This window comes from Streptomyces sp. MCA2, assembly GCF_023544705.1.
Classification (GTDB): Bacteria; Actinomycetota; Actinomycetes; order Streptomycetales; family Streptomycetaceae; genus Streptomyces; species Streptomyces decoyicus.
The window spans coordinates 1-57509 of the sequence record NZ_JAMJFM010000003.1; the positions used below are offsets into that span (position 1 = coordinate 1).

The 57509-nt window shown below is 68.9% G+C and carries 53 protein-coding genes and 1 pseudogene; 33 read left to right on the forward strand and 21 right to left on the reverse strand.

Going from position 1 to position 57509, the window contains the following annotated elements:
• The coding region (locus M8I34_RS03235) for an amino acid adenylation domain-containing protein (RefSeq protein ID WP_250047784.1) at positions 1–3288 on the reverse strand (3288 nt) is incomplete at its 3' end.
• A gap of 261 nt (positions 3289–3549) precedes the next feature.
• Here M8I34_RS03235 and M8I34_RS03240 point away from each other — a divergent pair.
• Positions 3550–4323 carry a thioesterase II family protein gene (locus M8I34_RS03240; protein WP_250047785.1) on the forward strand — a complete coding sequence of 258 codons (774 nt, stop codon included), beginning with the start codon at positions 3550–3552 and terminating at the stop codon, positions 4321–4323.
• Between the two features lie 81 nt (positions 4324–4404).
• Positions 4405–4820, forward strand: a pseudogene (panD, locus tag M8I34_RS03245) (aspartate 1-decarboxylase).
• Positions 4821–4890: 70 nt separating this feature from the next.
• On the opposite strand, the gene M8I34_RS03250 reads toward panD, so the two are convergent.
• From M8I34_RS03250 to M8I34_RS03305, 12 genes are all read right to left on the reverse strand, one after another.
• On the reverse strand, positions 4891–6405 hold the full coding sequence (locus M8I34_RS03250) for an AarF/ABC1/UbiB kinase family protein (RefSeq protein ID WP_250047786.1): 1515 nt from the start codon (positions 6403–6405) through the stop codon (positions 4891–4893).
• Positions 6406–6539: 134 nt separating this feature from the next.
• Positions 6540–7109 (reverse strand): hypothetical protein, encoded by a 570-nt coding sequence (locus M8I34_RS03255; RefSeq protein ID WP_250047787.1) that lies wholly within the window; start codon positions 7107–7109, stop codon positions 6540–6542.
• Positions 7110–7202: 93 nt separating this feature from the next.
• Complete coding sequence (locus M8I34_RS03260) at positions 7203–7721, reverse strand: flavin reductase family protein (RefSeq protein ID WP_051819024.1); 519 nt, start codon at positions 7719–7721, stop codon at positions 7203–7205.
• A 41-nt stretch (positions 7722–7762) separates the two neighbouring features.
• A complete protein-coding gene (locus M8I34_RS03265) occupies positions 7763–8884 on the reverse strand; it encodes an acyl-CoA desaturase (RefSeq protein ID WP_250047788.1) in 1122 nt (373 codons plus the stop codon).
• The gene (locus M8I34_RS03270) at positions 8881–9843 is read right to left on the reverse strand and encodes a VlmB-like protein (protein ID WP_250047789.1); all 963 of its coding nucleotides are present in this window, start codon (positions 9841–9843) and stop codon (positions 8881–8883) included. The genes M8I34_RS03265 and M8I34_RS03270 overlap by 4 nt, the downstream gene beginning before the upstream one ends.
• A gap of 121 nt (positions 9844–9964) precedes the next feature.
• Entirely contained in the window at positions 9965–10981 is a 1017-nt protein-coding gene (locus tag M8I34_RS03275; protein ID WP_250047790.1) for a DUF2156 domain-containing protein, read from the reverse strand.
• Positions 10978–11529, reverse strand: coding sequence for a hypothetical protein (locus tag M8I34_RS03280; RefSeq protein WP_250047791.1), 552 nt, complete (start codon positions 11527–11529; stop codon positions 10978–10980). The genes M8I34_RS03275 and M8I34_RS03280 overlap by 4 nt, the downstream gene beginning before the upstream one ends.
• Before the next feature lie 3 nt (positions 11530–11532).
• Positions 11533–12006 (reverse strand): type II toxin-antitoxin system RatA family toxin, encoded by a 474-nt coding sequence (locus M8I34_RS03285; RefSeq protein WP_250047792.1) that lies wholly within the window; start codon positions 12004–12006, stop codon positions 11533–11535.
• Complete coding sequence (locus M8I34_RS03290; RefSeq protein ID WP_250047968.1) at positions 11988–13280, reverse strand: aspartate aminotransferase family protein; 1293 nt, start codon at positions 13278–13280, stop codon at positions 11988–11990. The genes M8I34_RS03285 and M8I34_RS03290 overlap by 19 nt, the downstream gene beginning before the upstream one ends.
• Before the next feature lie 136 nt (positions 13281–13416).
• The gene (locus M8I34_RS03295) at positions 13417–14550 is read right to left on the reverse strand and encodes an acyl-CoA dehydrogenase family protein (RefSeq protein ID WP_250047793.1); all 1134 of its coding nucleotides are present in this window, start codon (positions 14548–14550) and stop codon (positions 13417–13419) included.
• Positions 14547–16301, reverse strand: a complete 1755-nt coding sequence (locus tag M8I34_RS03300) for an aldehyde dehydrogenase (protein WP_250047794.1) — start codon at positions 16299–16301, stop codon at positions 14547–14549. Before M8I34_RS03300 ends, M8I34_RS03295 begins: the two co-directional genes overlap by 4 nt.
• A 45-nt stretch (positions 16302–16346) precedes the next feature.
• Positions 16347–17189, reverse strand: a complete 843-nt coding sequence (locus M8I34_RS03305) for an SAM-dependent methyltransferase (protein ID WP_250047795.1) — start codon at positions 17187–17189, stop codon at positions 16347–16349.
• A 1129-nt stretch (positions 17190–18318) separates the two neighbouring features.
• On the opposite strand from M8I34_RS03305, the gene M8I34_RS03310 reads away from it, so the two are divergent.
• The 6 genes from M8I34_RS03310 (at position 18319) to M8I34_RS03335 (ending at position 22868) form a co-directional block, all read left to right on the forward strand.
• Entirely contained in the window at positions 18319–18672 is a 354-nt protein-coding gene (locus tag M8I34_RS03310; RefSeq protein ID WP_250047796.1) for a PRC-barrel domain containing protein, read from the forward strand.
• A gap of 242 nt (positions 18673–18914) precedes the next feature.
• A complete protein-coding gene (locus M8I34_RS03315; protein ID WP_250047797.1) occupies positions 18915–19304 on the forward strand; it encodes an ATP-binding protein in 390 nt (129 codons plus the stop codon).
• Between the two features lie 263 nt (positions 19305–19567).
• Positions 19568–19936 (forward strand): ATP-binding protein, encoded by a 369-nt coding sequence (locus tag M8I34_RS03320; protein WP_244418281.1) that lies wholly within the window; start codon positions 19568–19570, stop codon positions 19934–19936.
• A gap of 135 nt (positions 19937–20071) precedes the next feature.
• Positions 20072–20299 carry a DUF6458 family protein gene (locus tag M8I34_RS03325; protein WP_030076910.1) on the forward strand — a complete coding sequence of 76 codons (228 nt, stop codon included), beginning with the start codon at positions 20072–20074 and terminating at the stop codon, positions 20297–20299.
• Complete coding sequence (locus tag M8I34_RS03330; RefSeq protein ID WP_250047798.1) at positions 20296–22140, forward strand: glycoside hydrolase family 15 protein; 1845 nt, start codon at positions 20296–20298, stop codon at positions 22138–22140. The genes M8I34_RS03325 and M8I34_RS03330 overlap by 4 nt, the downstream gene beginning before the upstream one ends.
• A 179-nt stretch (positions 22141–22319) precedes the next feature.
• Positions 22320–22868: a DUF892 family protein gene (locus tag M8I34_RS03335; protein ID WP_250047799.1), complete on the forward strand. Its 549-nt coding sequence runs from the start codon at positions 22320–22322 to the stop codon at positions 22866–22868.
• 107 nt (positions 22869–22975) lie between these two features.
• Here M8I34_RS03335 and M8I34_RS03340 read toward each other — a convergent pair whose 3' ends face one another.
• Positions 22976–23302 (reverse strand): STAS domain-containing protein, encoded by a 327-nt coding sequence (locus tag M8I34_RS03340; RefSeq protein WP_250047800.1) that lies wholly within the window; start codon positions 23300–23302, stop codon positions 22976–22978.
• Between the two features lie 336 nt (positions 23303–23638).
• Between M8I34_RS03340 and M8I34_RS03345 the strand changes: the two genes are divergently transcribed.
• Positions 23639–24541, forward strand: a complete 903-nt coding sequence (locus M8I34_RS03345; protein ID WP_250047801.1) for a SigB/SigF/SigG family RNA polymerase sigma factor — start codon at positions 23639–23641, stop codon at positions 24539–24541.
• 197 nt (positions 24542–24738) lie between these two features.
• On the opposite strand, the gene M8I34_RS03350 is transcribed toward M8I34_RS03345, so the two are convergent.
• Entirely contained in the window at positions 24739–24909 is a 171-nt protein-coding gene (locus M8I34_RS03350; RefSeq protein WP_030076893.1) for a hypothetical protein, read from the reverse strand.
• Between the two features lie 300 nt (positions 24910–25209).
• Between M8I34_RS03350 and M8I34_RS03355 the strand changes: the two genes are divergently transcribed.
• The 4 genes from M8I34_RS03355 (at position 25210) to M8I34_RS03370 (ending at position 29007) form a co-directional block, all read left to right on the forward strand.
• Positions 25210–26070, forward strand: coding sequence for an RNA polymerase sigma factor SigF (locus M8I34_RS03355; RefSeq protein ID WP_250047802.1), 861 nt, complete (start codon positions 25210–25212; stop codon positions 26068–26070).
• A gap of 239 nt (positions 26071–26309) precedes the next feature.
• Positions 26310–26573 (forward strand): DUF5133 domain-containing protein, encoded by a 264-nt coding sequence (locus M8I34_RS03360; RefSeq protein WP_250047803.1) that lies wholly within the window; start codon positions 26310–26312, stop codon positions 26571–26573.
• A gap of 975 nt (positions 26574–27548) precedes the next feature.
• Entirely contained in the window at positions 27549–28247 is a 699-nt protein-coding gene (locus tag M8I34_RS03365; RefSeq protein WP_250047804.1) for a class I SAM-dependent methyltransferase, read from the forward strand.
• A 394-nt stretch (positions 28248–28641) separates the two neighbouring features.
• Positions 28642–29007, forward strand: coding sequence for a peptidase inhibitor family I36 protein (locus tag M8I34_RS03370; RefSeq protein ID WP_250047805.1), 366 nt, complete (start codon positions 28642–28644; stop codon positions 29005–29007).
• 106 nt (positions 29008–29113) lie between these two features.
• Here M8I34_RS03370 and M8I34_RS03375 read toward each other — a convergent pair whose 3' ends face one another.
• Positions 29114–29785: a DNA alkylation repair protein gene (locus tag M8I34_RS03375; RefSeq protein WP_250047806.1), complete on the reverse strand. Its 672-nt coding sequence runs from the start codon at positions 29783–29785 to the stop codon at positions 29114–29116.
• A gap of 300 nt (positions 29786–30085) precedes the next feature.
• Here M8I34_RS03375 and gntA point away from each other — a divergent pair, with 300 nt between their 5' ends.
• Positions 30086–30922, forward strand: a complete 837-nt coding sequence (gene gntA, locus M8I34_RS03380) for a guanitoxin biosynthesis heme-dependent pre-guanitoxin N-hydroxylase GntA (RefSeq protein ID WP_250047807.1) — start codon at positions 30086–30088, stop codon at positions 30920–30922.
• Positions 30923–30995: 73 nt separating this feature from the next.
• Here the strand turns inward: gntA and M8I34_RS03385 are convergent, their stop codons facing one another.
• Positions 30996–31961 (reverse strand): DMT family transporter, encoded by a 966-nt coding sequence (locus tag M8I34_RS03385; protein ID WP_250047808.1) that lies wholly within the window; start codon positions 31959–31961, stop codon positions 30996–30998.
• Positions 31962–32044: 83 nt separating this feature from the next.
• Between M8I34_RS03385 and M8I34_RS03390 the strand changes: the two genes are divergently transcribed.
• Together M8I34_RS03390 and M8I34_RS03395 are read left to right on the forward strand one after the other, a co-directional pair.
• The gene (locus M8I34_RS03390) at positions 32045–32989 is read left to right on the forward strand and encodes a LysR family transcriptional regulator (protein WP_250047969.1); all 945 of its coding nucleotides are present in this window, start codon (positions 32045–32047) and stop codon (positions 32987–32989) included.
• Between the two features lie 122 nt (positions 32990–33111).
• Entirely contained in the window at positions 33112–34314 is a 1203-nt protein-coding gene (locus M8I34_RS03395; protein ID WP_250047809.1) for a PP2C family protein-serine/threonine phosphatase, read from the forward strand.
• Between the two features lie 153 nt (positions 34315–34467).
• Here M8I34_RS03395 and M8I34_RS03400 read toward each other — a convergent pair whose 3' ends face one another.
• Positions 34468–35001 carry a hypothetical protein gene (locus M8I34_RS03400; protein ID WP_250047810.1) on the reverse strand — a complete coding sequence of 178 codons (534 nt, stop codon included), beginning with the start codon at positions 34999–35001 and terminating at the stop codon, positions 34468–34470.
• An 84-nt stretch (positions 35002–35085) separates the two neighbouring features.
• The gene (locus M8I34_RS03405; protein WP_250047811.1) at positions 35086–35937 is read right to left on the reverse strand and encodes a hypothetical protein; all 852 of its coding nucleotides are present in this window, start codon (positions 35935–35937) and stop codon (positions 35086–35088) included.
• A gap of 461 nt (positions 35938–36398) precedes the next feature.
• Between M8I34_RS03405 and M8I34_RS03410 the strand changes: the two genes are divergently transcribed.
• From M8I34_RS03410 to M8I34_RS03430, 5 genes are all read left to right on the forward strand, one after another.
• Positions 36399–37229 (forward strand): PTS sugar transporter subunit IIA, encoded by an 831-nt coding sequence (locus tag M8I34_RS03410; RefSeq protein WP_250047812.1) that lies wholly within the window; start codon positions 36399–36401, stop codon positions 37227–37229.
• 410 nt (positions 37230–37639) lie between these two features.
• Positions 37640–39202 (forward strand): PTS ascorbate transporter subunit IIC, encoded by a 1563-nt coding sequence (locus tag M8I34_RS03415; protein WP_250047813.1) that lies wholly within the window; start codon positions 37640–37642, stop codon positions 39200–39202.
• 887 nt (positions 39203–40089) lie between these two features.
• A complete protein-coding gene (locus M8I34_RS03420; RefSeq protein WP_250047970.1) occupies positions 40090–41031 on the forward strand; it encodes an ABC transporter ATP-binding protein in 942 nt (313 codons plus the stop codon).
• Positions 40991–41854 (forward strand): ABC transporter permease, encoded by an 864-nt coding sequence (locus tag M8I34_RS03425; protein WP_250047814.1) that lies wholly within the window; start codon positions 40991–40993, stop codon positions 41852–41854. Before M8I34_RS03420 ends, M8I34_RS03425 begins: the two co-directional genes overlap by 41 nt.
• 449 nt (positions 41855–42303) lie before the next feature.
• Positions 42304–43734: a DUF2079 domain-containing protein gene (locus tag M8I34_RS03430; RefSeq protein ID WP_250047815.1), complete on the forward strand. Its 1431-nt coding sequence runs from the start codon at positions 42304–42306 to the stop codon at positions 43732–43734.
• Between the two features lie 71 nt (positions 43735–43805).
• Here the strand turns inward: M8I34_RS03430 and M8I34_RS03435 are convergent, their stop codons facing one another.
• A complete protein-coding gene (locus tag M8I34_RS03435) occupies positions 43806–44033 on the reverse strand; it encodes a hypothetical protein (RefSeq protein WP_244418263.1) in 228 nt (75 codons plus the stop codon).
• A gap of 306 nt (positions 44034–44339) precedes the next feature.
• Here M8I34_RS03435 and M8I34_RS03440 point away from each other — a divergent pair, with 306 nt between their 5' ends.
• The 7 genes from M8I34_RS03440 to M8I34_RS03470 all read left to right on the forward strand — a co-directional run bounded on the left by M8I34_RS03440 (position 44340) and on the right by M8I34_RS03470 (position 51395).
• Entirely contained in the window at positions 44340–44717 is a 378-nt protein-coding gene (locus M8I34_RS03440) for a hypothetical protein (RefSeq protein WP_030991829.1), read from the forward strand.
• Between the two features lie 895 nt (positions 44718–45612).
• Positions 45613–46380, forward strand: a complete 768-nt coding sequence (locus M8I34_RS03445) for an iron-containing redox enzyme family protein (RefSeq protein ID WP_250047816.1) — start codon at positions 45613–45615, stop codon at positions 46378–46380.
• 24 nt (positions 46381–46404) lie between these two features.
• Entirely contained in the window at positions 46405–47685 is a 1281-nt protein-coding gene (locus tag M8I34_RS03450) for a pyridoxal phosphate-dependent aminotransferase (RefSeq protein WP_250047817.1), read from the forward strand.
• Between the two features lie 13 nt (positions 47686–47698).
• Positions 47699–49477, forward strand: a complete 1779-nt coding sequence (locus M8I34_RS03455; RefSeq protein ID WP_250047818.1) for an FAD/NAD(P)-binding protein — start codon at positions 47699–47701, stop codon at positions 49475–49477.
• Between the two features lie 3 nt (positions 49478–49480).
• Positions 49481–50008 (forward strand): cupin domain-containing protein, encoded by a 528-nt coding sequence (locus tag M8I34_RS03460; RefSeq protein ID WP_250047819.1) that lies wholly within the window; start codon positions 49481–49483, stop codon positions 50006–50008.
• The gene (locus M8I34_RS03465; RefSeq protein WP_250047820.1) at positions 50005–50775 is read left to right on the forward strand and encodes a sulfite exporter TauE/SafE family protein; all 771 of its coding nucleotides are present in this window, start codon (positions 50005–50007) and stop codon (positions 50773–50775) included. Before M8I34_RS03460 ends, M8I34_RS03465 begins: the two co-directional genes overlap by 4 nt.
• Positions 50776–50807: 32 nt before the next feature.
• Positions 50808–51395, forward strand: a complete 588-nt coding sequence (locus tag M8I34_RS03470; RefSeq protein WP_250047821.1) for an O-methyltransferase — start codon at positions 50808–50810, stop codon at positions 51393–51395.
• 102 nt (positions 51396–51497) lie between these two features.
• Here the strand turns inward: M8I34_RS03470 and M8I34_RS03475 are convergent, their stop codons facing one another.
• On the reverse strand, positions 51498–52655 hold the full coding sequence (locus M8I34_RS03475) for a magnesium and cobalt transport protein CorA (protein WP_250047822.1): 1158 nt from the start codon (positions 52653–52655) through the stop codon (positions 51498–51500).
• A 220-nt stretch (positions 52656–52875) separates the two neighbouring features.
• Here M8I34_RS03475 and M8I34_RS03480 point away from each other — a divergent pair, with 220 nt between their 5' ends.
• The 5 genes from M8I34_RS03480 (at position 52876) to M8I34_RS03500 (ending at position 57505) form a co-directional block, all read left to right on the forward strand.
• A complete protein-coding gene (locus M8I34_RS03480) occupies positions 52876–53265 on the forward strand; it encodes a cell division protein SepF (RefSeq protein ID WP_250047823.1) in 390 nt (129 codons plus the stop codon).
• 55 nt (positions 53266–53320) lie between these two features.
• The gene (locus M8I34_RS03485) at positions 53321–54817 is read left to right on the forward strand and encodes a biotin transporter BioY (RefSeq protein ID WP_250047824.1); all 1497 of its coding nucleotides are present in this window, start codon (positions 53321–53323) and stop codon (positions 54815–54817) included.
• The gene (locus M8I34_RS03490; protein WP_250047825.1) at positions 54814–55173 is read left to right on the forward strand and encodes a nucleotide pyrophosphohydrolase; all 360 of its coding nucleotides are present in this window, start codon (positions 54814–54816) and stop codon (positions 55171–55173) included. The genes M8I34_RS03485 and M8I34_RS03490 overlap by 4 nt, the downstream gene beginning before the upstream one ends.
• Positions 55174–55531: 358 nt before the next feature.
• Positions 55532–55987, forward strand: coding sequence for a DUF6099 family protein (locus tag M8I34_RS03495; RefSeq protein WP_244418234.1), 456 nt, complete (start codon positions 55532–55534; stop codon positions 55985–55987).
• A gap of 594 nt (positions 55988–56581) precedes the next feature.
• Positions 56582–57505: an LLM class F420-dependent oxidoreductase gene (locus M8I34_RS03500; RefSeq protein ID WP_250047826.1), complete on the forward strand. Its 924-nt coding sequence runs from the start codon at positions 56582–56584 to the stop codon at positions 57503–57505.
• The last annotated feature ends 4 nt before the right edge of the window (positions 57506–57509 follow it).

A 57509-nucleotide genomic window follows, 5' to 3' on the forward strand; every position in this document is an offset into this window, starting at 1 on the left:
GCGCGCGGTGTCGTTCCAGCCGTTGAGCAGCAGCTCACGCTCCCGCGCGGTGAGCACGTCCAGCTCGCCGATCGGCCGTGCGGCGTCCTCAACGGCGTTGCGCAGCAGGCGCTCCAGCCATGTCGCGATGCTCTGCGCGGTCTGCCGGTCGAAGAGGTCGGTCGCGAACTCCACCGACCCCCGCATGCCCGACGGCACACCGCTGCTGTCGTGCTGCTCTTCCACGTCGAAGGAGAGGTCGAACTTGGCCGACGCCGCGTCCAGCGGATGGCCCTGCACGGTGAGTCCGGGCAGTTCCAGCTCGGCGTCGTTGTTCTGGAAGGTCAGCATCACCTGGAAGAGCGGGTGGTGCGCCAGGGAGCGCGTGGGGTTGACGATCTCCACGAGCCGCTCGAAGGGCACGTCCTGATGGGCGAAGGCCGCCAGGTCCGCTTCCCTGACCCGACCCAGGAGTTCGGCGAAGGTGGGATCGCCGGACGTATCAGTACGCAGCACCAGCGTGTTGACGAAGAACCCGACGAGGTCGTCGAGCGCGTCGTCGTTACGTCCGGCGATTGCCGACCCCATGGGGATGTCGGTGCCCGCGCCGAGCCGGGTCAGCAGCGCCGCCAGCGCCGCCTGGACGACCATGAAGACACTCGACTGGTGTGCGCGTGCCAGGCGGGTGATGCCGTGGTGGAGGTCGGTGTCCCAGGCGAAGGGCACGGTGTCGCCCTGGTGGCTGGCGACAGCCGGGCGCGGCCGGTCGGCGGGCAGTTCCAACTGCTCGGGCAGTCCCGTGAGAGTGCCGCGCCAGTAGTCGATCTGGCGGGAGATGACACTGTCCGGGTCGCTCTCGTCGCCCAGCACCTCGCGCTGCCAGAGGGTGTAGTCGGCGTACTGCACCGGCAGCGGTGTCCACTGCGGAGCGGCACCGTCACAGCGGGCGGTGTAAGCCGCCGACAGATCGCGGATGAAGGGGTCCGTCGACCAGCCGTCACCGGCGATGTGATGGGTCAGGACCAGCAGCGCATGGTCCACCGGCGAGGCTTCGAACAGCCATATCTTCAGCGGGAGTTCGGCCGAGAGGTCGAAGACGTGCGCGGCCGCTTCCTCGATCGCCGCGTCCATGCCGTCGGGGGTGGTGGCGACGACCTCGATCACGGGCCGGGCGGCGTCCCCCGTCAGCACCCGCTGGTACGGGACGCCGTCGGTCTCGGGAAAGACGGTGCGCAGGCTCTCGTGGCGGTCCACCAGATCGGCCATCGCCTGGCGCAGCGCGTCGGTGCCCAGCACCCCGGACATACGCAAGGCCATCGGCAGGTTGTACGTCGCGCTGGGCCCCTCCAACTGGTGCAGGAACCACAGCCGTCGCTGCGCGAACGACAGCGGCACCCGCTCCGGCCGCTCCACCGGCGCCAGCGCCGCACGCGCACCGGCCGCGTCGTCGAGCCGGTCGGCGAGAGCCGCGACCGAAGAGGCCTCGAAGAGGTCACGTACCGCGAGTTCGGCACCGAACGTGGTGCGGATGCGGCTGACGAGGCGGGTGGCGAGGAGGGAGTGTCCGCCGAGGTCGAAGAAGTTGTCGTCGATCCCGACGCGGTCCACGCCGAGGATCTGGGCGAAGAACCCGCACAGGATCTCCTCCCGCGGATTGCGCGGCCGCCGCGAGGTGGGCGCGGCGGGCAGCTCCGGCGCCGGGAGGGCCTTGCGGTCCACCTTGCCGTTCGGGTTGAGCGGGAACGAGCCGAGCTGGAGGAAGGCGGAGGGGACCATGTACGCGGGCAGCGCCTGTGCCGCCCGCTCCCGCAGACCGGCCACATCCAGCCGCTCGTCCCCGTCGACCGGAACGACATAGGCGACGATCCGCTGGTCACCGGGCCGGTCCTCACGGACGATGACCACGCACTGGGCCACCCCGGCGTCCGCGACGACCACGGACTCGATCTCGCCGAGTTCGATGCGGTAGCCGCGGACCTTGACCTGGAAGTCGACCCGGCCCAGGTAGTCCAGCTGCCCGTCCGCCCGCCACTTCGCCAGGTCGCCCGTGCGGTACATGCGCTCACCCGGAGCGCCGAACGGGCTCGACACGAAGCGCCCGGCGGTCAGTCCGGGCTGGTTGAGGTATCCCCGGCCCAGTCCGTGACCGGTGATGTAGAGCTCCCCCGGCGTGCCCACCGGGACAGGGCACAGCGCGGAGTCCAGGACATGCATGTGCATATTGCCGATCGGCCGGCCGATCGGTGCGGCCCCCTCGCCGGTGACGTCCGCGAGGGTGGACCAGACGGTCGTCTCCGTCGGGCCGTAGAGGTTGGTGACGCTCTCGGCGAGCTCGGTCATCCTGCGCGACAGAGCGGGCGGCATGGCTTCCGCGCCGACGAGGATCCGCAGACCGCGCAGGGCGTCGGGGTACTGGGAGACCAGGCCCTGCCAGAGGGAGGGGGTCGCCTGCATGACGGTCACACCGGACGTGGTGAGCAGTTCGGCCAGCTGTGCGGCGTCGCGGACCTGCTCGGAGGTGGCGATGACCACCGACGCGCCCGAGATCAGCGGCAGGTACAGGTCCAGGCCCGCGATGTCGAAGGCGACCGTCGCCACGGCGAGGAGCCGGTCCGAGGGCTTCGGCGCGATGGAGTCCTTCATCGCCGCCAGGAAGTTGACCAGGCTTCCCGTCGAGATCACCACGCCCTTGGGGCGCCCGGTGGACCCCGAGGTGTAGATGGCATACGCGGGGTGGCCGAGCGAACGGCTCCCGGGCCGCTCGCCGTCCGTCAGGTCGGTGCCCGGCAGGGCCTCGACCGCGGCCCGTTCCGTCGCGTCGTCGGTGACCAGGAGGTGGTCGGCATCGACGGGCAGATTCTGTACGGTGCTGGCTGCCGCGAGCACGCAGACGGGGCGCGCGTCGGAGAGGATGTGGCCGATGCGGTCGGCCGGGTGCTCGGGGTCGACGGGCAGATAGGCCGCACCGGTCTTCACGACGGCCAGCAGGGCGACCGGCAGCTCCACCGTCCGCGGCAGGGCCACCGCCACATAGTCCTCGGGCCCGACACCGCGGGCCAGCAGCCGGCGCGCCAGCCGGTTCGCCCGGGAGTTCAGCTCCGCGTACGACAGGCGCGCCGTGCCACAGATCACCGCATCGGCGTCCGGCGTCAACGCGGCCTGGGTCTCGAAGAGTTCCCGCAGACTCGTCGCGGGCACCTCACGTGCCGTGTCGTTCCACTCGGCCGGCACGCGCAGGAGCTCAGCCGTGTCCACGGGAGGAAGCTGCCCGCCCGGCAGATCTGAACCGTGCATCGATGCTTCAGCCATGCCGCTGACTCCTAGTGCAGTGCGTGATGAGGCCATGGGCGTGTGTGAGGAACGGGCCCGCGAACTGGTGACCCGGCGCGGCACGAAAGGCACTCGCCACGTCGCAAGCCCCGCGTATGACGCCAGTCTGCGAAGGTAAGTGGCTCAGCTTTCGTCTCGTTATCGCTGGCGCTTCACGGTTCCGGGCCGCCGGAACCGGCCCCCCGTGCGGTTTAGACGAGCGATACGCGGCCGATACCTCCGGCCCCTAAGCTTCCGCGCATGCCTCACTCTTCTGGCTCGCTCCCCACGCGGTGGCTGCGTACGTTCCAACCGGTGGCCGCACCCCGGCTGCGGCTGGTCTGTTTCCCGCACGCCGGCGGCTCGGCGAGTTTCTTCCGCACCTGGCCCCAGCAGCTCCCGGCCGACTGGGAGGTGAGCGCGGTGCGTTATCCGGGCCGTGAGGAGCGCATCGCCGAACCCTGCCTCACGAGCATGGCGGAGCTGGCCGGCGGGATCGCCGACGGGCTGGCACCCCAGATGACGCCCCACACCGTCTTCTTCGGCCACAGCATGGGGGCCTCCGTGGCCCATGAGGTCGCGGCCCTGCTCGCCGCACGCGGGGTGGCAGGTCCGGCGGCGCTCCTCGTCTCCGGCCGGGCCGCCCCGCATCGCCTGCGCCGCCTCAGCACCGGCGACCTCACCGACGAGGACCTGCTGGCCACGGTCACCCGGCTCGGCGGCCCCGGGGCCGAGGTTCTGGGGGACCCCGAGCTGCGCGACCTGGTGCTGCCGCCGATCCGTGCGGACTACGGGCTGCTCGAAGCGTATGTGGCGGGTCCCAAGGCTCCGGCCGTTGACCTCCCCGTCGTCGCCTACTTCGGGACCGACGACCCCGGACCCACCCCCGACGACGTCCGGGCGTGGTCCGAGCTGACCTCGGTGCGCTGCGAGGCGCGCGCGTTCCCCGGCGGTCACTTCTACCTCGTCCCCCACGAAGCCGAGCTGGTCGGCGACATCCGAGAGCGACTCTCCGTCCTCGCGTCCAGGGTCTGACGCCGGCCCGGCCGGTCCTCGACGCCCGGCGTGCCCGGCACCGAGCAGAGTCATGTACAGCTGAACAAAGGAATGAGAAACGTGTACCGGACCATGATGAAGTCGAAGATCCACCGGGCCACCGTGACCCAGGCGGATCTGCACTACGTGGGCTCCCTCACGGTGAGTGCGGACCTCATGGAAGCTGCCGACCTCCTCCCCGGCGAGAAGGTGGACATCGTCGACATAGACAACGGCGCACGCCTGTCCACCTACGTCATCGAAGGCCCCCGGAATCCGGGATCATCGGCATCAACGGTGCCGCGGCGCGGCTCATCAGCCCCGGCGACCTCGTGATCATCATCGCGTACGCGGCGGTGAACGACGAGGAGGCCCGTGAGCTCCAGCCGCGGGTGGTCTTCGTCGACGGTGAGAACAAGGTCATGAGCCTCGGCGGCGACCCCGCCGAGGTGCCCGCGGGCTCCGGCCTCAAGCGGGGGGACGTCGTCTCCCGGTAGCGTCGTCGCCTTCGGCCGGCCTCGTGGACGACGGGACGTGGCCGGCCCTGTGCGTACTCCGAGCGCTCTCTCACCGCCCGCGCCCCCGCCGCCGGTGATCCAGGAGCAGGGCCAGCGCGCCCAAGGCCAGCAGGCCGCGGGGCACACCGCGCCGTTCGCCGCCCTGGGCGGCTCCCCGGTGGGTGCGGCTCGTCTGGAAGGAGAGCCGGCGGTTGGACACGTCGTCGCCCAGGGCGCGGAGTTGCTGACCGGCGGAGCCGCCGCCCAGGAGGGCTTCCAGGGCGGTCCGCGCGCCCTGTTGCCAGGAGGCGGCTTCGGCGACGAGCTGGACCATGATGCCGGGCACCTCCTTCTGGAAGACCTTGGCCAGCGCCAGCTCCGGTGCCAGATAGCGGACCGAACCCTCAAGGTTGGCGAAGGACTTGCCGAGGATCGACACGGCCGGGCTGGAGGCGATACCGCGTCGGCTCGCCTTCTGGAGGACGGAGGTGAGGGTGACGCCGAAGTCGAGGTCGTCCAGCGAGGCGGAGGCGATTTTCGGCACCAGGGCGGCCATGTCGGAGCGGAAGCCGGGGATGTCGGACCAGGGGGTGGTGCGCCCCATCTCGGTCCACGCCGTGGCCAGCCCGTGGCCGTCGTTCTGGGCGACGCACATCAGGACCAGCAGGAGGCTCATGCTGGTGCGCTGGTCGATGCGGCCGACCATGCCCCAGTCGATGAGGGTGGCGGGCCCGCCGGGCACGGCGAAGACATTGCCGGGGTGCGGGTCGGCGTGGAAGAACCGGTCGATGAAGTACCCGCGGTACATGAAGGCGAGCAGCTCACGGCCCATCTCCGTACGCTCCCGCTCGGAGAAGTCCGCCTGGTCGATACGGCGTACCGAGGTGCCCGGCGCCATCGCCTGCACCAGCACCCGCGGCTTGGCGACGATCACTTTGGGGACGGCCAGCGAGCGGAACCGGCGGATGGACTCGCGCGCGACGTCCATGTTGTTCGCCTCGCCGGTGAAGTCCAGTTCGGGCTCCATGGAGTCGAAGACGATGCTGAGCATGGACTCCACGTCCACGACGGAACTGAAGCGCGGCGCCCCGCGGGTGACCAGCCGGGCGGCGCGGCGCAGCATCGCCATGTCCGCCAATACGTCCTCGCGGATACCGGGACGCTGGAGTTTGATGACGCCCTGCCGCCCGCCGGCCAGCGTCACCCGGTGGACCTGCGCCAGGGACGCGGCGCCCAGCGGACGTTCGGTGTCGATGTCGTCGAAGCGGAGTTTCCAGTCCGGCCCCAGGTCACGCTCCAGCACGGGCTCGAACACACAGAAGGGCTGCACCGCCACTTCGTCGTGCAGGTTCTGGAGTTCGGCGATCATGGAGGGCGGGACCATGTCGGGACGGGTCGAGAGGATCTGCCCGATCTTCACGTAGAACGGGCCCAGGCTCTCCAGCGCGCTGCGGACGGCCCGGGCCCGCCGCTGTTCGGGGTCCGTCCCGTCGGCGTGCCGCCCGGACCGACGGGTCTCGTCGGCCACGAGCTGGCCCAGCACCTTGGCCACCACGCGTACGCGGGCACCGACCATGCGCGCCACTCGTTGGGACCTGCCTTTCCTCGCTGCGCTGTCTGTGTGACGTCACCGGTCGCCGGTCATCGTTCGGCAAGCCCGGAAGCCCCCGGCCGGCCGTGCCGCGGCCGGCCGGGGGTGATGCGGCCGTCAGCCGGCCCCTACGCCCGCGCCTTCGGCATCTTCGGCACCAAGCCCTGGACGTTCTCCAGCACCCCGGTGAGGGTGGCGATCAGCTCACTCAACTGCGCGATCTGCTGCGGCAGTTGCGCCAGCCCGCCGGCCATGTCCGCCGCGCCGCTGACCGCGTTGGAGACCTGGCCGGCCGCGGCCATCGGGTTCAGGCCGCCTGCCACCTGGCCGAGACCGGCGACGGGGTTGGGCAGCCCGCCCCCGGCCAACAGCCCCAGGGCGGCGGCCGGATTGCCCGCCGCGCCGAGGGCCGCGAGCGGGTTGTTGCCCGCGAGGGCCAGAGCCGCGAGCGGGTTGACCCCGCCACTGTTCTTCTTTCCGCTCTTGCCCGAGCCGGTGAGGCCCTGCACCGCTGCAAGAGTGCTCAGCGAGCGGAGCGCTTCGGCCGGCAGGCCCGCGAGGGCCTGGAGCGGCAGATTGGCCAGGCCGAGGTCCGAGTCCTTGTCATCGTCGTCGCGATCCAGGAGCTCGTCGAACGCCTTCTTCGTGTCATCGGCGATGTCACCGATGAAGTCCTTGAACGTGTCACTGGTGCCCATGAGCGCAGTCTCCTTGGACTTGGAGGGGACGGGCACCCGGAACCGGGGCCCGCTGATGCCGCTTTCACGGCAGCTTTCGTGGCACCGCCCGGCTCAGCCGGCGGCGTGGTGCGGTACGGGGTGTCTGCCGCGTCCGTGCAGCAGCAGCCCGGCCGATTCGGGGTGGTGGCTGCACCAGGCCACCCGTCCGGTCAGCAGGGTGTGATCCCACTCCTCCCGGGTCGCCTCCAGGGTGCAGACGATCCGCACCGGCGCCGAGACGATCAGCGGCTGGCCCAGATGAAAGGTGTGCGGGACACCTTCGAACCGCTGCTGGGGAGGGCCGGTGGCGAACTGCTCGACGAGGTGACGCTGCTCCCAGCCCAGGACGTTGACCCCGAAAGCGCCGCTCCGGCGGATCCACGGCAGCGTCTGCCCCGACGAGGTCAGCGAGACCACCAGCGCCGGCGGGCTCAGGGACAGGGAGAGCAGGGCGCTGACCGTGACCCCGACGGGCCCCGCCGGGGTGTGCGTCGTCACCACGGACACACACGAGGGCACATGAGCCATCGCCGCGCGGTAGACGTCCGCCATCGGGGCCTGCTGCCGGGCGGTGTGAGGCGGTGCTGTCACAGGTTTCCTCCTCCTTGGCTGCACGGGCGTGCGGACGCCCCTCAGCCGGTGGCGGTCTTCTCGCGCAGGGTCCGGCTCGCCGAGTCCAGATGACGTGCCAGGTCGCGGTAGGACTCCAGGACCCCCGTTTCGACGTACGCGATCCCCCGCTCACGGCAGAAGTCCCTGACGATGGGGTAGGCCCGGCGCAGTGCGGAGCGCGGCATGCCCGGGAACAGGTGATGCTCGATCTGGTAGTTCAGCCCGCCGTGGAAGAAGTCGCCCAGCAGTCCGGTCGGCAGCGTCCTGGCGGTGAGCACCTGCCGCTCCAGCCAGCTCCACTCCCCGCCGGTGCGGGTGGGCAGCCCCTTGTGGTTCACGGCGAAGCCCAGGCCGAGCAGGTAGCCCAGCAGACCCTGGTGCACCGCGAGGAAGAGCGCCGCGGCCGGCAGCGGCAGCAGCGTCAGGACGGCCCCGAGGTAGAGCGTCACATGCGCCAGCAGCAGTCCGCCCTCCAGCCACGGGCGGCGGATCGCCCGACGGCGCAGCGCGATGAGTCCGGCGAGGCGCAGCACCACCGCTTCCAGGCCCAGCAGGGGGAAGAAGAGGTACCGCTGGTTCCTGGCGAGGAAGTGCGCCAGGCCGGACCGCTGCTCGGCCTGTTCGGGAGCGAAGACCGCCACCCGGCGCAGAATGTCCGGGTCCAGCTCCAGATGGTTGGGGTGGTTGTGGTGCCGGTTGTGATGCTGCACCCACCAGCCGAAGCAGACACCCAGCGCGAGGTTGGCATGCACCAGCCCGAGCGCCTGGATGGTCCGGCGGTGACGGGAGATCTGCCGGTGTCCGGCGTCGTGCACCAGGAAGGCGAGCTGCTCGCACCAGACGGCGAGCCAGCCCGCGACGAGAACGACCTGCCACCACTGGCGCTCGCACAGGGCCAGGGCGGTCCAGCCGAGTGCGTTCAGCAGCCAGATCAGGGTGATCCGGCCGGCGTAGCGGGCCCGGCGGGGCCGCATCAGCCCCGCGTCATGGACGCGCCGGGACAGTTCGCGGAAGTCCTCGTCCCGGTCGGTCTCCCGGCCCCGCGCCGCGCCGTCGTCCCGCAACGCACCGTTGATACGGGGCACTTCGCCGCCCTCAGCCGGGGGCGGGACCGGTACGCCGTGCCCTGCCGTCGTGCTCACCGGCCCAGCCCCATGTACGCGAGCCGCGATTCCTGGGTCCGGCGGGCCCACTCGAGGGCGGTCCGCATCCGCTCCTCGGCAGTGGTGTCGACGAGCCGGCGGCCGGGCCATGCCTCGTAGTCGCCCACCAGCGCGCGGTGTTGCTCCATCCCCTGCTGGAACAGCTCCTCCCTGCGGTACGTCATCTCCTGCACCGGCAGCCCGGCCCACAGCTGCTCCCCCCGTCCCAGCAGCGCGGCGATGCGCGCCGTGTCCCCGGGGCAGCGGTGCAGATGACGGCGGACGATGGTGGAGCCCACCGAGAGATGCCGGATCTCGTCGATGCCCGCCGCCCGCTCGATCTCGGCGGCCGGGGCGTCCAGCGGCCGCCACTTGCGTTCGCTCAGCTCCGCGGTGGGGGCGAGGACTCCCTCGACCAGCACGGTGAGGGTGACGACTCCGCCGATGTAGTCGCCCTCGCGCTCCAGGACGGACAGTCCGAAGCGCTCCAGCGGGTCCAGGATCGCCTCGCGGTCGGCCCCGGCGAGCTTCTCCATCGTGTCGGCCAACTCGTCCTGCCCGACGCCGAGTTCACGCAGATGGCCGCGGAAGGCGTAGGCGTGCCGCGCCTCGTCCATCAGCTGTGTGGTGAAGAAGTCCATCTCGGCGACGTCGGGGGCGTGGGCGACGAGGAAGGAGATGGCACGGGCCGCCTTCTCCTCCGCCATCGAACGGAACGCCATCTCCTGCATGACCGCCTGGCGCAGCGGCCCTTCGACAAGCATGTGCTCCGGTACGGCCACGCCGCGGGATCGGCCCATGGGGTCGCCGCGCAGGGTGCCCTGCGGCACCGCGTTCAGCCAGTAGGCGATATCGCAGCCCTCCGGCGTCAGCTCGCTGGTGAGTGCTCCGTCCAGCAGGTCGGGAGCCTGATCGGGATCCGCTTCGCGAGGGACGGTGTCGGGTGCCACGCTCAACATCTCGGTTCCTCTTTCACTGGTGTCGCTGTTCGACGGGCTGAGGGAATGAGCTGGGAAAGGGGCGGGGGAAGCAGGCGGAACGGGCGGGGGAGCAGGGCAGGCAAGGGCGGCGAGGGCGCCGTCAGACGGTCCTGGTCAGGCGCAGCAGATTCCACACGGCGGCCACGCTCACGCCGTTCTGGAACGCCAGGTACTCGGGCTCGATGTGCTGCGGGCGCCACTTGAGCTTGAAGGATTCCTGGGCCGCCGCGGGGTAGAGCGCCTGCCCCCGGCTGCCCAGCAGCTCCAGCATGCGGCGCAGGACCGTGCTGGACGGCCCGGGGTCCTGCAACGGATCCCCGAACTGCACGAACGGGGTGAAGCCGAGGTGCAGCCAGCCGCAGCCCTCCTCCTGGAACTGCTGGAGGCCGGTGGCGAAGAGAAGATCGACGGTCCCGGGAGGTGCCTCGGGCGACCGGCGCGTCAGGTCGTACAGCCAGCCCGTGCGGGCCCCGAAGACGGGCGAGTAGGAGACATAGCCCACCGTCCGCCCCTCGTGGACGGCGGTGAAGAGCCGCCGGTACGGCCTGCCGGGACCGCCCCGCTCCCCGATGAGGAAGTCCAGCTCCTTGACGTGCCGGCCCTTGGCGCGGAGCCAGGCGGCGTCCACGTGGTCGAGGGCGGCGGCCCGGGCCGGATCGTCCGCCTCGCCCGGCGGGACCTCCCGGACCACCACGCCCTCGCGCCGTGCCCGGTTCACCATGTTGCGGACCTTGACCATGCGCTGGCCACGGAGGCTGTAGTCCGCCAGCGCGATGCTGAAGGACGCACCGAGCTGGTTGACGACGAAGCCGTGGTCGGCGTGGAGCAGCGCGTCGTCCCGGGAGAGCTGCACCGCGCCCACCCGCCGGCGCTCGCCCCGCGCCCGTTCCAGCAGCGCCACGAGGAGGCGCTCGCGGTCGCCGTACGCGCAGACCGGGCCGCACAGCTCGAACAGATGCCGGCGTCCGCTCTCCCGGTAGGCGGCGAATCCGTCGAGGCCGTCGGGGGCCATCCTGCGGACACCGGAGTTCATGGTCAGGAAGGCGCTGCTGTGCCGGCCGTGACGGCGCAGCACGTCCACCGCCTCGTCGTCACCGAGGGCGGCCGGGGCGGTCACCGCACGGCCTCGCTCGGCTGCGGCGCCGCGCCGCCGCGTGGCCCCGGCGCGGCCGGCGAAGCGTCGGGGCCGGGGTCGCGGTCGGGCGGAGCGACGGCGTACCACGGCACGGTCGCGAAGTCCCGGAGCGCGGCGCCCACCGCCGGATGCGGGACGGGCTCGAACGAGACCGTGAAGGACTTCACGAAGTTGCCGAACAGGCCCCGGTCCCCGCACAGATGGATGGGGATCACGAGCAGCGCCCACTCGGGCCCCACGGTCCAGATCCAGCCCGCGACGACCAGCCCCTGGAAGCCGAGGCTGTGCATCACGTTGTAGAGCACGTAGTAGGCCCGGTGGATCCGGCCGTCGCCGCTGCGCCGGAAGGCGACGGCCCCGGGCAGATAGCCGATGACGTCGATGTACGCGAAGAGGACCGCCGCGACCCACCAGCGGACCGCGCCGAGATGGGCCACGAAGAACCCGCCCGCCACGACGAGCCCGAGGAGGTACTCCAGCCTCAAGAGCCGGTAGGTGGTGGGCGTCTGGCACAGGTTGTGGGTGTCCATGTGTCAGCTCCGACCCGCGGTGACCGGCACGGCGTCGGCCGGCCGCACTCCGGTGAACCAGCCCGCCAGCGCCCGCGCCACGTTCTCCTTGAGGACCCGCTCGGCCGCCGGATCGAGGAGCTGAGCGAGGCTGACCACGCCGAAGTCGAAGCAGGTCACGAAGCGGATCTCGCACCCCGACGGGACCTCCCGCAGCTGCCAACTCCCCTCGAAATGCAGGAAGTCGCCGTCCTCCTGCACGAAGTCGATCCGGAGGTTCTCCCGGTCGATGCGGTCCCGCTCGCTCCAGCGGAGAGTCCCGCTGCGGAACTGGACCTCCCAGCGGCTCACGGACTCGCCCGGACGCTCCGGGTCCGGCGTGACGACCACCGACCGCACGTCGGGGGCATGGGCGGAGAAGCCGGACAGATCGGCCAGGGCGTCGAGCACCTCGGCCGGGGACTGGTCGACGAGCAGGGTCAACTCGGCACAGCGCATGGGCGACTCTCTTCTTTCCAGGCGTTCCGACGGCTCTCGGAGAGCGCCGTGCAGGCTTGTTCGAAGGTGGTGAGCAGGATGTCCACGTCCCGGTCCGTGAGGACGGCGGGCGGGGTGAACCTCAGCACCGCGTGCGAGTTCAGCGAATGGTTGGCGATCACCCCGCGGGAGATCAGCTCCAGCAGGAGTTCGGCGGTCAGGCCCGGTTCGGCCAGCTCGACCCCGATCAGCAGACCGGCGCCCCGCACCTCGACCAGCAGCTCCCCGAGGCACTCGGCCGCGATCTGCCGGATACGGGGCAGCAGATGACTGCCCAGCGCCTTCGCCCGGGAGACCAGGCCCTCCTCCTCGATGCAGGCGATGGCGGCCTCGGCCGCCGCCATCGCCACCGGCGCCGCGGAGAACGTGGAGGTGTGCACGAAGGGGTCGCTCCCGAACGGCTGGAAGACCTCCTGGCGCGCCACCATGGCGGAAACGGGGATGACACCACCGGACAGGGCCTTGCCGACCAGCAGCATGTCGGGGACGACCCCCTCGCGGTCCGCCCCCCACCAGGTACCGAGGCGCCCGAGTCCGGTCTGCACCTCGTCGAGCACCAGCAGCGCGCCGTGGGCCCGGCAGGAGGCCGCGACCTCCGAGAGGTAGCCCGGGGGAGGGAGGTGCACCCCGGCCTCCGCCTGCACCGGCTCGACGATCACACACGCGGTGTCGGCCGGCCCCTGCGCCAGTTCCTGTTCGAGCGCGGCGGCGTCCCCGTACGGAAGATGACGGAAGTCGGGCAGCAACGGGAGGAACGGCTCGCGGTACATCGGGTTGCCGGTGGCCGACAGCGCGCCCATCGTCTTGCCGTGGTAGCCCCCGTGTGTGGCCAGCACCCTGGTTCTGCCGTGGCAGCGCGCCAGCTTCAGCGCGGCCTCGACCGCCTCCGCACCGGAACCGGCGAAGTGGACATGATCCAGACCGGGCGGGGTGACCGCGGCGAGCGCCTCGGCGGCCGCCCCCGCGCGCGGCTCCAGCAGCATCCGGGTGGCCACGGGGTGGGTCGCGATCTGCTCCGTGACCGCCCGTACCACCCGCGGATGCCGGGCGCCCATCAGCAGCACGCCGTAGCCGCCGCAGTTGAGCAGGGCCCGCCCGTCCGTGGTGAACACCCACGCTCCCGACGAACTGCTCTCCACCAGCCCGCCGAAGAGCTCACCCAAGGTCGCCCGGGCGGGGCTCAGATGGGCGCGGTAGCGGGCGGTCACCGCGGCCTTCGTCTTCTCGGGGGACATGTCGGTGTCGCCGGGGGGTCTCTGCTGCCGTCCGGGTACCGGCGTCGGCGTCTTCGTGTGCCCGCGCGTCCGGGCAGGGGGCGAGGTCATAGGGGCTCCAGGAGGAAGCGGAACGGTTCGGGCCGCGGGCGACAGCTCAGGGCATGACGAACGGCCGGCCGGCGAAGTAGGCGTCCATGGAGTCCGCCGTGCTCGTGCGCGACGGCGGGTGGAAGGCCAGCGCTCGACCCGCGGCCAACCGGTAGGCGACATCGGGTGAGTTGATGAAGGCCATGCCGCCGAGGAGTTCGGCGGAGCGGCCCGACAGCTCACTCACCGCGTCCTGGACGGCGTAGCGCACCGTCAGCGCGTCGGCGAGTGCGCCCGTACCGGACTCACCGCTCTCCAGGCGCAGCGCGACGGAATCGAGCTGGAGCAGGGCCGAACGCAGACCGGCGCCCAGGGCGGCCCGGTCCGAGGCGCTGCCGCGCGACCGGCGGAAGACCTCCTCGACGAGCGAAGCCGCCAGGCCCGCATAGACGCTGGAGATGATCAGCTGGAACCAGATCAGTCCGGTGCTGGTGAGCCGTTCGGAGTCGGCGGGGTCGTCCCCCAGCCGCAACAGCTCCTCCGGGCCGCACGGGACCTCGTCGAAGCGCACTTCGTCGCTCTCCGCCCCGGCCAGCGCGGGGGTGTCCCAGAAGGAGTGCACGCTGATGCCCTCGGCCGTCGCGGGAATCAGCACGATCGCGGTCTCGGGTTCCTCCCCGTCCTCCGCGGCCAGCCGTACGCTCGCCGTGATCAGGTCCATGGACCGCGAGAGGCTGCACGGTTTCTTCGACCCGGTGACCCGGTAACGGCCGTCGTCGGTCTTGCGCGCCGTCATCGTCGGCGTCAGCACACCCTGCCCCGAGGTGCCCTCCGCGAACGCGGACGCCACCAGCAGCCGTTCACCGGCCACCGCACCGAGCAGCACCGGCACCAACGGGTTCACACTCTCCGGCACGGCTCGCAGCGTGGCGACGGAGAAGCCGTGCATCGCCACCGCCGCGCCGAGCGAGGGGGAGTACGACGAGAGGGCCGCCATCGTCCGTACCGCGTCCCGGGGGCCGGCCCCGGCGCCGCCGTGCTCGGTGGGGATCAGCAGCCCGGCGCCGCCGTACTTCCGGAACAGCTCGATCGCGGGACTGCCCGGCCGCTCCAGCTCCTGGAGCGGGATTCCCGACAGCGCCGGGCACAGCCCCGGCAGCAGGCGGTCGCAGTGGGACCGTGCTTCGTCCAGCATCCTCATGAAGCGCTCCTGTCGGTGCAGTCGGTGCAGTCGGTGCAGTCGGTGCAGTCGGTGGTGGCGGGGGAGCCGAACACGGCGTCGCGCGGGTTCACGCCGTGGGCCACGCTCACGCCCTGCAACCGGGACGTCCGCAGCGGCGGATAATTGGCCTCCCCGTAGACCCCGCCCGTCAGGCCGGTCCCCCCGTGGGTGGGCAGACAGGGGAGGAAGCCGACGTGGGAGTCGTTGACCTTGAGCAGCCCTCCGTTGCGTACGTCGCGGACGAACCGGTCGACGACCCGGCGCTCCCGCGCCCACACCGAGTTCCGCAGCCCGTACGCGTTCTCGTTGAGGAACGCGATCATCCGGCCGAGGACGTGCTCGTCGTCGCCGGGCTCGGCCACCACCACCGGGAGGAGCGGGAAGAAGGTCTCCTCCCGTACGGCATCGACCAGGCGCGCACCGGCCAGGCCGTCCACCCGCAGGACGGTCGGCTGGAGGAAGGGGCCGTTGTCGCTGACGGTTCCGTCGATCTCGATGCGATGCCCGCCCCGCAGGACCTGGGCCCCCGCACCGACCGCCTGGTCGAGGAAGGCGAAGAACTTCTCGCTGCGCACCACGGGGGAGAGCAGCGTCTTCGGGTCGTCGGGGTAGCCGGGCCGCAGCGCGTCCACGGCCTCGCCGAGCCTGCGCAGCAGCTCGTCCGCGATATCGGGGTGCACCACCGCGTAGTTGGGGACCATGCAGATCTGTCCGGAGCCGAGGAAGCACTCGGTCAGCGCCTGTACGGCACGGTCGAGATGGGCGTCCCGCCAGACGGCGACACCGTCGTTGCCGGCGAGTTCGAGGATCGGCTTCTTGCCCCGGGCGACACACTTCGCCTCCAGGCGGAGCCCGAAGTCGGAGGGGCCGATGTAGAAGATGTCGGCGACCGCCGGGTCGTTCAGCCAGGACTCCAGGACCTCCTGCGGGGCGGCGCAGAAGAAGTTCAGCGTCCCGGGGGGTGCGCCGGCCTCTTCGAGCGCGGGCACCAGGATCTCCCGCAGGACGTACATCGCGCCCAGCGGCGCGCTGCGCGGGACCCGGACCACCAGGGTGTTGCCGGCGAGCATCGCGGCGGCCGCCAGCAGCACGCTCGACAGCGGTGCGTTCTGCGGCGGGTTGGCGCAGACGACGCCGTCCGGCTGGCGGCGGACCAGCATCCTGCGGGGGCCCTGCGAGAACTCCATGTGCAGCTGACCGGCGTAGAACTGAAGGTTCTCCTCGGAGTATCCGCCGAGAAGCCCAGCGAACTGCCACTCCGCAAGGACGCGTGGATGCTGCTCCTGGATCAGCACCTCGATGATCTCCGAACGGTGGGCCTCCAGACGGCGGCGCACGGCCCGGCCGAGCGCGAAGACCCGCGTACGGGCGGGTGCGGCCGCCCACTGCGGAAATGCCTCGGCCGCCGCTTTCACCGCCGACCGGGCGGTCTCGCCGTCGGCCACCGCGCAGCGGGCGAGCACATTCGGATTTCCCGGATCCCCCTTGCCGCGTTCCAGCGCCCTTTTCGCCCGCAGAGTGGCGAAGACGTCATTGAGCATGGCCCGCGCGGTCATGCAGTAGACGCCATTGTCGGAGGGCACGTCGACGCCGCCGACAAATGAGTGATACTCACGCGGAGCGGCTTTCCGCACCGCTCTTGCGACGGGGGTGATGTCGCCCGCCCCGTCATCCGGGAAACCGGCGCAAAAGGATTCCTTGACCGAGTCTTCCACCTGGAGATGATTCATCCCGAGGGAACTCCTTTCCGGTCGTCCGGCAGGACGATCAGTACGTCACTTTCGCATTCCGGTGACCAGGAGCATGCTGAGTTCCTCGCCCCCCTGGAGCAGGTTGCGAAAAGCCCCCATCCGCTCCACGACATACGGCAGACTCCAGAGATCGGCCACTTCGGTGGCCCAGCCGTGCCCGGCCCACCAGTTCCCGGAATCCCGCAGCCGCCAAGGCCATGGCGTCCCCGCCGCGGCCATGTCCTCCAGCCACGGCCGCATGAACGAGGACTGGGCGGTGTCCGCGTTCAGGCATTCGGCGCCCAGGCTGCTGCCCGGCGCGGAGAGCCCGGACACGGTGGTCACGATCGCCTCCACCACCTCGGGTTCGAAGTAGTAGAGAAGCCCTTCGCACAGCCACGCCGCGGGCTGCGCCGGATCGAATCCGGCCGCCAGGAGGGCATCTGACCAGGAGCCTTGCAGATCGGCCCCGACGGCGATGCGCTCACCCGTCGTAGGAGTACAGCCCGCCAGCACCTCTTCCTTGAAGGCATGCACCGCCGGCAGGTCCACCTCGTACAGCCGCGTCCCCGCCGGCCAGTCGAGCCGGAAGGCCCGTGTGTCGAGGCCGGCCCCCAGCAGGACCACCTGCCGGCACCCCGACCCGACGCCGGCCCTCAGGTGGTCGTCGAAGAACCGCGTACGGACCGCCAGCCACTCGGGCAGCAGCACCTGAAATGCCCCCGCCCCCGGCGGGCCGTGAAACCCACCGGCCGCCGCCACGAAATTCCCGGCCCACGGGTCACTGAACAATGCGTTCTGCTTACGGGATTCGCCTGCCCGCATTTCCGCGGTCCACAAGGCGGTCTCGGAAACTCCGACGAGCTCGATTTCACGCTCCTGGGTCACCGGGAATCTCCCTCCCCGCATACGCTCGGCCTGCCGGCGAAAACCATCGATGAAGAGCCTGCACTGGTCCATGTCGACCAATTCAAGAAGGCATCCTTTCGTGCGGCGTACGGGATGCGGCATGGCAACGTCATACGCCAAACGGCCTAACTGGAAAGGATCCTACGGTGAATGAACTGCCCGATTGCAAGGCTGGTCTGACAAAGGACCCGGACGGATGAATAGTACGACCGCGAAACCATGAAACGCGGGCGATGGTTTCCGGCCACCGATTTCCATTTCCTGTACGTTTCCCTGGCGTTTCCCAAAGGCCGGCGCCCGCGTGATATGGCCACTACTCACCGAAGAACGGGGCCGGTATATCGGGCCTCTCACACCCCCGAGCGGTCGGGTATCGGACACCGGCGGGGCCGGCCTGGCCCCGCCACCTCGGCTTGAGCAACCCGCCGCGCTCCCGCATGTCGGCAAGAAAGAGCTCCTCGAAGGCCATGCCGCCGCCCACCCCTTCCACGCTTCCTTCCTCGGCGTCTCCCGTCAGGAAGTCGACAACAACGGTTCACTGAGGGTGAGTTGCGGGGGTGTGCGCGGCACCGACTGGGCCCCCTTCGGGACGTCCGTGCGGCGTTCAGACGTGAAGTCACCGCCAGGGTTGCGGTATTGCCGGATTCGCGGAGCGCAGCGCTTGGTCGAGCGCAGTGTGCCGCGACGGCCGTCCCGCAGCGGCGCGCGCGCCAACTGAGGCACCATTACGGCGCGTTGCTTCGGCGGTAGCCCCGAACTGGGAGCGTCACGAGGCGGTCCGCGGCCCGGTAGGCAGCTGCGCATTCCGAGCGGCGCGAAGGGCGGGGACGTTCTCGTCCCCGTGGGCGGTGTTTCACCCACCGGAAGGCAGCCGCTCCCCCTGTCTCTGACTGTGCCTCTGCCTCGGCCCGAAAACAGAAATCGACGGTGCGGGCTCCCGCCGCCGCTCTCCGTTTTGGAAAGTGACCCCGGGGCAACAGAGCACTGTCGGGATGACCGACACACGGAAACGGCTCCCCTTGTCCCCTCCCCTTTGTCATCGGAAGGAGCAGACCGGGGTGAAGCCTGCCGCCGCATCGCATGGTGCATCGCACGGAAGGGATATCGCATGAGTGCCAATGTCTGGGGATACCTTCCCGACTCCGGGTACAGGGCGGGCACGGTCCTTGTGGGGTACAGCGTCGAAGCCATTGACGGGAGTATCGGCAAGGTCGACAAGCATTCGGATGAGGTGGATTCCGCACACCTCGTCGTCGGCACCGGCCCCTGGATCCTCGGCCGCCGCGTCGTCCTGCCGGCCGGCACCGTGACCGGCATCGACCAGGAGGAGGAGAAGATCTACGTCGGCCGCACCCGGCAGGAGATCAAGGACGCGCCCGCCTTCGAGAGCGGCGAGCACGAGGACAGTGCTGACTACTTCCATCAGGTCGGGGCATATTTCGGTGGATTTCCCCGGGTGTGATTCAGGCTCGGCGCCGGAGGGGCCGGTCGGGGCCGCGGTGAGCGCGCCGAAAGCTTCCGGGTAGCGGCCGACCCGGGGCGTCCGTCCGCGCGGCGTCGGGACACCTGGGGCGTGAAGCCGCGGATCCGGGGAAGCAGTCACAGCACCTTCTCGTAGAAGTAACCTTCTACGCGGCCTGCCGAGCGGGTGGCGGAGGAGTTCCAGGGCGTGCAGAGGGATCAGGCGGTGAGGTGAGAGACGTGATGGGCACGCAGCAGGTCCAGGTGAACAAAGCAGCGGACGCGCGGGCCCTCGTCCATGAGCTGCTGGACGCGCACCGTCCGCGGATCGAGGAACGCTCCGTCATCGACGCAGTGCTGGTCACCTCGGAATTGGTCACCAATGCCCAGCGGCACGGAGGCGGGATTTCCGGATTCTCCGCCCGGGTCGCGGCCGGTCTCCTGGAAGTGACCGTCGCCGATCACAGCCCCGATCAGCCGTCCACGGCCGCCGGACGGGAAAAATTCGCGGTCGGCGGATATGGGTGGCCGATGGTTCAGGAACTCACCACCTGCGTGGCCATTGTCCCCACCGCGGGCGGCAAGGCCATTACCGTTACCGTTCCTCTCGCATTCGACCGCGTGGCCGCCTGATGCCCGCGCCGGCATGACAACGCCGTATGGCAACTCCGTATGACAACGCCGGGCGCTTCACCCTTGTCGGCAGCGCGCCGTCCCGTAAGCCATGCCCGCTGTGGCGCCCGCAAAGGGGCCTGAGAGTATTGCCGTCCTGCCGTCCTGCCGCGCGAGAGAAGCGCCCCGGCCGGTGATGCCCGCCGGCGGGCGGACACGGGATGCAGCGCCGCCAGGACGGCTCGAGCGCATTGAGGTGGAAGTGTGTGATGCGGGGAGTACCTGTGAGGGCAGCCGAGGCACGCAACTTTGTGCACGACTTGCTGCACGGGACCGGCAGCCAGGTCGATGACCTGGCCCTCGTCGATGCCCTCCTGGTGACCACGGAGCTGGTCACCAACGCCCAGCGGCACGGCGGCGGGCTCACCGGGTTCACCGCGCAGATCGTCGAGGGGTGTCTGGAACTGGCGGTCGAGGACGCGAGCGAGCGCCGCCCCACCACAGCCCCTCGGAACCCCGACGCCACGGGCGGCTACGGCTGGCCCCTCATACAACGGCTCGCCCGCACCGTCGACATCACCATGACCCTGACCGGCAAAACCATCCGTGTGACGTTGCCTCTCTGCACTGCCGGCCCGTCCCTGTCGCCGTGAGCCGCGGAGGCGCGGCGGTCACCTGAACTCGGCGGCGCGCTCCCCGTCATGCCGAGGCGTCTCGACTCATGAACGTGCTCCGCCGGGGCATACGCGAGTTCAGCAGGTTTCCCCCACCAGAAAGCGAGGGTGATCATGGGTATCGGCGGATGCATCGGGCTTATTGCGGTGGGCGCCATTTTGACGTTCGCGGTGGACTGGCAGCTGTCCAGCGTCAATCTCGACGTGGTCGGGCTCATCATGATGGCCGTAGGAGTGATCGGCCTGGCGGCCTATGTGAGCATCCTCAAGCGCCGCCGTGTCCAGCCGCCGGCTCCCGGGGCTCCGGTGGTCGACGTCGAGGAGACGCGTACCTACCGGTGAACGACGCACCGGCGGGCTATCTCCCCATTGCCGAACACGGGTTGATCGGTGATCTGCGGACCGCCGCGCTGGTCGGGACCGATGGCCGGATCAACTGGTTCTGCGCCCCGCGATTCGACTCACCCAGCATTTTCGGATCGCTGCTCGATGCGCGGAACGGCGGACACTGGCACCTCAGCCCCGTCGGGGACGTGGCCAAACGGCAGCAGTACTACTTTCCCGACACCAACATCCTCATGACGCGGATGCTGACCGGGAACGGCATCGTCGAGATCCAGGACTTCATGCCGATACGGGCAGAGGGAGACCGTCATCACCGGCAACGTCTGGTCCGGCGGGTCGTCAGCGTACGGGGCGGCGCGCGTCTCCGGACGGTCATCGCCCCACGGATGAACTACGGCCGGGACCCGCACAAAGTGGAACCCCAGCCGCACGGTGTGCGGTTCGCCAGCGATGCACTGGAACTCTCGCTCCAGGCCAGCGTGACCCTGCGGGCCGATGGTCAGGACGCCGTCGGTGAATTCGACCTGACAGAGGGCCAGTCGGTGCTCTTCGTGCTGGAGTCCACCACACCGTCCTGCGCCGAGCCGTCCGTCGATCTGGTCGACGCGGAGGCCGCCGAGGAGCTGTTCTGTTCCACCGTACGGTTTTGGCGCGAGTGGCTGAGCCAGTCCACCTACACCGGCCGCTGGCGCGAAATGGTGCACCGCTCGGCGCTGACCCTCAAACTGCTGACCCATGAGCCCACGGGCGCCATTGTCGCCGCACCGACCATGGGACTTCCCGAACAGCTCGGCGGTGAACGGAACTGGGACTATCGCTACGTCTGGATTCGCGACGCGGCCTTCTCCCTCCACGCTCTGCTGCGCCTGGGCTTCACCCGCGAGGCGCAGGCCTTCATCAGCTGGCTGACCGACTGCCTTCCTGGTGCACACGACGGTGACCGCGGCCCGCTGCGGGTGCTGTACTCCATCGACGGCCATGACGAGCTGCCCGAGCAGATCCTCGACCACTGGGAGGGCTACCGGGGGTCCGCCCCGGTCCGGGTGGGGAATGGCGCCGCCGATCAGCTCCAGCTCGATATCTACGGCGAACTCTTCGACTCCGTCTACCTTTTCAACAAGCACGGCGCCGGCATTTCGCACGAGAGCTGGAGGGACCTGTGCGCCATTCTCGACTGGCTCCTGGAGCACTGGGACAGCCCTGACGCGGGCATCTGGGAGACCCGCGGTGGTCAGCAGCGCCACACCTATTCGCGGGTTATGTGCTGGGTAGCGGTGGAGCGCATGATCAGAATGGCCCGCCAACGCGGCCTGCCGGGTGATCTGGGCCGCTGGATGGCGGAACGCGACAGGATCTATCACCAGATCATGGACCAAGGCTGGAGCGCGCAGGACCAGACCTTTGTCCAACGCCTCAGCGGCGACGCGGAGCAGCCCCCGGAGAGCATTCTGGATGCCTCGCTCCTGGTGCTCCCGATGGTCAAGTTCCTGTCGCCGGAGGATCCGAGATTCCGCTCCACCGTGAAGGCGATCGGCGAGAATCTCGTCACGGACAGCCTGGTGTTCCGCTACGACCCGAAAGTGTCGCCCGACGGTCTGGACGGCACCGAGGGGACCTTTTCGATCTGCTCGTTCTGGTGGGTCGAGGCACTTGCCCGCACCGGCCAGGTCGACGAGGCCAGGGTGGCACTGGAGAAGATGTTCACCTACGCCAACCACCTCGGTCTGTATGCGGAGCAGATAGGGATGACGGGCGAACACCTGGGGAATTTCCCGCAGGCGTTCACCCATCTCGCGCTGATCAGTGCGGCCACAAGCCTGGACGGTTTCATGGGCTGAGCCTTAGGCCTCCGCCGTACCGCCGCGGCGGGAAAACACACCTCGCTGCCGACGGAATGACACCGGCCGTCGGACCGGTTATGGGCATACTTGCTGCCGTCTCCTCGGAACCTGCCATAAGAGCACGGCTCCCGAGCGAAGCGCTGTCCAGCCTAAGAGAACCGAAGGGCAGGAAGACCGTGGCTGACTTTCTTACCGACGTCGAAACCCTCCGCGAGCGCGCCCGCCGCGAGATGGACAAAGGACCGGTCACCGAGGCGTACGGCGCCGATCTGACGCGCGTCCTCCAGGTGCTGAACGAGGCGCTGGCCACAGAAATCGTGTGCACCCTGCGGTACAAGCGGCACTACTACACGGCATCCGGGATCTATTCGGAACCGGTCGCCGCCGAGTTCCTGGAGCACGCGGCGGAGGAGCAACAGCACGCCGACAAACTGGCGCAGCGCATCGTTCAGCTCGGTGGGCAGCCCGACTTCAACCCCGACACGCTGACATCGCGTGCGCACGCCCAGTACGACGCCAGCGCCGACCTCCTCGACATGATCAAGGAAGACCTGGTGGCCGAACGTGTCGCCATCGCCTCCTACACCGAAATCGCGAAGTGGCTGGGGGACGGCGACCCGACCACGCGGCGCGTATTCGAGGAATTGCTGGCGAAGGAGGAAGAACACGCAGACGACCTCCGAGGGCTCCTGGAACGCATTCCGCAGGACAAGCAGCCCGGTTGACGCCGGCCGGCCGCGCAGAGTGTTCCGGCCCCGCCGTTCCTGCCCGCTATGGGAGATGACGCCTCCGCCACCGTGCCGGCTCAGGCCGGTGGCGGAGACGGAGGCGCTCAGGCTTCGAGGGCGCGGGGCATGTTGTCGGCGAGCGTGAAGCATTCGGTGGTGCCGGTGACATCGAAGAGCCGGCGGATGACGTCGTGCAGCGGGCCGGCGACGATCAGCTTGCGCTCCTGCCGGTCGTGGGCGGTCTGCGTGGCGAGCAATACGTGCAGCACGGTGGAGTCGGCGAAGTCGGTGAGAGACAGGTCGATGACGGTACGTGGAGCGCCGGAGTCCTGCGCCAGCGCACATGCCTCTTTCAGAAGAGGAGCGCTGTCGTGATCGAGGGACCCGCTGACCCGGACGACGAAGACCTCGTCCTCGACAGCATGAGTCACCACAGCCGGTGTATGAACGTACATGGGCGCCAGCATGTCATGTGCGCAGGGCACAGGTTCCAGGAAGTCTCACTGTTCGGCCACGCAAAGGCCTTCCCCCGAAGGGCCCCGCTCCGTCAGTTCATCGAAGCCCCTCCGGAACCGCGTCCGCGCTCTCCCGAGGTGTGTACCGCTGGGCCGGTCATGGTCCGCGTAAATGATTCCGGAATTTCGCGGATGGCCCCTCATGTCCACCGACTGCGCCACGCAGCGGGGTGATTGTTCGACAGGCATGCATAGGAGCCGTGACGTCGGGCAATGGGCGTGCTCAAACGACCTGAATTCCGGAGGTGAATCATGAACGCGGTTTTCGAGGGCGTATCGGACACGAAACCACAGGGCGCCGCCGCGGGCGGGCCGTCACCGCGCGCCGGAAAATCTTCCACCCAGCTTCCCCACATCGAGGACGCCGGGAACGTAGCTCCCCATGACGCCAAGGCTCTGTCGCCGCTGTTCTTCGAACGACTCGGGGAACTCGACGAAGGCACCCCCGACTATCAGTACGCCCGCAACACGCTCATCGAGATGAACCTGTCTTTGGTGCGCTATGTGGCCTCCCGGTACAGAAGCTACGGCGACCAGATGGAAGACATCGTCCAAGTCGGCACCATCGGCCTCATCAAGGCCATCGACCGGTTCGACCGCTCGCGCCGGACGGAGTTCGCGGCCTTCGCCATCCCCCACATCCTCGGTGAGATCAAGCGGTTCTTCCGCGACACCAGCTGGGCCGTTCACGTTCCGCGCCGGCTACAGGAACTCCGTGTCGACCTGGCCCGGGCGATGGAGCAGCTGTCCGCTCTCCTCGACCGGGACCCCACCGTCAAGGAGCTGGCCGAGCACCTTCAGCTTCCGGAAGAGGAGATCATCGAAGGCATCGTGGCCGGCAACGGCTACACGGCCGTCTCCCTGAACGTGCCCTGCGACGGCGATACGGCCCAGGGCGGCGGCGGACTGTCCTTCGCCGACGTGCTCGGCGGGACGGACCCCGCCACCGAGCGCGTCGAGGACCGGTGCGCCCTGGCCGCACTCCTCCAGCTGCTCAGCGACCGCGACCGCCTCATCATCCAGCTGCGCTTCGGCCAGGAGATGACCCAGGCGCAGATCGGTGCCGTACTCGGCGTGTCCCAGATGCACGTCTCGCGCCTGCTCGCCCGCATCATCAAGCAGCTCCGCAGCGGAATGCTCAGCGTGGGGGAGTAGAAGCGGCCCGGAGTGCACACTGCGGTGGAGGTGAGTCCCCTGCGGGACAGCGCGCCCTCCGGGCCGCACTTTCTCGTGTGCCCGTGGGTGTGGTGATGATGCCTCAGCTGACACAGGACCAGGAAAAGGGGTGGGCCGGACAGTGGATGCTGTCCGGCCCACCCCTTTTCCCGCGGACTACGGCGGACTACGGCGGGCTACCAGCGATACCACCGGCCGCGCTTGCCGCCGGCTCCGGCGGAACGCAGGACAAATCCCAGCGCCCAGATAACGAGGACGACCACTGCGACGAACCAGAGCGCCTTGAGGGCGAATCCGGCACCGAAAAGAAGAAGCGCGAGAAGAAGTACGAGAAGCAGGGGAACCATAGTTATCAACCTCCGAGCCATCATGTGCCCCTGCCCCGGACTCGCACACAACGTTTCTTCCCGGATAAGCGGGGAACACCCAGCAGCCGGTAAGCACTCCACCCAATACACCGTGAAAGGAGAGACACTCCCAGGATTCGAGACGCCCGAAGGTTTCCGCGACCGTGCGGCATCACCACCCCACCCCCACCGGCCAGAGCCCTGATCGCATCTGCGTCCGGTCCTCCACGCATGGCCGTGTGAGATGCGGGTAGGCGGCCGTAGCAGCGTCCGCAGGTGCCGGGCGCGCGGGAAGGTGAGATGACCACCATCGTGAGCGAGACCACGACCGAGCAGCGGTACACCCACACGGACTCCGTGCTGCCGGAGGTGACGCAGCCGCAGAAGGTGGCCCCGCGCGACGCGAAGGAGTTGTCGAAGCAGTTCTTCGAGCGGCTCCAGGTCCTCGACGAAGGCACCCACGAGTACCAGTACGCGCGCAACACCCTCATCGAGATGAACATGTCGATGGTGCGCTATGTCGCCCGCCGCTACCGCAACCGCGGCGACGACATGGAAGACGTCATCCAGGTGGGCACGATCGGTCTGATCAAGGCCATCGACCGGTTCGAGCTCTCACGTGAGGTGGAGTTCTCCACCTTCGCCGTGCCCTACATCCTCGGGGAGATCAAGCGGTTCTTCCGCGACACCGGCTGGGCCGTCCATGTGCCCCGCCGCCTCCAGGAACTGCGCAGCGACCTGGCCAAGGCCAAGGAGCACCTCGCTGCCACCCTCGACCGCGACCCCACCGTCCGTGAGCTGGCCGCCCACCTCGACCTGTCGGAGGAAGAGGTCATCGAGGGCATCGTCGCCGCCAACGGCTACACCGCCGGCTCGCTCGACACCCCCGCCGACCCGGACCCGTCGGAGCAGCGCCGCACCCTCGTCGACGTCCTGGGCGAGGACGACCCGGCTCTCCAGACCGTCGAAGACCTGCATGTGCTGGCTCCGCTGCTCGACACGCTCGACGCACGCGAACGGCGCCTCATCGAGCTGCGCTTCGGCCAGGAGATGACCCAGTCGCAAATCGGCGACGAGCTCGGCGTCTCTCAGATGCACGTCTCCCGGCTGCTCACCCGTACCTTGTCCAAGCTCCGTGCCGGGATGCTCACCGAACGGTGACCCCACCGCCCGCACCGCGCGGGACAGTTCCACAGCAGCAGCCGTCATGAGGGTCCCCCTTCCCCTTTGCAGGCCCTCACCAAGCCAGCCCTGCCCGCTCCGTTCCTTCTGCTCCTTCCGTTCCTTCCGGCCGTCCGCGCGTCCCGCTCGTCCGGCGCATTCGCGCCACTGAGGTGTAAGGCGACGGGCGGCGGGCATCCGCAGCGCTGATCGCTTCGCTTGGTGAAAGGAACCGGAAGATGCTGAGGGCCCACCCTGCGGTGCTGCTGGAACTTGTCGAAGAGTACGAGGTGCTGGAGTTGCTGCACGCTCGGCAGGGCAGGGACGAGGTGCGGCGGAGGATGGACGATGTCGCCCACACCCTGTGTGTGTCCACCGGAACCCGCGATGTCGACGCGGCCCTCGTCGCCGCCCGCCACCAACTCCCCCGCCCCAGCGTGAAAAACGGCTCCCTCCTCGCGGGCCGACCGGCTGGCCTGCTGCCCGGCCGACCACGGTCGTAGCCCCGGAAGCGGCTGGCCGCTCCAGGCCCCCGCCCGCGCGCCTCGATAAGGCACCAATAAGAACGCGATAATGAAACGATAACGAGGTCTGCCAGAGTCGCTTGATGACCGCTCTTCCTCTCGGGCCGGCGACCCGCAGATGCGCGTTCCCGGGACTGTTGTGCCTGTCCGCTCGGGGGCGTGCCGCGCGACCGGCCCCGGTACGGCCGACGGCCCTCACTCTGTGACGCGTGGCCGATTCGCTCGGTGCCGACGCTGAACACAGCCCGCTGGAACGGGTGTCGGCTGGTACCGTCAGGCCGCCCGGGTGTCGACACGCCCCCGGTGCTGCCCAGGGGTGCCCTCATACCTGAGAGCTACGCATGAATGGCTCTTGAGCGTGATGTGGTTCCCGGCCGCGGACTCTAACGTTGTCCTCGGTCATGCATGGAGTGGAGGGGAACGGCGGCTATGCGAGCTGCGAGGTGGGGGAGTGGCGGCCTGCTGGTCGTCGCTACAGCCCTCGCGCTATCGGTCGCCGCGCGAGCCGGTAGCCCGTCGCCGCGCCTGCCCCGCCACGGCTCCCCATCCCGCCCCACCACTGCCCGGCACCCGCACGCCACGACCGTACTGATGCTGCCGGGCGGCCACCCCGTCGGCCCGGCCGGTGCGCCCGACTCCCGGATGTCCCCTCACGCCCCGGTCCCGCCCGCCGCCGTCAGCTCCCCTACGGACCTGTGCGGCGCGGCGCTTCGGCTGCGCCACCCGCCGCGGAGGACCGGCAGAGCGCGGCAGACCGCGGTGGCCCGGGTCCCCGCCCCGGGTGCCCCGCTGCGGGCCGCCCCGGGCCCGTTGTCCCCGGCCCTTCGCCCTGCGGGGCAAGCGTCCCGGTCCGCTCGTCAAAAGGCGGCATGACGATCCACCGGCCCCCGAGTGTGTCGTTCTCCTGAACCAAGATCCGTTCTCAGCACTATGCAATATCCCGGTGGAGGAAAAATGGAATCCATAACCGTCGAGCACATCAGCAGCCTGTACGCGAAGTACCAGGACGACTTGCGGGTGGTTCGTGACGCCCAGCGGAAGTTCCTCAAGGACCGGGGCAAGTCGATGAAGGCGCAGCTCGACGACTACGAGGCGGAGATGACGTATCTGCTGCTCCGTGATCTGCGCCCCGAAATCGTGGTGGAGGTCGGTACGTTCTACGGCTGGTCCACGATGTGGATCCTGAGCGCGCTCCGTGACAACGGGAGCGGTCATCTGCACTCGTTCGACATCGTCGACAACGTGGTGCGCAATGTTCCGAGTGAACTCTCCGAGGATCGCTGGACGTTCACCAAGGGTGACATCCAGCAGCACCCGGAGAAGGTCCCCGCCGAGGCGGACTACCTCTTCATCGACGCGGACCACGGCTCCCGGTTTGCCCACTGGTACATCGAGAACCTGTTCCCGGCCGTCCCGCCGCGCACGCCCACCAGCGTCCACGACGTCTTCCACGGCCGGCGCCCCAAGCCGTTCAGCGAAGGTTCGGTCATCGTGAAGTGGCTGGCCGAGCAGAACATCGAGTTCTTCACGCCGTCGACGGCGAAGGCCCCGCAGGTGACGGAGCAGCTGGCCGCGGTCAAGAAGGAGTTGGGCCTCGACGAGCCCGTACGCAACAGCGACCACAACCCGATGATCTTCTTCACCCTTCCGTAGCCCATACAGAACAGGGGCCCTTCACACCCAAGGCCCCTCCAGGACTCGCTCCCGTGCACGCTGATGCGGGAGCGATCGCCTTGTAGACGTCCGCCGGCAGCGCAGGATTCCTGCCCCACCGGCGGACGTTCGCGTTTCCGAGCCCGGCCCTTCCCCGTGCCCGGACGGCACGGAATCATCCAGGCATGGACGTAGTGGACCACCTGGCGCGGACGGCGGACGACGGTGACGCGAAGCTGGTAGCTCGACTCCTGAGGACGGGCACCATGCCGTCAGGCAGGCGCCGTGGGTAAAGGTCAGCTGCCTCGGATTCGCCCTAGGGGGTGATAGCAGCGGCCTTGCTTCTTCGGAACGATGCTGGTGGAAGATCGCCGTCGAATGGGAGCCCACTGCCGTGCCTGTCGCGAACATGATCCGCAGGGCCGCCGCCCTCGCGGCCGCCCTCGTTCTCCTCACCGCACCCGCCGGGTTCACCGCGCCGAAGCATCGCGCCGCCACCTGCGCCATCGAGCACTTCTGCCTGTACGCCCGAGGGCAGCAGGAGGGCGCCAGGGCCTCCTATACGAAGGGCACCCGCGACACGGCGCAGCAGAATCTCCCCCAGGGGGGATGGTCGGCGTGGAACCGCACCAGCGAGTACTGGTGCCTTTGGACCAAGCCCGGCTACAAGGGCAGCAAGCACCGGCTGAACCCCGGCGAGAAGTTCGGCTTCCAGCCCCCGATCAGGTCACTTCTGCCGTCGAGCGCCTTCCGCTGCTGAGCAGCTGAGCGCACCGATATGCGGTGCGCCGGGAGAGCGGACCTTCGGGCAGCCCTCGGACGGCCCCAAACGCAGCGCAGCGGCACGAGCGTGAGCGCGAGCCCTGCTACTCAGCGTGCTGTCGGCGCACCATCTCGTTGATCCAGATGGGCGCGAACGGAGACGTGCAGCCCGGGGGAGTCGGGTAGTCCTTGAGCACCTCCAGGCGCTCACCGATGTCGATGGCGCGGGTGCGGTGCTCGGCGCGCTCGATCCCGATCTGGGCCAGACAGTGGTTCATCGCCCACTGCAAGCGGTCCGGGGCGTCTTTCATCTCCGCCTCGATGACATCGAGCAGCGCCGTGAGGTCGAGGCCGTCGGGCTTCTTCGCCACGCGTTCGGTGGTCAGCGCCCAGCCGGCACTCGCGACCACTGGGTCCGGATCGGCGGACCAGGCCAGGCGCAGCTCTTCGGAGTGGGGGTTCTTCTTCACCACATAGTTCACGAGCCAGTCGTGCACCTTGGGCGTGCGGGCCTCGCGCAACATGGCGTCCAGCTCGTCACGCTCGAACGCCTTCGGGCGGCAGATCAGGATTGCCAGCAGCCTTGCCGCGGTGTCGTCCGTCTTCCAGAGCTGACCCGCGAGTTCCTGCTGCGTTTTGAGCCGCTTCGCGAGCGCACGCAGCTTGCTGAGGTTCACACCGTGATCGTCACCGTGTCTCTCGTTCACCTCGCGTGTCTTCGGGTCCTCAAGCTCGGCCAGCTCGGCCATGACCTGGGCCAACGCCGTCTCTGCCATCTCAGCCTCCTGTCCCTCACGTGCGAGTTTCAGCCTATGACGGAAGCCGGCCTCCTGTCGTACACGACGGTGCGACGGCAGCGGCCGACACGAAAGGCCGCGGCTTCACGCATGTGCAGCAGGCCTCGACACCTCGACACCCCCTCGCCGAGACCGGGATCTTGCCGGCGCCGGTGCGGAACCACTCCAGTCCGACTTGCCACACGAGACGAACTCTTAGACCGATTTATGGCTTGTCGAGGGATCCGGGGACCCCGCACTGTCGTGGGGTCAACCGCCGAATCCAGCCAAGGTCTCAGGATGAATGAACATGACACGAAGAAGGAACGTGGCACGAAGAATGAACACGGCGCGATGAGTGAGCACGGCATGACGAGTGAGCACGGCGCGATAGGTGAACGCGACGCCATGCATGAACACGACGTCATGCATGAACGCGACACTGCGATACGTGCCGAACTGGAGGGATTCATTCAAACCCGGGAGTTCAGCTGCCTGGGCGCCCGTGCCGCACTGAAACGCCAGGCCATCACGCATCGGCACTATCGAAGAATGGGCGACGAGGCGTCGGCGGAGGAAAACCACCGCGACCTCGTCGACTACGTCGATACCGTGCGTCCCCTGCTGTCCGCCCAGAGCTTCCGTACCTTCGTCGCGACGTTCGACGAGCCCGGAACGGTGGATGAGCGCACCTACGAGGAGCTCATCTGGCAGCACCTGCAATACATGCATGACATCGACAGCCGGACATACGGCCTGGACGCGGGTGCGTCCTCCGATCCAGGCCGGCCCAACTTCGGATTCCACACGGGCGGGCATGCGTTCTTCATCGTGGGCATGCACCCGGGCTCCTCCCGGGCGAGCCGCCGCTTCACGACGTCGGCGATCGCCTTCAATTCGCTCGCGCAGTTCATGCACCTCGGCGAGAATTTCTACTCGATGCAGGGCGCGATTCGCAGACGTGAGGCCAAGAACAACGGCTCCGTCAATCCGAGTTTCACCGAGTACGAGTACGAGGAGCCCGCGCGGCACTTCTCGGGCCGTTTCACGGAAGAAGACTGGAAGTGCCCCTACATCTCACGGCACGAACCGGCTACCGAGGATTTCACCGAGGGACTCCTCCAGCACAAGCGGTGAGCAAGCACAGAGTCCTTGTGCGGTGAGTCCGCAGAGAGTCCTCGTTCGGTCACGATGCCGTGGTCTTATCGGGTCATGGGGCGGGGTGCTTTTTGTGAAGACCACCTGAGGGCCTGGGAGTCCGGCTGTTGTACCAAACGGCCGCGATCACCAGAGCGCAGCCGCAGGCCTGGGCCGGCGCGGGGCGTTCGCCGATGGCGACGCCCAGGCCGAATGCCATGACCGGCTGGAGCAACAACAGCGCGGCACCGACGTTCGGGGCCAGGGCGGGCAGGGCGGTGGTGATCAGCAGCCAGGCCAGGACCTGGCCGACAAGAGCCAGGGCGATCAGCCAACCCCAGGCGTCCCAGCCCTGGTTGAGGTCGATGCCCGTCCACAGGCCGCCCATCACCGCAGCCGTCACGGCGGCCGCGGCGGTCGATATGCACACCGGTGAGACGGTGTGCTCCCGGCCGCCGCCGAGCCGCATCAGGAACAGATAGCCCGCGTACGCCACACCCGCCGCCGTCCCGAACGTCACCCCGGCGACCGGATTGCTGCCGGGCTGCGGATGCCCGATCGCGCCGCTCGCGAGCGCGACACCCGCCAGCATCAACGGAGTCATCAGCACAAAGCGCCCGGACAGCCCGGTGCCCGACACCAGCCGTGCGAGCAGCGGGAAGAACACGACCTGGATGTTCAGCAGAACCGTGGCGACCGAGGCGCCGACGGTGAGGACGGCGGCCGCCCAGAACACCATGTCGACGCCGAGGAGCACCCCGGCCCCGATGTCCATCATCCGGTAGCGCAGCGGCCGGGCCCCGACCCTGCGGCACTCCCGCACGGCGAGCGGCACCAGCACGAACAGGGCCAGCACACAACGCAGAAACGCCGCCGTCCCCGCGTTCGCCCCCGACAGCTTCACGAACACGGCCGAGGCCGAGATACAGGCGGACCCCGCGACGGCCGCCACGACCGGATGGACCGTACCGCCGCCCGTCCGCCGCCCCTCATTTCCGTCGGGCGGCCGTACGGACACACTCTTCTCATCCCTCGTCATGGAAGCCACTGTGCCTGGCGAGATCCATAACAAAAAGCGTTGATTGAATGCCACTACTCGGTAGCATCCGTTGTGTGTTCAGTATGGAAAGACTTCGCGCCCTGGCCGCGGTGGCCGACCATGGATCGATCGCCCAGGCCGCCCGTACGTTGCACATGACCGCCTCAGGGGTGTCGCAGCAACTCGCCAAGCTGGAGCGGGAGGCCGGGCACCGTCTCCTGGAACCGCAGGGCCGCAGCGTCCGCCTCACCCACGCCGGCCGGGTCCTGGCCGGGCACGCCGACCGGCTGCTCGCCCAACTCGCCACCGCCCAGAGCGACCTGGCCGACCTGGGCGACGAGGTGCTGGGCCCGCTGCGGATCGGCGGCGTGGGCAGTGCCGTCCGTACCCTGCTGCCCGACGCACTGGCCGACCTCACCGCCGACCACCCCCGGCTCACCCCGGCGGTGGTCGACGGGGAGGCCGTCGACCTGGTGCCTCAGCTGCTCAACGGCGAACTCGACCTGCTGCTGATCGAGAGCTGGGCCAATCGCCCGGTCTCCGTCCCCGAGGGCGTGACGCTGCGGACCCTGGTCAGCGAGGACGTCTACGTCGCGCTGTCCGAGCGGCATCCGCTCAGCGACCGTGAAACCGTCGACCTGGCCGACCTCACGGGCACGGCGTGGGCCTGCTGCCCACCGGGCACCGCGCCGCACGAAGCCCTCGTCCAGGCGCTGCGTGCCCGTGGCGTCGAGCCCGACATCCGCTACCTCCTCGCCGAGCACCTCACGCAACTCTCCCTGGTCGCCCGGAATCTCACCGCCTCCCTCGTCCCCGCGATGTCCCGCCACCCCGCCCCGCCCGGCGTACGGTTCCTGGCCACCCGTCCGGCTCTGCGCCGCGACATCCGGGCCGCCTGGCTCACACGCGCCCAGAGCCCGCCGGTACGTGCCTGCGTCGCCGCGATCGAGGCGCACCGGCAGGACCGCGGCGATATCCGCCCGGACGAAGGAGAGCCTCCGGAGACCGGAAGCCGGACGGCCCGGTAGCCGCAGGCGCCGCCACCCGGCCTGACGGCGGGGGACATGCCGCCGACGGCGTAATGGCCGGGTTGGGCTGTCTGGCCGCGTCAGGCTGTGGCTTCTTGATCACGGTCGCGTCAGGAGCCCGTGTGGACAGGTGGGGTGAGCGGATCTTCCCGTGGACCGGTCGTGACCGCCGGCCGGGCCGCAGGGCCGGGAAGCTCGCGGAGATCGCCGACAGCAGTGGCTTCGTGGTGCCCCGTACTCCCGCGTGGATGCGCTGGCTGCCGGTCGCCTATGTCGCCTTCGTCATGCTGCTGGAAACCCTCGCCCCCACACCGTGGGCGGTCAGCTTTCTGCTCATTGCCCTGCCGGTGATCGCGGCATACGCCCTCGGCCCGGTCGGTGTCGCGGCCTTCACGGTCTGTGCGATCGTGCTGGAAGGGGTGGTGGCCGGGACGCCGTGCTGCACCGGCCACAACCTGCACCAGTTGTGGGAGACGCACCATGTCGCCGCCTATATCGCCACCGGCCTGGTCGGCATCCTCGGCGTGGCGCTGGCTGCCCACCGGCGGCGCCAGGAGCAGCATCTGGTGCGTGCCAACTCGCTGGCCGAGGCCCTGATGCGTACCCTGCTGCGGCCGGTGCCGCACCGGGTCGGACGGACACTCGCCGCCGGTCTCTACCGGTCCGGCGAGGTCGGCACCATGGTCGGCGGCGACCTCTACGACATCCGCGCGACCCCGTACGGTGAGCGCGCCATCATCGGCGACGTCCGTGGCAAGGGGCTTCAGGCTGTCCGCACGGTCGCCGACATCCTCGGCAGCTTCCGCGAGGCCGTCTACGACCCCGGGGGCCTGCCCGCCGTCGCCGCCCGTATGGAACGGCGCCTGGTCCGCGAGGCCGAAGCGCTCCCCGACGACGAGCTGTTCGTCACCGCCGTCCTGATCGAGTACGACGCCCCGGCCCACCGGGTCACGATCGTCAACCAGGGGCACATCGAGCCGGTTCTGATCTCCCGCGGTGAGGTGACGGCCCTGACCGGGCCGCCCGCCCTTCCCCTCGGCCTGGGCCCCCTTGCCAAGGAGTTCCCCGTCGCCTACACGCACCGCTTCCACCCGGGCGACGTCCTTCTCCTCTGCACCGACGGCCTGATCGAGGCCCGCGACCACGCCGGCGCCTTCTACCCGCTGCTCGACCGCCTCCGCCACCGCTTCTCCGACGGGTGCGACCCCGGCCCCGACGACGTCATCGACTTCCTCAACACCGACCTGCCCCGCCACACCCGTGTCTTCCACGACGACGTCGCCATCCTCGCCCTCGCGCCGTACGACGACGGTGAGCTGCCGTAGCGGAGTCGGAGGACGAAGGGGGAGGGGCGAGGAGCGAGGGGGAGGGGTGAGGACGGAGGACGGACGGTGGGATACGGACTGTGTGCCGGGCGGGGTGTGGCGGACCACCGGCGGACCGCGAGAGCATCCGTAGCGCGCGGCCGCTCGGAGGGCTCAGTCGCTCTGGTGGGCCTCGCGTGCCGCGTCCACGAAGTCCTCCAGCGCCGCCCAGAAGGGGCCGTAAGCGGCATCGAACGCGTCGCGGCGGTCGGCGTCGCCGGACGGGTCGGCGATGAGGGCCGCGTAGAAGGGGCGGGTCGCCTTCTGGAGGGCGAGTGCCGCGGCGGCCGCCGCGGCCGGGCCCTCCAGCTCGACGACCCGTGCGCAGCGACGGATCTTCGCGTACTCGGCGACCTCACGGTCCCGCAGTTCGCCGAGTGCGGTGGTACGGGCGGCGGAGCCGGGCAGCCGGAGCGTGGCGGAGATCTCCCAGAACAACTCGCCCATCCGGTGGGTCTGTTCGATCAGGTCCAGGTAGGCGGTGCGCCGGCTCTCCCGTAGTCGTTCGGCGCGCTGTGAGCGTGCGGCGGTCTCGGCCTGAATTCTGGCGGCCCGGGCGCTGCCGCGGCTGGTGACCCAACTGGCGAGGACCGCCGTACCGCCGGTCACCGCCGCGATCGCCAGAGTCCACCACGTGCTGTCGCCCACCCGCCGCACCCTACCGAGCCGCCCCGACGCACCGGCCGCCGGGCGGCTTCCCGTCGTAGTGGCGGCCGGCCGTCTCGACCGCCACTACGACGGGAAGTCGCCCGGCGGCACCGTACTCGTGGACGCATTGCCGCCGATGACCTTGTTCAGGGTGAACGTCAGCACCGTGTACTGCGTCCCGCCCGCCACCCGCACCGTCCGGAAGTTCGCCGTGTCGTCGAACTTCTCGAAGCTGCACTGGCGGGTGAACGAGCCCTTCGCGCCGTTCCAGTCCTCACCGGTGGTGAAGTACACCGTGTAGGAGCCGCTGTTGACGCTGCGGACGGTGGCGTTGGATCCCGTGCGCACGTATAGGGAGAACGCCGTCCGTGTGCCGCGGGTCAGCGTCACCACCGCATCGGTGCCGGTGCCGTTCCGGACGGTGAGCCGCCCCAGACCGCCCCGGCTGCCGTCGCGGACGAAGGCACCGTTCCCCAGCCGTCGGTGCTTGGCCTGCTCCGTACGCGGCAGCCGCATGGAGGCGTCGTAACCGAGGGCGGTGAGCGCGCGCCCGGCCTCCTTGACGCTCTGCGGGCCTCGGGCCGTACCGAGTTCGACGCGTGGCGAGGTGGCGCAGCGGCCGCCGGTGCCGCGAGCGCTCTTGAGATCCTGGCCCAACTGCCTCAAGGCAGTGGCGAGTTGACTGTTCCCGGTGATGGCGTTGTCCGGTGTGGCGAGGGATCGCAGAGTCATCGCGGCCGTATCGGCCTTGGTCGCCGCCGTGTCCAGCGCCTTGTTCAGCGAACCGCCTTCGTGCGCGCGGTCGACCGCGCGCAGTGCGCTGTCGAGCGGTCCGAGGGTGCCGGTGAGCGCGTGGCGGTAGGTGGCCGGGTCGACGGTCGGTGTCGGGCTCGGCGACGGCGCCGAACCGGCCGACGAACTGCTGGAGCCGCCCACCGGACCGCCTCTCTCCCCATCCGACGAACAGGCCGCCAGCGGCAGTACGAGAGCGAGGGCCGCTGAGCCGAGGGCGGCGGCTCGGCCTCCGCTGCGGGTCCGCCGGGTCCGCCGGGTCTGTCGAGTCGGTCTGGTCTGTCGAGGCGGTTGGGTCTGTTGGGTCAGGTGTGTCACGTGCGTCAGGTGTGTGGTGGTGGCGGTGCGGCTCGTGTCGTCCGCCGGTGTTCCGTCCGTGATCGTCGCTGTCTCGTCCGTTGTGCGCGCAGAGGTGTACCTCACGATGAGTCCCCCGATTCCCCCGGTATCCCCCGACATCCGGCAACTGCCGAAACGATGAGGCTTCTCCGCCCACCGGTGACTGTCAAGGCCGTTGGGCGGAGCGCCAGTTCCGGGAAATCCCTCGGAATTCCTGCTTCCGCACCCGTGCGCCGGTCACCTGCGCGTATGTAGAGTCCCCTGCCATGGCAGCGCTGAATGATCTTCTCCCCAAGGCGGCCGTACGCCTCGACGTCCGGGTGGCGGACTGGCAGGAAGCGATACGTGCGGCGGGCGGGCTGTTGGTGGAGACGGGCGCCACCACTGACGACTACACCGCGGAGATGATCCGCAATGTCGAGGAGAACGGGCCGTACCTCGTCATCGCACCCGGCTTCGCCTTCGCCCATGCCCGTCCGTCGCCCGCCGTGCTCCGCACCGGAATGTCCTGGGTCCGCCTGGAACAACCGGTGGAATTCGGCCATGAGTCGAACGACCCGGTGCATCTGGTCGTGGGACTCGCCGCGGAGGACTCCGGGGCGCACACGGCGGCGATGGCCGCACTCGCTCAGCTGCTCGCCGACCCGGCGACGACACAGGCCCTTCAGGATGCAGCGGACGCGGAGGCGCTGCTTGCGGTGCTCGCCGGGCCGGACGGGGAGCGCGATGACCGGGGGCAGGAGGAGACCGTAGGTGAGCAGGCCGGAGACGAGCGGCGGGCCGGGAACGCTCAGCCCGTATCCGAGAAGGCTGTACACAAGATCCTTACCGTGTGCGGCAATGGCGTGGGCACGAGCCTGTTCCTGAAGAACACGCTGGTTCAGGTGCTCGACCGCTGGGGCTGGTCCCGCCATGTGACGGTGGAGGCGACCGACACCATCTCGGCCAAGGGCAAGGCGTCGGAGGCCGTCGCGATCCTCACCTCCCGGGAGATCGCCAGGACGCTGGGCGAGATCGGTGTACCGGTGAAGGTCGTCGAGGACTTCACCAGCGGCCCCGAGGTCGACCGCATACTCCGCGACACCTATGACGTCTGAGCGTGGCGTCCGAGGGCGGCCGACGTGCGCGGGCGGCGTCCGAGTCCGGCCGCTCACCTTGGCTCCCGTGACCGGCCGCTCATGGATGGCCCCCGAGATACGACGTCTGACCGATGCCGCCCGGGACGCGAAGGCCGAGGCACGGCACCGGAACGCACGCCCGCCATACGGCACCTGAACCACGGCACCTGAACTACCGCATCCGAACTACGACGCCGGACCGGCCACGCCGACTGATCACAGGTGACATGCCACACCTGACACGCCACACCTGGCATACAACACCTGACACACCACGTCTGGCATGCAACGTCTGACGCGCCGCGCCTGACGTACAACGCCCGACATACGACGCCTGACACCCACCACGCCCCATCCCAGCGGCAGAGCCGGGAGGACGGACAGCCACCATGGACTGGCTCATATCCCTCGCCACGTTTCTCGTGAACGAGATCCTCAGCCAACCCGCGTATCTGATCGGCCTGATCACGGCGGCGGGCCTGATCGCGCTGAGGAAGACCGCAGGTCAAGTGGTCGGCGGTGCCATCAAGGCGACGCTCGGCTTTCTGCTGATCGGCGCCGGAGCGGGGCTGGTGGTCAGCTCCCTCGCCCCGCTGGGCGGCATGATCCAGGGCGCGACCGGTGCGCACGGTGTGATCCCGACCAACGAGGCAATCGTCGGCATCGCCCAGGCGCAGTTCGGCGCCCGAGTCGCCTGGCTGATGATCCTCGGCTTTGCGGTCGCCCTGCTGCTGGCCCGCTTCACACCACTGCGGTACGTCTTCCTCACCGGCCATCACATGCTCTTCATGGCCACCCTGCTGACCATGGTCCTGGCGACCTCCGGCCGGTCCTCGGTGAGTGTGGTGGTCGTCGGCGGACTGCTGCTGGGCATTCTGCTGGTGGCGATGCCGGCCTTTGCGCATCCGTGGACCAAGCGCGTCACCGGAAACAACAGCATCGCCATCGGCCACTTCGGCACCGCCGGGTACATCGTCGCGGGCGCCACCGGGCAACTCGTCGGCAAGCGCAGCCGCAGCACCGAGGACATGAAGCTGCCCGAGGGCCTGCGTTTTCTGCGGGACTCGATGGTCGCCACGGCGCTGTCCATGGTGCTGATCTACGTCACCATGTCGCTGGTCTATCTGGCCCGGGCCGGCCGGACGACGGCGTTCAAGGCGTTCGCGGCCGACGGCGGCAGCGCGGCCGGGGACCTAGGCAACTACGTCATGCAGTCCGTCATGCAGGGCCTACAGTTCGGCATCGCGGTAGCGGTGATCCTCTTCGGCGTCCGTACGATCCTGGGCGAACTGGTCCCGGCGTTCCAGGGCATCGCCGGCAAGCTCGTACCGGGCGCGGTGCCGTCCCTCGACGCCCCGATCGTCTTCCCGTACGCGCAGAACGCCGTGCTCATCGGCTTTCTCGCCAGCTTCGTCGGCGGCCTGGTCAGCCTCGCCCTGCTCACCTGGGTGGGCCACCCGGCGCTCGGCCTCGCGCTGGTCCTGCCGGGGCTGGTACCGCACTTCTTCACGGGCGGCGCGGCCGGTGTCTACGGCAATGCCACCGGCGGCCGCCGCGGTGCGGTCGTCGGCGCCTTCCTGAACGGTGTGCTGATCACGTTCCTGCCCGCGCTGCTGCTCAAGGTGCTCGGTGCGTTCGGCAAGGAGAACACCACGTTCGGCGACGCCGACTTCGGGTGGTTCGGCACCCTGCTCGGCAACGCCGCCAAGGCGGGCGCCACCGGCGGGAGCATCCTGATGCTGGCCCTCGGCGCCGTGCTCCTGGGCGGCGCGATCCTCTTCCAGAAGCGGGTCGTGGACACCGGCTGGGACCCGGGCGCCCGTCGCGATGCCTTCCTGCCGCGCACGGCCGCGGCGGCATCCGGCACGGACCCGGCGCCGACCCGGGGCCACGCGAAGATCGCGCCGCCGACCGGGGCGCCGACCCCGCCACCGCCTCCCGCGGGGAGCTGAGCCGGTCGGTGCGCACGGGCGCGAGTCCCCCGTGCGCACCGCTCGTAGGGCCCGTACGGCTCGGCTTCCGGCTGGGCCGTTCGGATGCCCCGTGCCGCGCGCGTCCCGGCCGCTACCTCTCGCTCAGAACTAAAATCGGACCATGGCTGTAGGGGAGTTCCCCGACTCGTCGGCCGAGGCGCCGGCAGATGTCCAGCGGCTGATCCGCCGCCGGCTGCGGTCCGACCTGACCGCTCAACGGCCGCGCGGCGCCGAGGGGGAACTCCTCCCGGCGGTCACGGTCCGGCCGCCCGGGTTCCGGGTGTCGGCCGCGGCGCGAGAGCGCTGTCCCGAGGGCGAGAGTGAGCGTGGTCCGGCGGCCGAGAGGGAGGGTGGCTTGGCGGCCGAGAGGGAGGGTGGTCTGGCGGGCAAGAGGAGGCGCTGCCCCGTGGGCGCGAGGGAGCGCCGTCCCACGGGCCCTGCGGTCTCCACCCTGCTCGGCCAGTTCGGCCGGGCCGGGGCTCCGCGCCGCGAGATCGCACCCGACGACCACCGCTCCAGGCCGTGCGCCGGCCCGAGGCCGACAGGGCGCTTCCGGCGCTGCACGGGCGTGCCCACACCCTGCACGAGGAGGCGGCGGGCGCATGACCACCGACGATGAAGGAAGGCCGCGGCGGGCGCCCGGCCCCGCCGCCGGGCCGACGGGCGGTCCGCCCACACCGGATGCCCCGGTCCCGGACGCCACCGGTACGGACGCCACTGGTGCGGAGGCCACCGGTACGGACGTGACCGCTTCCGGCCCCTACGCGACCGCTCCCTGCCCACAGGCGAGCGTCCCTGGCCCGGACGTGACCGCTCCCGGCCCCCACACGAGCGTCCCCGGCCCGGACGCGACCGCCCCCGACGCCGTGACCTGCCGGGCCCTGCGCTACGCCTTCGGTGAGACCAGGGCCGTGGACGGCGTCGATCTCTCCGTCCGCCCCGGCGAGGTCTTCGGCCTGCTCGGCCCCAACGGGGCGGGCAAGACCACCGCGATCCGCTGTATCACCACCCTCCTGCCCGTCCCGGCCGGCATGGTGCGGGTCTTCGGGCACGACGCGGCGAAGGAGCGGATGGCGGTGCGCCGGCTGCTGGGATATGTGCCGCAGCAGCTGTCCGCGGACGCCGGACTGACCGGCCGCGAGAACGTCACTCTGTTCGCCCGGGTCTTCGACGTCGCCCGTCGCGAGCGCGCCGCACGTGTCAACCAGGCACTGGAGGCGGTCGGCCTCACCGACGCGGCCGGGCGCCTCGCCGGGACGTACTCCGGCGGCATGATCCGCCGCCTCGAACTCGCCCAGGCGCTGGTCAGCGCGCCCCGCCTGCTGATGCTCGACGAGCCGACGATCGGCCTCGACCCGATCGCCCGCACCAGTGTCTGGGAACACATCAATGCCGTACGGGCCGCCACCGGCATGACCGTGCTGGTGACCACGCACTACATGGACGAGGCCGACCAGTACTGCGACCGCCTCGCCCTGATGCACCGCGGCCGGATCCGCGCCCTGGGCACCCCCGACGAACTCCGGTCCGCCCTGCGCGCCCGCCGCCGCGCGGCCCTGACCTCGCCCGCCCCGCCCCCGGTCCCCGGCACCTCAGCCACCCCCACCCCCGAACAGGCTGCCGCCCCCTCATCGGCCTCCGCCCTCTCCACCTCCTCCTCTCCCTCATCGGCCCCATCGCCCTCGTCCGACGCGGTGCCGACGCTGGAGGACGTTTTCCGGGACGTCGCCGGCAGCGGCCTCGACGAGCAGTCAGGAGACTTCCGCGATGTCCGAAGCACCCGCCGCACCGCAAACCGAGTCGGCTGACCCGGCCACCGGCCCCGGCCAACTGGACCTGCTGCTGGTTCCGCCGCGCGCCCGCACAGGCTGGCGGGTGCTGCCCGCCAGAGTCGTCGCGATGTGCGTGGTCGAACTGCAAAAGCTGCGCCACGACCGGACCGAGCTCTACACCCGCGCCGTCCAGCCCGCCCTGTGGCTCCTGGTCTTCGGCGAGACCTTCACCCGTATCAAGGCCATCCCGACCGGCGGTACCCCGTACATCGACTATCTGGCGCCCGGCATCATCGCCCAGTCCGCCATGTTCATCGCGATCTTCTACGGCATCATGATCATCTGGGAACGGGACGCCGGGATCCTCACCAAGCTGCTCGTCACGCCGACCCCGCGCTCCGCCCTGATCACCGGCAAGGCCTTCGCCTCCGGGGTGAAAGCGCTGATCCAGGCCGTCGTGGTGATCGTCATCGCTGCGCTGCTCGGCGTGGCCATGACCTGGAACCCGCTACGGCTGCTCGGCGTCGGCGTCGCCGTGATCCTCGGCTCGGCCTTCTTCTCCTGTCTGTCCATGACGATCGCCGGGATCGTGCTCACCCGCGACCGCCTGATGGGCATCGGTCAGGCCATCACCATGCCGCTCTTCTTCGCCTCCAACGCGCTCTACCCGGTGGCGATCATGCCCGGCTGGCTCCAGACGGTCAGCAGGATCAACCCCCTGAGCTACCAGGTCGATGCCCTCCGCGGCCTTCTCCTGGGCACCCACGCCCATCTGGTACTGGACTTCATCGTCCTGGCGGTGGCCGCCGCACTGGGCATCGTCGCGGCCTCCTCACTCCTGGGCCGCCTCGCCCGCTGACACCACGTCATCCCGGACGCGGCACGTCGCCCCGTTCTGACTGCGCACGGATAAGCGCGTACTGCCGTCGTCTCTGGGCTCACCTTCCAGGAACTCACCTTCCAAGGCCCGGCGTTACACTCACGCGAGATGTGTTCCTGCGGTCGTATCGCCGTCCGGACAGGCAGGGGCGGGAGTGAATTCGGCCGCTATTCGGCCCGCATCCGGCCCGTATCCGGCCAGTAGGCATGGGGAAGGCCGTCGGAAGGTCTGCTTGCCCGGCCGCCTTCCGTCTCTCCGCCGGAGCAGTACAGCGTGTTGATTTTCCGAGTCACGAGTCGATGACGGTTGGTGCGAAAGTGGAAACGGTGGAGCGGATACGGGGAACGTGGTTCAGCCGAATACCCTCGGACCGTCATGTATCGGATTTTGCCGCCGCGTTCAGGAAGCGCCTGCCTGGCCCACGAGCCATGGGCTGGACCCTGACCGCGGTATTTTTTGTGGTGTACACCGTGGTGTCCGTTCTTCGGAACGACCGCATGCTCAATGCCGGGTACGACCTGGGAATATTCGAGCAGGCGATCCGTGCCTACGCGCACGGCCAGGCTCCGATCGTGGAGCTCAAGGGCCCGGGTTTCCCTCTCCTCGGAGACCACTTCCACCCCATCCTGGCGCTCATCGCCCCCATTTACCGGGTCTTCCCCAGTGCCGTCACGCTGCTCGTGGTGCAGGCCGCGCTGATGGCGCTGGCCTGTCTCCCGCTCACCCGCTGGGCGCACCGGGCCGTCGGACCGCTCACCGGCCTGGCGGTGGGCTGCGGGCTGGGCGCCTCGTGGGGCCTCGCCGCGGGAGTCACCAAGGACTTCCATGAAATCTGTTTCGCGGTACCGCTTCTCGCTTTCAGCGTCACCGCGCTCGGTCAGCGGCGCTGGTGGGCGGCGACCGCCTGGGCGCTCCCGCTGCTTTTGGTGAAAGAGGACCTGGGACTCACCCTTGCCGCAATCGGTGGCTATATCGCCTGGCAGGGACTACGCGAGCGCCGCCAACACCCCACGGCGCGGCGAGGATTCCCGTTCCTGCTCGGCATCGCGGTCGCTCTCCTCGGCGTGTTGGGCACGGCGGTGGAGATTCTCGTTCTGCTGCCCGCAATGAATCCCCGCGGCGGTTTCGACTACTGGCATCAAATGCCGGGTGAGGCATCGCCGTCCGGCGGCCTCGCCGGCCTCGCGTCCGCCGGGTTGCACCTGCTCTGGCCGCCGATGAAATGGCTGCTGCTGTTCATGCTGGCCGCACCCACCGCATTCTTCGGCCTGCGCTCCCCGCTGACGCTGCTGTGCGTGCCCACCCTCGCGTGGCGACTGCTGGCCGGCAACGAGCACTACTGGCAGCCGAATTTCCATTACAACGCGATCCTGATGCCGATCGTATTCGCCGGGCTCATCGATGTGCTCCACCGGCGGCCGGATGTGGTGCCGCCCCGCAGACGCCGGAAGATCCTGGCGTTCTCCGCCGCCTTCACCGTGGTCACGGCCGCGGTCTATCCGCTCCACGACCTGGTCCTCCCCTCGGCCTGGCGGACCCCGGCCCATGTCCGTACGGCGGAGCGCCTGCTGGCCCGTATTCCCGACGGGGACACCGTCGCCTCCTCGAACCGGCTGGCCCCGATGCTGACCGGACGTGTCACCGTCAGCCTGGTCTGTTTCGGCACCGGCCCCGACCCCGCCGCACCGACCGCACTCCCCGCCGATCCGCCGCGCTGGGTGGTCTCGGACCGCCACGACCCGACCGTCAAAACCCCCTGTCCGGTGGACCTGACCCACCGCATGCTGCGTCTCTACCGCGCCCACGGCTACGTCCAGGTCGCCGAGGAGGACGGCATCACCCTTCTGCGCAGGCCGTAACGTCCGCGCCGGTCCTTCCCGGGTCGCTACGGGCGCGCCCGGCCGGCACGGCGGGTCGCCGGAAACCGGCCTCACGCACGCTTCTTGACCCAGGCCACCAGCGCCGCGAACCCCAGACACAGACCGACGACCGCCTTCGCCGCCAGCCTCGCCGACAGCCACCCGAATCCGGGGGTCCACCAGCCGACCCACCAGGCCACGCTCAACACCAGGACACCGGCCAGCAGTACACCGCACACGAACAGCCCGACCCGGACTGCCTGACGGCTACGCCACTCGTTCTTCTCCCCCTCGCTCATGAGCCCGACTATATGGGGGGCGTCACCGCATCCACGCTGCTCATGGAGCACGCGGCGACAACCTGCCAACGTGCCGTCCAGCCCCCTGATGGGGAGACGTCCTTTAGGGGCACTGCCGCCCGACGACCACCCCGGTTACCACAGGCCCAGTTTCTTCGGCCCCCGATTTCGGTCCAGACCGAATAGATGGTGCGGCCCGGGCACCCCGGGCAAACTGCCTGACGCGACGGCAGTACAGCCCTTCGCGCCGCATACGGCCGGGGTCTGCACGGCACGTCACGCCACCGGATCACTAGGGGGAACACCATGCGAAAGTTCACCAAGGCCGCCGCCGCTCTGGCGCTCGCCGCCGGCGCCCTGACCACGGTCAGCGCCACCAGCGCCAACGCGGCCCAGGCCGCGGGCAGTCTGCACGGCTGTCCGTCCGGCGCCGTCTGCGTCTACCCGCAGAACGCCGGCTGGAACGGCGACCGCCCGTCGCTCGCTTTCTACAGCTACGGCGCCCACAACCTCAACAACCAGGTCGGGCAGCACTACGTCCTGAACAACCAGACCGGGGGCGCGACGGCTCGCACCTGCACGGGCTACAACGGCACGGGGGACTGCCAGGGCTACCTCCAGCCCGGCTACTACGTCGACAAGAACCTGACGCCGATCAACTCGATCCTCCTCGTCCGGCCGTAGTAACAGCCGGACACCGCACCACGGTCACTCGGGCCGGCCCCTGCCAGGGGTCCGGCCCGAGTGGCGTTTCACCTGCGGGGAAGCCGCCCCGACGCCGACGGGAGGGAAGCGAGGGCCGGGAAGGTGCGGTCCCACTGGGGCTCTCTCTCACGGTGCGATCGCCGAACCGCTCCAACCGAGAGGCGATCTCTCGGGCCCGGACTGCTTACTTCAAGCCGACTATGACTTCCGGTCATGCAGGACCGGGTCCCCCGGAGTTCGCCGTCATGTCATGACCCGGTACCCGGCGCACCGGAGTCTCAGAGGGCGGTTCTTCCTGGGGCAGCGCGGCCCCAGCCGCCACTGCCGCACCATCGTGGCCCTCCGGTTACCCCGTACCGACGTTCCCGGCCGAGTAACTGAACCGTGACCATGGGTAGTGGTCCGGCTCTCGACAAGTGGCCGGTAAAGACTGTCCCCGAATCAACCTTTAGGCAATCATGGATCACGACCGAACGCCGGGGTGGTCATCGTGGCTCACCTGGAGGGTGGATATACGTTCAGCGATTTGTCTGCCTTCACCGGGGGAGAGGCCTGTAGGTTTCTTCGGTCCTGTCCGATTCCGGGTCTCATCTTTTTCTCGACGCAGTGCGGTGCGCGGGGAGAGTGAGTGACCTTCTCTCGGCCGCGGGTTGAGATCTGCTTCCCGTGAGTCCGAACGATTCTCGTCGTACGAGGTGGATGAATTCGCGGGAGAGCTCTCGCGTTTTTTCGGCAGGGCCGCCACGATGGCTCGCGAAGAGTGATCAAGCGCAATCGAAGACGTCGTAAGGGCATCTATCCAGTGGATCGGTGCGTCAATTTTGACCATCTTATTGACCACGATCCACACCTGTGTGAACTGGGGTGAAGCAAGATGACGACAATCACGGCAACTGCACTTCACGATCAAGTCGCGTCGCTCATGGACGAGCTGGACCGGCACCCGGTCTACGACAACGACTACTTCACGTTCCTGAAGAACTCGCCATGGAACAGCGCCACCTACGACTTCCACCGGGCGAACTTCTTCCAGCGCACCGAGGGCACGGTCAAGGGCATCGCCCACGTGTGCGCCCAGGCGGCAGCCAACGACGATCGGGACACGCTGGTCCTGTTCTCCTTCATCCTCAACGAGGAGGCCGGGAACGGCGAGGCCGCCCATTGCCATGAGGTGTTGATGGAAAACGCCCACAACTTACATGGCAAGGTGGAGTTCGGCCTGGCGCCGTTACTCGTGAAGGATGCGCGCAACAGCGACCTGGTCATCCCGGAGACGTTCGCGTACCGCGAGCGCACCCGGGAGCTGCTGGGCGCCAACTACCACCGCATGCTGGGCGTCGCGATGGCCCTGGAGTCCCACGCCGACAGGATGCTTCAGGTCTGCCGTACGGCGTTCCGCAACAGCAACAACAAGCAGCCGGAATCCGAGTTCGTCAACAACGTCGAGATCTACTTCAACGTCCACGTCGGCGATGAGGGCGTCGAGGAACGCCATGCCGCCGACGCGAAGAAGTGCGTCCAGAACAACTGTCGCACCGACGCCGACGTCGCCGAGATCGCCTACGGCGCGAACGAGACGCTGAAGATACAACAGGAAATGTGGAACGCGATGCACAAGGCCGTCCGCAAGTTGAATTCCTAGCGGGGAGAGGTGACTCGGCCGACCGTGCAGAAGAATCGTGGCATATCCGATGCCGTTCTGAGCATTCCAGAATCGGTGACTCACGGAACCGCGGCGAAGATCGTCGCGCTCAACAAGGTGCTCCCCGAGGACGAGCAGATCATCGACCTCAGCATCGGCGCGCTGGACACACCGACCGATCCCCGGATCGACCGAGGTGTGACCGAGTTCGTGGAGAAGCAGTCCGGCACGATTCATGCCTTTGCGCCCATCAAGGGGTTTCCGTTCCTGCTGGAGTCCGTGGCCGCGCGTGTGGCTCGCCTCCACGGAATCGCGTACGACCCGGACCGTGAAATCATGGTCACGCCGGGCGGTGTGAAGGGTTCGATTTCGGTACTCTTCCATGCCCTGCTGAACCCGGGCGACGAAGTCGTGATCCCTGTCCCCAACTGGCCGCACTACTCGGACATGGTGCGGCTGCACGAAGCCATTCCGCAGACCGTCCTGGTCACGGCGCAGGACGGCCTTACGGCGCCGGCTCTTGAGGGTGCGCTCTCGGAGCGAACCAAGATTGTCGTGCTCGGCGACTGCATCAACCCGACGGGCAAGGTCTATTCGACCGAGGAATTGTCGGCGCTGGCCGAGGTCGTCGCCCGGCACAATGCGCGGCGCGAGTCACGCGGCGAGAGCCCGGTCCATGTCCTGTTCGACTCTCCCTACGAGGCTCATATCGTGGGGGCCCGCGCCAAGACGTTTGCCGCCCTCGATGTTCCGCTCGCCGACGGCAGCCGCTGCTCCATGCGGCCGTGGACGCTGTCAGTGACCGGACCGGGCAAGACGTACGGCATGCACGGCGATCGGATCGGTTACCTCTGCGGTCCGCCGGACATCGTGGACGCGGCGGCGCGCGCACAGGTCAACCTCACCTCGTTCGCCTCCACTTACGGGCAGATCGCGACGCACATCGCCTTGCAGCCGGAAATGGACGAGGTGGCGGCCGCCAGGGCGAAGGCGGCGCGGACCAATCTCCAGACCATGCTGCGCGAGCTCGAAGCCGTCCCCTCGTTGAAGATCAGCCCTGCCCAAGGGGGCTACTTCCTCTTCGTCGACTTTTCGAGCTACGCCGACGCCTACCAGAAGCAGGGCTACAGCAAGGCCGATCAGTTTCTGCTGGACGAGGCGAAGGTCGCCACGATCTGCGGCAGCCATTTCGCGGAGGGCCACTCCCTGGATCACCTCGTGCGGATCAACTGCGGCCGGACGGGTGCGCTCGTGAGCAAGGCCGGCATACGTATCAGGCGCGCCCTCACACGCTTGGAGTCCTGACCTGAATGCCAAGATGAGGGGCAGCATCACCTACTGCATCATCGGCACAGGTTTCGCAGGCACCTGCGCGTTGTGGCATGTGGTGCAACGACTCACCGATCCACGCCGTAGGCCCTCGCTCTCCCCCTCGGCCGTCACGATCGTCACGGTGGAGCGGGGGCCGGTGAACGGGCCGGGATATCCCTACGCGAAAGACAACGTCCAGCTTGCGCACCGGTGCAACAACGAGGCGAGCACCATGGGGATCCATGGCAATGATTTCGTCGACTGGCTGGCCGAGAGCAAACCATGGCTCATCAGGGATCATCCGGAGCTGGTCCTGGAGACCCACCCCGGCATCGAGCTCAGTGAATGGCAGCCCGACAACGGCGAGTTCTATCCGCGTGCGTTGTTCGGCCGGTATCTCGAAAAGCGGTTCCAGGAGGCCGTCGAGCGGGCCCGTGCGCATGGCATCGACACTCAGCAGTACGTGCGCCACGAGGCCGTCGACGGCTGCGCGACGGAGCAGGGTTTCGCCCTCTCCCTCCGTAGCCTCGATACCGACCACGAGTTCACCGTGGACGGGATCGACCGCGTCCTGCTGAGCACCGGTCACTGGCAGTCCAAGGCGACCGACCCGCTTTCCGGAGAGGGTGGATACCTCACCTCGCCCTATCCGCCGGACGCGGTGAATTCCGCCGTCGCCGAACGCGTCCGGTCGCGACGCGCACGCGGCGAGCGGCCCCGTGTGTTCGTTCAGGGGATGGGCCCGAGCGGCATCGACGCCATCATGACCTTGTGCGGTGACGGCGAGTTCACCTACACCGACGACGGTCACATCGCGTCGTACCAGCCGGCGACGCGGGCCGGCGAAGAGCCGTTGCACATTGTCGCCGGATCGCGCAGCGGGTTCTTCTCTCCCGTTCGGGGGCCGCTCGCACCGTACGAGCCGCGCCATCTCACGGAGGAGCGCCTCGCGGAGATCCGGCGCGAACACCAAGGGCATCTGAAGATCGAGCGCATTCTGGAGCTCTTGGACAAGGACCTGCGCCGGGCAACTGCGGGGGCAGTGGGCTGGAACGACATCAAAAACCCCCGCTATCACTCCGCCAAGGAAAAACTCACGAGCGATCTCCGGGACTCGTACACCGGCAACCTCGTCTACACCATTGCCTTGAAAGCGCGGAGGATGCGCTTCTACAACCAGCTCGAAGCGTCTGACAAGGCTACGTACGACCGTCTGCTCGACACCCACTTCATTCGGACGGCCGTGCCGATGCCGTCCGCCAACGCGGAAAAGCTCCTTGCTTTGATGGACGCCGGAGTATTGACGACCGTCAAGCAGGGCTATGACGCGCCGCACACAGCAGTGGGGGAAGACGGTGATTTCCGGATCGCCCACCGGACCGACGAGGGCCGGCAGTCGACCCTGCGGGCGGACTGCGTGATCCGGGCCAGCGGGCAGGACTTCAGCATGGAGAACCATCCGTCACCGTTGGTGCAGAACCTTCTGCGGCGAGGCGAGATCGTCCCGCACGAGGAAGGGGGATACGTCACGGGCGGCATCGCGCTCGACGCCCACGGCGGGTATCGGGTGCTGAGGCGGACGGGCGGCGGGTGCGTTCCGTCGCCGTATCTCACCTCCTACGGTTCGCCCGTCAGGTTCTGGCAGCACGAACACAATTTTGCCGGCGCATTCGTCGAGGCGGCCGAGCGGGTTGCCGACGAGTGGCTCGACGCCGCGGCGTCCGTCACCGCACGATCCGCCGTCGTCGACGGCCCCGGGTTGGTCACCAGCGAGACAGGGAGCTGAACAATGGAGATGAAAGAGTTCCATTATCAGGACGGCCTGCGGGTCAGCCTGTTCAATCTCGACCACAAGGCTGTCCCCTATCACTTCCATAATGAAGTGTCCGATATGATGTATTGCTCACGGGGTCAGATCACGATCGAACTGCCGGATACGGACGAGGTGTTCACCGTCCATCCGGATCAGGTGTTCCAGGTTCCCCACCCGAGCAAGCACAGGTTCGTCAACGGCGCACCTGTCGGAACGCCCTCACGTTACGTCCTGCTCCAGATCGGCGATTTCGACATCAATTTCGTCCCGGCCGCCAAGGACATCGCGGGGCAGTTCGCCGAGCGCACCGCGACGCAGGTCACGGGCGGTGCCGTCTATATCCAGGATCGCAAGAGCGACATCAGCAAACTCGCCGATCACTTCGAACAGGACAAGCCCGAGGTCCTGGACTCGGAGGAGCAGGCCGACGTCGTGGCGGCACTGCGGTGCTTCGCCTCCCGTGGGTTGGAGACCGCGCACCCGCGGAGTGGCCGTAACTCTTGACCGACACGGCCCTGCTCTCCTTCGACGTGGCCACCGTCACGTTGATTGTTCTGACGTTCTTCGCGGGTGGGTTGATCAAGGGTTTGACCGGGCTCGGCCTGCCGCCCGTCGTCCTCGGGATTCTCGCCGCGACGGTCGGGATCCACCCCGCGAAGGCGCTGATTCTCATTCCGACGTTTCTGACCAACGTGCTTCAGGCGTCGCGCGGTGGTCACGGCCGGGAAGCCGTTCGGCTCACATGGCCGTTTCTCCTGGCGGCCACGCTCTTCACCGTCTCGGGTGCGTTCACCCTGAGCTACTTCCGGGCCGATGTGATGTCCGCTCTGCTCGGCCTGGGGCTCGCGGTGTACGGCTTGCTCGGGCTGTTCAAGCTCCGGGTGAACATCAGAGACAGATGGTGGCACCACCCCGCGGGTGTGGTCTTCGGAGCCACCAACGGCTTCCTCACCGGAATGACCGGCTCGTCAGCCGTCCCAGGAGTCTTCTATCTGCAATCCATAGGGCTGCTGCGCGACCAACTGGTGCAGAGCATGGGGATCCTCTTCACGCTCTCCACCGTTGGCCTGGCATGGTCGCTGCGGACGCAGGACCTGCTCAGCATGAATCTCGGCGTCATGTCGGCCGCCGCCTTGGCCCCGGCATTTCTCGGGATGTCGGTCGGCAACCGGATTCGCCAGAGGATCTCCGAGGAAAAGTTTCGCACAGTACTGTGTGTCGCCCTGTTGCTCCTCGGCCTGTATGTCGCGGTACAGAGCCTGGTCGGCTGATGAGGCTTCATGAAGCAAGGAGAGGACCCACCATGGATCACGGTCTCGCCGAACTGCTGGGTGAGCTGGAGGAATTCGGCAGTACCAACGATGCGGCGACGGACGACCGAAGCCGGAAGATGCTGAACATCACGCACGACACCGGCGTGTTCCTCGCGTTGCTTGTCAAGGCATCCAAGGCCAAGAAGGTGCTGGAGATCGGGACGTCGAACGGCTACTCGACGTTGTGGCTCGCCGATGCCGTGGGCGAGGACGGCACGGTCACCACCATCGAACAGGCACCTCACAAGCGCGCGATGGCCGAGCGGAACTTTCAGCGGGCCGGGCTCGGTCCCCGCATTCAGCAGATCGAGGACGAGGCCGGCCGATTCATCGCGACGTGCGAGGCGGGCGAGTACGACTTCATTTTTCTGGACAGCGATCGCGGACAGTACGCCGACTGGTGGCCCTCGCTCCAGCGGATCCTCGCGGACGGCCACCTGCTCGTGGTCGACAACGCGATCTCCCACGCCCACCAGATGGAGGATTTCAACCGGCTGGTCGCGGCCTCGGACGGCTACCTCAGCTCCCTTTCCCCGATCGGCAAAGGCGAGCTGGTGATCCTGAAGGAGGACGCGTAACGGGCCCCTGCTACAAGAGATTCCCCCACCCTCTGAGGCAGTCGTGAGCTCTCGCGCGCATCCTTCGCCTTGCGCGTCGCACGAGGCCCTCTCAACGGCTGCTCAGAGCCAGTCCCGCCGCTTGAAGATGAGGTACAGACTGGTGCACACAATCGCCATCAGAACGATGGCGAAGGGGTATCCGAGCACCCAGTGCAACTCCGGCATGCTGTCGAAGTTCATGCCGTAGATGGTCCCCACCAGGGTGGGCGCGAACAGGATCGCCGCCCAGGAGGAGATCTTTTTGATCTCCTCGTTCTGTTCGAAGCCCGCCTCGGCCAGGGCCCGCATTTCGGCGTTCTGCTGTTGGTTCACCAGCGTCGCGTTGACGGTGAGGATGTCCTGGAGCGCCTGCCGGAAGCCGTCCACGCGGTCCGTGGTGTGCAGTACGTGGTCGGCCACATCGCGCAGATAGCGGCGGAGTTCCTCGTCGATGGCGTACTTCTCGAAGCCCGCGGTCAGGCCCTCCAGCATGCCGTTCAGCGGGCGGGTGGCGCGCTGGAACTCCACGACCTCGCGGGAGAGTTCGTAGATGCGGCGGGAGACCCGGGGGTCACCGCCGAACACCTCCGTCTCGATCTCGTCGATGTCGTTCTGGACGCCGGCGACGACCGGCTCATAGCCGTCGACGACGGCGTCGAGGATGGCGTAGAGGACGGCTTCGGGACCGCGCTTGAGGAGTTCGGGGGTGTTCTCCATGCGCCTGCGTACGGCCGTCAGGTCGGGGGCGCCGCCGTGCCGCACGGTGATCACGAAGTCCCGGCCGACGAACACATGCAGCTCGCCGAAGTCGACCTCCTCCGGGTCGTCGAGATAGCGCGCGGCGCGCAGGACGACGAAGAGGGTGCCGCCGTAGCGCTCCAGCTTCGGCCGCTGATGCGCCTCCAGGGCGTCCTCGACGGCGAGCGGGTGGAGGTCGAACTCCGAGGCGAGTGTGAGCAGTTCGTCGCGGCTGGGGCGGTGCAGGCCGATCCAGGCGAGGGTGCCGGAGGTGGCGCGCTGCTGCCGGAAGGCCTCGGCGAGCGTGTCATGGGTGCTGACGCGGCGTCCGTCGCGGTAGAGGACGGCGTTGATGACGCTGCTGGTGGTTTCGGCCGGTGGCTCCGCCGTGTCGGAGTCCTCCGTGACCTCGGGGGGCGGGGGCCCGGCGGGCCGCTTCTTGGCGGGCTTGCGCAGGCCGCGCAGACCACGCGGCCGCCGGCCGGGAGGCTCAGAGCCCACGACAGCACCAACCTCCGTCACAGTAGGGATGAACAGGCACACAGAATCTCGACGGAGGATATCTGCCGCGGATGTCGGAACAGGTCAGCGGCCATGGTGCAGGATGGAACGGGGCGTGGCGCGGCGTGTGTCGCGTCCGCCGAGCTTTGTATGTTTATCTCTAGAATTGTGCGATGCAGATACCGCAGACAGCCAGCGCTCTCCCGGGTGAGGTGATTCGGTGAACGGCCCCGATGCCACCGACGAGCAGTGGGAAGGGCTGGCCGAGGTCGTCCCGCTCCGCGGCAGCAGTGGATGGCCTTCCTGGCCCGACCACCGTGCCCTCCCCGAGGAGGAGCCGGCACAGGAGGCGCGGAGGTTCATCGTCATCCGCGTCCAGACCTTCGCGGACGCCCGTGAGGTCGCCGAGTACTTGATGGCGCAGATCCCGGTCCTGCTGGACCTCAGCAGCGCCGACAGCGATGTCGCCAAGCGCATCCTGGACTTCTCCAGCGGAGTCGTCTTCGGACTCGGCAGCGGGATGCACCGCGTCGACACCAATGTCTTCCTGCTGGCCCCGGTCGGCACCGAGGTGGCGGAAGAGGCGGTCGGAACTGTCCCCCGTTCGTAGGAAGAGCTGTTAGGCGTAACGGTTCTCCGGGTGGGGCGCTGCATAGCGTCCCTGCATGAATTCCGACAGTGTGCGACCGGCGGTCACGGAGTTACGGCTGTCCGCCTTCAAGTCCCATCGCGGCGTCACCCTGCCGCTCACCCCGCTCACCCTGCTGAGTGGCGGGAGCGGCAGCGGCAAGTCCAGTGCGCTTCAGGCGTACGAAATTCTCGCCAGGCTCGGCAGCGGGGAGTCGCTCGCACGGGCAGTGGGTGAGGTGGCGGGCAGCCCGACGGCATGTGTGCCGGCCGGGGCGCGTCCCGACGAACAGGGGCGCCGCGGTTTCCGTATCGGGTGCACGGTCGACGGCCCGGCCGGTCCCGTCAGCCTCGATCTCGCCGTACAGGCCGAGCCGGAACTGCGCATCGTCGGTGAGCGGTTGACCGGCGGCGGCGAGACCCTGCTGACCACCGCCCTCACCGACCCCACCCGCCCCGCGGTCCAGGCCGCCTGGCATACCGCGGGCGCGACTCCGGTGACCCGCGCCCCGCTGCCCGACGACCGGCTCGGCACGTCTCTGCTGCCGTTGCGCGTCGCGGGCAAGACGGCGGGGCAGCGGCTGGTGCTGGCCGCGGCGGAACAGGTCGTGGTCGCGCTGCGGTCGGCGTTCGTGTGCGACCCGAGGCCGGAGGTCATGCGCGGAGCGAGGGCGGGCGGCCTGGGTGCCGCGGCCGGTGAGGGTGGCGGAAGCGGTACGGATGGTGGGGGTGGTGCGGGGCGTGCTGCCGGGGTTCGTGGGAACGCCCGAGGCGGGGGCTCGGGGGCCGGGCGCGGGAAACCGGTGAGCGGCCCGGGGAAAGCGGGAGGGTCCGGCGGGGCGGGGGCGGCAGGAGGAGCTGCCGGTGTCTGGGGTGCGGGGCGCAAGGGGAGCGGAGGCGCCGGTGGGGCGGGCGGCTGGGGCCGTGAGGCGGGGGAGCCGCGCGACGAGGGGCGGTTGCGGTCGGCCTGCGACAATCTGCCCACGGTGCTGCACCGTACGAGCCGGGAGTGCGCCCGGCGGCATGCGGTGCTGGTCGCGTCCGTACGGGAGGCATGTGCCGGCCCCGTCGAGGGGCTGCGTGCGGTGCCGCGGCAGCCCGCCGAGCCGGGAGAAGGGGCCGCCGCCGGTCCTGGGGCGGAGGGACGCGGTGGTTCGGCAGGTCCGCAGGCCGGGTCGGGGGCAGTGGGTGCGGCTGGTGTGCGAGCCGTCCTGGACCGCGGCGAACTGGGGGAGCTGCCCGTCGAGCAGCTCGGCGATGGCGAGCTGCGGTTCGTCGCGCTGGCGCTGGTACTGCTCACCGGGCCGGGTGTGCTGGCCATGGATCCGGTCGGGGAGGTGCCGTCGGCCCATCAGCAGATGACGGTGATGGCGGACGGGATGGATCGCTGTATGGACCGCAGACAGGCACGTGAGCTGGTGTCGCTGGCCGTACGGATGGCCGAGCGCGGGCATGTGCGGCTGCTGGGGACGGTGCGTGACCCCGCGGTCGCCGAGGGGCTGCCCGGCGTACAGGTGCTACACCTAGAGGCATGAGTGAGGATCTTCAAGCGCTACAGCGACGCCTGGCCGAGTTCGCGGCCGCGCGGGACTGGCAGCAGTACCACACGCCCAAGAACCTGGCCGCGGCGCTCAGCGTCGAGGCCGCTGAACTCGTCGAGATCTTCCAGTGGTTGACGCCGGAGGAGTCGGCGAAGGTGATGTCCGACCCGCGGAAGGCCGGCCGGGTCGAGGACGAGGTCGCGGACGTACTGGCGTATCTGCTCCAGTTCTGCGAGGCGCTGGGGATCGACGCCCTGGCGGCGCTCGCCGCGAAGATCGAGCGCAATGAGTCGCGCTTCCCGGCGGTCCGCTCGGCGCGGCCCGACCGGCCGCGGGAGGGTGAGGAGTAGGGGCGAGGGGGCGTAGCGGCGGGCGGGGGCCGGCGGGGGGCTGCGGGGCGGGGGCGGTCGGCCTCCGCCCCGGCGCTCTTCGGCCGTGCCTGTCGATCGCCGGCGGTTCCTGGGTGCCCCCTTCGGGCGTTTCACGTGACTTGTGCAGGGGGTGTGACGGGTGGGGACATTGTGGTGCGAGGGGATGGAGCGGGGGTGCGGGCGCGCTTTGTCACTCTATGGAGTCATGGATCTTTCCACATCGCCTTGCTTGTCCACAGATTTGCGAATTCCCCTGGCTTTTTTGGGTGTTCACCCTCACTCTGGGTAGTGGAAAGAGTGCAGGGTGCATGCGAATGATGAGGGAAGGAGGGAGCGGATGGACGCGGTGCGGATCATTGCAGCCAGTCGGCGCGGTCTGGCGGAGGCGCACACAGTGCAGGGAGTGATCGTCGAGGCATGGCAGGCGCAGGCCTTGGCGGAGGCGGTCGGCAGCCATCTCGCGATATTCGGGCCGTACGAAGTGCGGTCCAGAGCGCGAGGGTTGGGCGACGCGGGCGGGCGGTTCAGCGGGGGACTGCTGTGCCCGGCATCGGTCACCGGCGGGCTGCGGGCGGCGCAGCTGTCTGAAGTATGCGATGTCAAAGAGGCGTTAACCGGCCTGTGCCGGCTGCTGCGAGAAGTATGCGAAGCACTGGTGGGCGTGGTGCTGCTCGCCGACGAGGAGGGGATGTACTGGACCTGCGTCGAGGCGATGGACACGGTCGACGAATCGAGAGATCGCGTGGCCGGAATATTGGAGAGGCTGGAGGTGCGCGACCGGAATCCTGCCTGAAGCAGAGAGAACACAGACTCGACCGCCTCCGTGCGGCAGGAATGCGCTTGGCGGTGCTTCACCGACGGCGTGCCGGGGACGATCACGCCCACACGCCACAACCCCCACACCCCACGCCCTCGCCCCCACGCCCCCGTGTCAGGCCACGCCACGCCCCCGCGCGCGCTCGCCGTCACGCTTGCTTCCCCCGCTGCGGTTGGCCCGTCTCGTCCACGACCGGCATGCCATCGCCACCGCTATGCCACTGCCACCCACCCTCACAGCCCAGGCCACTGCCACACAGGCCACTGACCCCAGGTCGCTGCCACCCCGCTGCTCGCCTCGCCCATGTCGCGGTGTCGGGCGTCCGGAGTCGGCGTTCGGGCCCGGGCCCGGGCCCGGGCCCGGGCCCGGGCCTCGGCGTTCGGTGTCCGTGTTGCCCGCACCGGACCAGCCGGTCACTGTGCCGCGCCGCGCCTTCCGTCGCCACTGCCGGCACCGTCCACGCGGGCAGGGGTGGCCCGACCTGACCCGACCCGATCCGATCTGACCCGACCCCAGTGCATCGATGTGCCTCTGACGATTGGTTCGCCGTTCGGCGTGCAGGATGGAGGTATGGAGCTACGCATCTTCACCGAGCCCCAGCAAGGGGCCTCCTACGACACCCTTCTGAAGGTCGCCAAAGCTACCGAGGACCTTGGCTTTGACGCTTTCTTCCGCTCGGACCACTATCTCCGTATGGGCAATGTCGACGGGCTGCCCGGTCCGACGGATGCCTGGATCACGCTGGCGGGCCTGGCCCGTGAAACCAAGCGCATCCGTCTCGGGACGCTCATGACGGCAGGCACCTTCCGGCTGCCGGGTGTGCTGGCCATCCAGGTGGCGCAGGTCGACCAGATGTCCGGCGGCCGGGTGGAACTCGGCCTCGGCGCGGGCTGGTTCGAGGAGGAGCACAAGGCATACGGCATTCCGTTCCCCAAGGAGAAGTTCGCGCGGCTGGAGGAGCAGCTGGCGATCGTCACCGGCCTGTGGGCCACCGAGGCAGGAAAGGAGTTCAGCTACGACGGGACCTACTACCAGCTGGAGCGTTCGCCCGCGCTGCCCAAGCCCGCCCAGGGCAAGGTGCCGGTGCTGATCGGCGGACACGGCGCGACACGTACACCGCGGCTGGCGGCACAGTACGCCGATGAGTTCAACATCCCCTTCGCCTCGCTCGAAGACAGTGAGCGCCAGTTCGGACGGGTGCGGGCGGCCGCTGAAGCCGCCGGGCGGAAGGGCGATGAGCTGGTGTACTCCAACGCCCTCGTGGCCTGTGTCGGCAGGGACGATGCCGAGGTGGCGCGACGGGCCGCGGCCATCGGGCGCAACGTGGACGAACTCAAGGCCAACGGCCTGGCGGGCTCGCCCGCCGAGGTCGTCGACAAGATCGGGCGGTACGCCGCCATCGGTGCGTCCCGCGTCTACCTCCAGATGCTGGACCTGGATGATCTGGACCACCTCGAACTGATCTCGGCGCAGGTGCAGTCGCAGCTGGGCTGACGGC

Bases quoted from the DNA above. Each gene is read 5' to 3' on its own strand.
- M8I34_RS03240 (WP_250047785.1), top strand. From the start codon at position 3,550: ATGCCTCACTCTTCTGGCTCGCTCCCCACGCGGTGGCTGCGTACGTTC.
- M8I34_RS03255 (WP_250047787.1), bottom strand. From the start codon at position 7,109: ATGGGCACCAGTGACACGTTCAAGGACTTCATCGGTGACATCGCCGAT.
- M8I34_RS03270 (WP_250047789.1), bottom strand. From the start codon at position 9,843: ATGTTGAGCGTGGCACCCGACACCGTCCCTCGCGAAGCGGATCCCGAT.
- M8I34_RS03280 (WP_250047791.1), bottom strand. From the start codon at position 11,529: ATGGACACCCACAACCTGTGCCAGACGCCCACCACCTACCGGCTCTTG.
- M8I34_RS03285 (WP_250047792.1), bottom strand. From the start codon at position 12,006: ATGCGCTGTGCCGAGTTGACCCTGCTCGTCGACCAGTCCCCGGCCGAG.
- M8I34_RS03290 (WP_250047968.1), bottom strand. From the start codon at position 13,280: ATGTCCCCCGAGAAGACGAAGGCCGCGGTGACCGCCCGCTACCGCGCC.
- M8I34_RS03295 (WP_250047793.1), bottom strand. From the start codon at position 14,550: ATGAGGATGCTGGACGAAGCACGGTCCCACTGCGACCGCCTGCTGCCG.
- M8I34_RS03300 (WP_250047794.1), bottom strand. From the start codon at position 16,301: ATGAATCATCTCCAGGTGGAAGACTCGGTCAAGGAATCCTTTTGCGCC.
- M8I34_RS03310 (WP_250047796.1), top strand. From the start codon at position 18,319: ATGAGTGCCAATGTCTGGGGATACCTTCCCGACTCCGGGTACAGGGCG.
- M8I34_RS03315 (WP_250047797.1), top strand. From the start codon at position 18,915: ATGGGCACGCAGCAGGTCCAGGTGAACAAAGCAGCGGACGCGCGGGCC.
- M8I34_RS03325 (WP_030076910.1), top strand. From the start codon at position 20,072: ATGGGTATCGGCGGATGCATCGGGCTTATTGCGGTGGGCGCCATTTTG.
- M8I34_RS03345 (WP_250047801.1), top strand. From the start codon at position 23,639: ATGAACGCGGTTTTCGAGGGCGTATCGGACACGAAACCACAGGGCGCC.
- M8I34_RS03350 (WP_030076893.1), bottom strand. From the start codon at position 24,909: ATGGTTCCCCTGCTTCTCGTACTTCTTCTCGCGCTTCTTCTTTTCGGT.
- M8I34_RS03355 (WP_250047802.1), top strand. From the start codon at position 25,210: ATGACCACCATCGTGAGCGAGACCACGACCGAGCAGCGGTACACCCAC.
- M8I34_RS03360 (WP_250047803.1), top strand. From the start codon at position 26,310: ATGCTGAGGGCCCACCCTGCGGTGCTGCTGGAACTTGTCGAAGAGTAC.
- M8I34_RS03365 (WP_250047804.1), top strand. From the start codon at position 27,549: ATGGAATCCATAACCGTCGAGCACATCAGCAGCCTGTACGCGAAGTAC.
- M8I34_RS03375 (WP_250047806.1), bottom strand. From the start codon at position 29,785: ATGGCAGAGACGGCGTTGGCCCAGGTCATGGCCGAGCTGGCCGAGCTT.
- gntA (WP_250047807.1), top strand. From the start codon at position 30,086: ATGAATGAACATGACACGAAGAAGGAACGTGGCACGAAGAATGAACAC.
- M8I34_RS03385 (WP_250047808.1), bottom strand. From the start codon at position 31,961: ATGACGAGGGATGAGAAGAGTGTGTCCGTACGGCCGCCCGACGGAAAT.
- M8I34_RS03390 (WP_250047969.1), top strand. From the start codon at position 32,045: ATGGAAAGACTTCGCGCCCTGGCCGCGGTGGCCGACCATGGATCGATC.
- M8I34_RS03410 (WP_250047812.1), top strand. From the start codon at position 36,399: ATGGCAGCGCTGAATGATCTTCTCCCCAAGGCGGCCGTACGCCTCGAC.
- M8I34_RS03415 (WP_250047813.1), top strand. From the start codon at position 37,640: ATGGACTGGCTCATATCCCTCGCCACGTTTCTCGTGAACGAGATCCTC.
- M8I34_RS03425 (WP_250047814.1), top strand. From the start codon at position 40,991: ATGTCCGAAGCACCCGCCGCACCGCAAACCGAGTCGGCTGACCCGGCC.
- M8I34_RS03430 (WP_250047815.1), top strand. From the start codon at position 42,304: ATGGGCTGGACCCTGACCGCGGTATTTTTTGTGGTGTACACCGTGGTG.
- M8I34_RS03435 (WP_244418263.1), bottom strand. From the start codon at position 44,033: ATGAGCGAGGGGGAGAAGAACGAGTGGCGTAGCCGTCAGGCAGTCCGG.
- M8I34_RS03440 (WP_030991829.1), top strand. From the start codon at position 44,340: ATGCGAAAGTTCACCAAGGCCGCCGCCGCTCTGGCGCTCGCCGCCGGC.
- M8I34_RS03445 (WP_250047816.1), top strand. From the start codon at position 45,613: ATGACGACAATCACGGCAACTGCACTTCACGATCAAGTCGCGTCGCTC.
- M8I34_RS03455 (WP_250047818.1), top strand. From the start codon at position 47,699: ATGAGGGGCAGCATCACCTACTGCATCATCGGCACAGGTTTCGCAGGC.
- M8I34_RS03460 (WP_250047819.1), top strand. From the start codon at position 49,481: ATGGAGATGAAAGAGTTCCATTATCAGGACGGCCTGCGGGTCAGCCTG.
- M8I34_RS03470 (WP_250047821.1), top strand. From the start codon at position 50,808: ATGGATCACGGTCTCGCCGAACTGCTGGGTGAGCTGGAGGAATTCGGC.
- M8I34_RS03485 (WP_250047824.1), top strand. From the start codon at position 53,321: ATGAATTCCGACAGTGTGCGACCGGCGGTCACGGAGTTACGGCTGTCC.
- M8I34_RS03490 (WP_250047825.1), top strand. From the start codon at position 54,814: ATGAGTGAGGATCTTCAAGCGCTACAGCGACGCCTGGCCGAGTTCGCG.
- M8I34_RS03495 (WP_244418234.1), top strand. From the start codon at position 55,532: ATGGACGCGGTGCGGATCATTGCAGCCAGTCGGCGCGGTCTGGCGGAG.
- M8I34_RS03500 (WP_250047826.1), top strand. From the start codon at position 56,582: ATGGAGCTACGCATCTTCACCGAGCCCCAGCAAGGGGCCTCCTACGAC.